Below are 55,777 nucleotides of genomic sequence, written 5' to 3'. Positions count from 1 at the left end.
CGGCCACGAGATCGTCGTCGCCACGCCGGGCGGCGTCGTGCCGCCCTTGGACCAGGGAAGCCTGGCGCCGCAGTTCAACGGCGGCGAGGAGGGCGCGAAGAAGATGGCGGACGCCCTCGCCTCGATCAGCGAGATCCAGCGCCCCATCAAGCTGGAGGACGTCAACCTCGACGACTATGCCGCCGTTTTCTACCCCGGTGGCCACGGCCCGATGGAGGACCTGGCCGTCAACGCCACCTCCGGCAAGCTCCTCATCGACACCCTCGCCTCGGGCAAACCGCTCGGCGTGGTCTGCCACGCCCCGGCCGCGCTGCTGGCAGCCACCGAGGCTGACGGCGGCAACGCCTTCGCCGGCTACCGGCTCACGGGCTTCAGCAACGCCGAGGAGATCCAGAGCGGTCTGGCTGCAGGCGCCAAGTGGCTGCTCCAGGACCGCTTGGTCGAGATCGGCGCGGATTACCAGGAGGGCGAGCCGTGGGCCCCGAACGTGGTCGTCGACCGCAACCTGGTCACCGGTCAGAACCCCGCCTCCGCCGGACCCGCCGCAGCCGAAATGCTCAAGAAGCTGGCTTGACGCACGGCTTCGGGACGACCATCCCCGGCGCGTCCCGACTGGGCGGCGCGCCGAAGGGGGGCAGCGCGATCGGTCAGCGGGGGTCATACCGGCCGCTGGACGGGCCCGGAGGGACGCTACCGGGCGGGGGCGGTCACGAGGGTTGCGGTACCTGGCTGCTGTACCGCACGATCCAAACGGGGTGGCCATGGAACGGCATGTGCTGGAATCGCTGTTGATCGGTGATGACGAGGCGTCCGTGACAGCTCTGGCCGCCCTCCGCAGCGGCGCCCCCTACTCGGTGGAGGAGCGGGTACAACCCATGGGTGCGCATGCCGGAGTCTTCAGTCGGCGACTTCAGCGCATGCGGATGCGCGGATTCGAACCTCCCGGCCTGGAGCGGGCAGTGCAGCTCATCAGGGAATATGGCCGGCCTGTGCGCTCAGCGCTGATCGATCCTGAGAATCGGACACGGTTCACCCTGCTCTTCCTCACCGAGGACGGCAGCGCACTCGTGGCCTGCGTTAGCTGGCCGCGGCCGCTGGTTGCCAGGAAGCCACCGCTTTAGCAGCGAGGTGGGGCGGGTTGTGGCCTGAGCTCGGGAAGGCCGACCGAGCGCAGCAACGTAGAGGTCGGTGGAGCGGCTTTGGGCGGGAGCTTCCACGGGGCGAGAGATCACGGCCCCGTAGGTTTCCGGCGAGTCGGGCAGTCCGTTGACCTGCCCGTGAAGCACCATGTGGGGCCATGATCTTCGAGGCTCGCCCCATGGTGATGAGGCTCGTTGAATTGCCCCACCTGGTGCTCACGCGTTCCCCAGACCTGCTCGGCTTGTTTCGCCACCCCGGCGCGCTGGCCTGCGGGTGGTTTGGTCGGCGAGTACCGAGAGCAGGTGTTGCTCAGCGGCGAGAGCGCTTTGTGACCCCCTGAGGATCGATGTCGCCGAGTCTCGAGAGCACTCCGGCGCTTGTATCGGGGACGCAGTGGTGTCTGTCGTCGAACGAGGGCGAGATGCCGGCCTGACCGGTCACGCCCGCTCTACCGCGGCTGGCCTGTCGCGCTGCAGCCACACGATGGCTTGGGCGCGACGATCGCGTGGCACGTCTGCTCCGGTTGCCTCCCAGTCGATCAGGCGGCGTACGGGCTCCGTGTCGCCCGGGTTGGGCACGGCCAGGGAGCCGATGCCGTCCTGCCAGGTTGTTCCGACCACGGCGACAGTGCTGTCGAGCGAGAGCATCGCAAATTCCGGACGTCCGGATCGCGAGCCGAGCAGACAGTCGTCATATCCGAGTACGGATCTTCCCCGGCGGATCGCGCACGCCGCGCCCATGACGTCCCAGGCCTCGAGCAGACGCACCCGGCGCCATATACGAGGCTGGTACAGGTCTACCCGCGGATTGTAGCGATGGGCAGGGAGGGCGAGCAGGAACTCGCGGCCGGCGTCGAACAGGCCGAAGGAGGTCGCCAATGCGTACCAGCCTCGGTTGGCCTGCTCGATGAGGTGGGGGTCGCCGAAGCCGACGAAAGCATCCCGCCGGCCCGTCTCCTCGTGGGTGCAACTGGCCATCGCGCTCATTACGGACACTGGCAAGGCAGTGCATGGCACGCCGCCTTCGAGCACCTCCAGGCCCGCCCGCTTCAGCGGGGCATGCACTTTCCGGTGCATCTCCTGCCTGCCCATGTCCTCCCCCGTTGCCGCTTGATCACCAGCAGACGACGCGAGCTTACCGATCGGTCCAGGGCCGGGGCCGGACTGTCCAGGGTGGCCGCAGGCCGGCGCGGAGCGCCTCCGTAGGCGCCCTTGACCGGCCGAGCGCGGCCCGCGCACGCCCGGCCCGCGGTCCAGGACGACGTGCGCGTTGTGGCGTGGCAGGAACATGGCGTCACGGTTCGACAGGCGGCTGGACGAGGCAGCGCCGCCCCCGCCGGAGAGGCGGGAGCGGCGCTGTTCGGGCGGTGCGTCAGGAGGCGGAGTCGGCCTTCCGGCGGCGGACGACGAACATGGCGCCGGCACCGAGCGCGACCGCCGCGCCGGCGGCTGCCGCGAGCTGCGGCAGCGCGGAGTCGGCGCCGGTGTTGGCCAGGGTCCCGGTGGTGCCGCCCTGCGGGACGACCGCCGGCCTGGCCTTCGAGGTCTTGCCGGGCTTGGAGTCGTCGACCTTGCCCGGCTTGCTGCCGGCGGCCAGCAGGTCGAACTCGTACTCCGTGAAGAAGTTGCCGCCGCAGGTGCCGTCGTCGTTGACGTAGTCACCGGCCACGAAGGCCATACCGTCACCGGCCGGCGCCTTGGCGTCGACCTTCAGGCGCAGCTTGACGTCGGCGTGGGCGCCGGCCTTCAGCGGGCTGATGGAGCCCGCGTACTCGCCGTCTTCGATGTCGTTCCACTCGGGCGCGTTCTTGGTGGACCACTGAAGGTGGAAGTACTCGTCGATGACGTCGTAGCCGGTCTTGTCGGTCGCGTGGAAGTACACGAACGGCAGGACCTCGTCGAGGGTCTTGTCGGTGCCGTTGGTGACGCGGACCGAGAAGTCGACCGTGGAACCGGCGACGATCTTGGAGGGGAGCCCCTGGGCGACGGTGGTCAGTCCGTTCTCGGGGACACAGGCGCCCTCGTCGTCACCGTCGTCGTCGTTGTCGTCCTCCTCCTTGGCCTCGGCGAGGGCCTTGTCGGCCGCCTGCTTCGCCTTGAGGGCCTCGGCCGTGGCCTTCTGCGCCTTGGTCAGCTCCTGCCCGGCGGCGACGACGGCGTTGGCGGCAGCGGTGGCGGCCTGCTTCGCCTTCTCGTCGGCGGCGGCCTTGGTCGCCTGCGCGGCGTCGGCCGCGGCCTTGGCGTCCGCGACCTTCCTCTCGGCGGCGGCCTTCTCCTCCTCCGTGGCGGTCTCGGGAAGCCCGGCCAGTTCGGCCTCGGCGTCGGCGAGCGCCTGGTCCGCGGCCTCCTTGGCGGTCTTCGCGGCGGCGGCCTCAGCGGTGGCGGCCTTGGCGGCCACGGCGTGCGGCGCCTCGTCGGAGCAGGCGAAGTCGAAGGCCTCCTTCGCCGCCTTCTCCGCGGCGACGGCGGCGTCGTACGCCTTCTGCGCCTCCGCGGCGGCCGCCTCCAGCTCCTCGATGGTCGGCTCGTCCTCCGCCGCCTGCCGCACCGACGACTGTCCGGCGGCGGGCTTGGCGTCGGCGAAGGCGGGGGTGACGGTGAGCAGTACGGCGGGGGTGGTCACTGCGGTGACGACCGCCGTGGCCAGCATGCGGCGAATGTTCAAGAGAGCCCTTTTCTCGGGTCCGAGGCGCGGTCAGAACGCAAGTACAGGGCAGCCGCTGCGGTGGCACTCACGCATCGCGGCTGCCCGGCGATCGTATGACCGTAAATGGGGAGGAAGAAAGGAGGTTACGCACGTGCCGGGGAGGGCCGTCGGTGCGGGACGGGAGGGCAAATCGATGGATAAGGCGCAGTTGCCTCCGGGGTCGCACCCTCTTGTGTGATCCATGTCATCCGCGCGGTCCCGCCGTGAGCCGTGCCGCCGAGGCGATCGTCGCGCGCGCCTCCCGTTCCGGGAGGCCGGCCCGGACCGCGGCGTCGGTCAGCGCGTCCGCGAGCGCGTCGCCGAAGCCGTGCTCGTACGCACGGCAGGCGGCCCAGAACAGGCGGGTGTTGCGCTGTCCCTCCTGTGCGGCGAGGACGAACTGGACCAGTCCCTGACCCTGGTGCGTCCGGCTCGTCGCGCCCGCCGCCCCGTCGGCCGGGTTCCCGCCGGGGTGCGCGGCGTGGCGGGGGCGCGCGGGAGGCGCGATCAGGCGCAGGAGGGCGGGCGGGCAGGGCGCGGGGGGCAGGTCCGCGGTCCCGGGGGCCAGGCGGTACGCGCCGTGCGCGGTGACGGAGCCCGGTCCGACGAGGTACCCGCCGGCGCCACGCACGTCGATGCCGGGCGCGAGACGGCCCGCGGAGTTGGGGACGACCACGTCGGGCGGGCCGGTGAGCCACAGGTGCCGGCCGCCGCTCGGTGTGAGCACCGTGACCGTCTCCGGGATGGTGAACAGGTGGCGCAGGGCCAGGTGCCGGAGTTCCGCCACGGAGTCGGTGTGCGACGTGGTGTCGAGGTCGATGCCGATGAGCCGGTGGGGCGGGCGTCCGCAGGCGATGCCGTAGCCGGTCGCCCAGGGCGCGGCGGCGAACAGGGCGCGTACGGCGGCGGGGTCCGTGGTCGCGTCGTGCACGCCGTGACCGGGCAGGCCGCACTCGCCGCGGCACAGGGACGGCCTCGGCTCGTCCCGGTGGGGAGAGCGCAGGGCCGGGAGCTTGGTGGGCGACAGGGGTATGACGGGGAGCCCGCGCTCGGCGGCGGTGAGGGCGTGGGCGAGGGCCAGTGTGGCGGTCTGCCGGTCAGTGATGGCCATGCCTCTATGTTCGTACACATGTTCGAAGAAGGGAAGGGGGAGAAGTGGGGCGAGGATGGCGTAACGCCTCATTCCGGTCGGTGGCGGCGTTCGAGCGTGTGCCGGTTTCATGGGTGCGAGGGGGTTTCTCGCCGTGTTGTCACGCTTGCGAGCGAATCATCCGGCTCCGGTGCGTTCACCGGGAATCCGGTGGGCAGCTCTGTTCTCGGCGACGTCGCGGAACGGGCGTCGACATCACGCACCGGTTCAGGTGCGGCCGGCCCGAGGGGGAGTGGGGAGGAGGCGAACGAACAGCCGCGCGACGGCACTTGGCGGCCGTCGCGGCAGGGGTGCGGGTGTGTCACGTGTGGTCATCGGCCACGGCCTTGACAGTCCAGAGAATCTGACGGACAGTCAGATCCTCTGGGAGGGGGAACGAGGTGACCGACGAGCTCTACGCACGGCTGAAGAGGTACGAGGGGCAGCCCGCCGCCCTCTCCTGCGAGGGCAAGGACCCGGTCAACGAGCCGATGATCAGGCACTGGTGCGAGGCGATGGGGGACAACAACGCCGCGTACCGGGGGCCGGACGCCATCGCGCCCCCCACCATGCTGCAGGCGTGGACGATGGGCGGGCTGTCGGGCCACAGTGGCCGGGCACCCGCCCAGGACGAGCTGTTCGCTCTGCTCGACGCGGCGGGTTTCCGGTCCGTGGTGGCGACCGACTGCGAGCAGGAGTACCTGCGACCGCTGCGGCCCGGTGACCGCATCACCTTCGACGCGGTGATCGAGTCGGTCTCCCCGCGCAAGACGACGAAGCTGGGGACGGGGTACTTCATCACCACGCGGACGGACGTGCGGGCCGGCGGCGAGCCGGCGGGCACGCACCGCCTCCGCATCCTCACATACGCGCCGCCCGCCCGCCCGGCCCGCGCCGCCCAGCCCGCCGCGGCGGAGGGCCCGCGCCCCGCGGCCGAGCGCCCGCGCCCGGTGGTCAACAGGGACAACGAGGGGTTCTGGCAGGGCGTGGCCGCCCACCGGCTGCTCATCCAGCGCTGCGGCGGCTGCGGGACACTGCGCCTGCCCTGGCTGCCGGGGTGCGCGGCATGCGGCTCGCCCGACTGGGACACGGTGGCCGCGAGCGGAGCGGGCACCGTCTTCTCGTACGTGGTGATGCACCATCCGCCCTTCCCCGCGTTCGACCCGCCGTACGCGGTGGGGCTGATCGAGCTGGCCGAGGGCGTGCGGTTCGTGAGCAACGTCGTCGGAGTCCCGTACGACGAGGTCCGCATCGGGATGCCGGTGGAGCTGGAGTTCCTGCGGGTGGACGACGATCTGGAGCTGCCGGTCTTCCGGGCCGAGCCGGACCGGCGGGAGGCCGTATGAGCCCGGCCCCGGGCGCGGGCGCGCAGCTGCCCCCGCTCACCGTGCCCGTCACGCGCACGCTGATCGTCGCCGGAGCCATCGCCTCGCGCGACTACCAGGACGTGCACCACGACGCCGAGCTCGCGCGGGAGAAGGGCTCCCCGGACGTCTTCATGAACATCCTGACGACGAACGGCCTGGTCGGGCGGTTCGTCACCGACTTCTTCGGGGAGCGTGCCGTGCTGCGCAGGGTCGCGATCCGGCTCGGCGTGCCCAACTACCCAGGCGACACCATGGTGTTGACGGGCACGGTCGAGGCGAGCGACGGCACGACCGCCGAGGTGCGGGTCACCGGCGTCAACGGCCTGGGCACCCATGTGACGGGCACCGTGACCGTGACTCTCCCGCAGGACGCCGCATGAGCATCCGCGGCAAGGACGCACTCGGCGGCAGGGCGGCCGTGGCGGGGATCGGAGCGACGGAGTTCTCCAAGGATTCCGGTCGCAGCGAGCTGAAACTCGCCGTGGAGGCCGTGCGGGCCGCGCTCGACGACGCCGGCCTCTCCCCCGCCGACGTCGACGGCATGGTCACCTTCACCATGGACACGAGCCCGGAGATCACGGTCGCCCAGGCCGCGGGCATCGGCGAGCTGTCCTTCTTCTCACGCGTCCACTACGGGGGCGGCGCGGCCTGCGCCACCGTCCAGCAGGCGGCACTGGCCGTCGCCGCGGGCGTCGCCGACGTCGTCGTCTGCTACCGGGCGTTCAACGAGCGCTCCGGTCGCCGCTTCGGCTCGGGGGTCCGCCACCGCGAGCCGTCGGCGGAGGGCGCCGCACTCGGCTGGAGCCTGCCCTTCGGACTGCTGACCCCGGCTTCATGGGTGGCGATGGCCGCGCAGCGCTATCTGTACGCGTACGGTCTGACGCCCGAGGTCTTCGGCCATGTCGCCGTGAGCGGCCGGCGGTACGCGGCGACCAACCCCGCCGCGTACTTCCACGGCAGGCCGATCAGCCTCGCGGACCATGCCGCCTCACGGTGGATAGCCGAGCCCCTGCGGCTGCTGGACTGCTGTCAGGAGACCGACGGCGGCCAGGCGATCGTCGTCACCGGCGTCGAGCGCGCCCGTGACCTGCCGCATCCGCCCGCGGTGGTCCTCGCCGCGGCGCAGGGAGCGGGCAGGTCCCAGGAGCAGATGACCAGCTTCTACCGCGACGACCTCACCGGACTGCCCGAAATGGGCGTGGTGGCCCGCCAGTTGTGGCGCACCTGCGGGCTCGGTCCCGCAGGCGTCGACGTGGCGATCCTGTACGACCACTTCACGCCGTTCGTGCTGATGCAGCTGGAGGAGTTCGGCTTCTGCGGGCCCGGCGAGGGGGCCGCCTTCGTGGCGGCGGACGGGCTGCCCCTGAACACGCACGGGGGGCAGCTGGGCGAGGCGTACCTGCACGGGATGAACGGGATCGCCGAGGCGGTCAGGCAGGTGCGCGGCACCTCGGTGAACCAGGTTCCCGGCGCGTCCAGGGTGCTGGTGACGGCCGGCACCGGGGTCCCCACCTCCGGACTGGTTCTCGGGGCCGACGGCGCGTAGCCCCTGCGGGTGCCCTCCACCTTCAGGAGGTGCGGGCCCCGCCGGCCCTACAACCTGAGGGGGACACCGCTTCGGTCCCTGGGGCCGATCCGCCGTGGCGGGCCCGCTCCTAGCGTGGAGACATGACCACGCCAGTCTGTACGCACGCCTCCCAGGCCGCCGCGCCGGTGCCGTCGTACACGCCTTACACGTCGTTCTCGTCGTACGTACGGGCGCGGGGGCCCGTACTGCTGCGGACCGCGAGGTCGCTCACCGCGAACCCGAGCGATGCCGAGGACCTGCTGCAGACCGCGCTGACCAAGACGTATGTCGCGTGGGACCGGATCGAGGACCACCGCGCGCTCGACGGCTATGTGCGCCGCGCGCTGCTCAACACCCGCACGTCGCAGTGGCGCAAGCGCAAGGTGGACGAGTTCGTCTGTGACGAGCTGCCCGAGCAGGAGACCGTCGCGGCGACGGACCCGGCCGAGCAGCAGGTGCTGCACGACGCGATGTGGCGTGCCGTGATGAAGCTGCCGGACCGGCAGCGGGCCATGGTCGTCCTGCGGTACTACGAGGACCTGAGCGAGGCCCAGACGGCCGAGGTGCTCGGCGTGTCGATCGGCACGGTCAAGAGCGCGGTGTCGCGGGCGCTCGGAAAGCTGCGCGACGACCCCGAGCTGACTCCCGTCCGCTGAACGAGCCCGTTCCACAGGCCCTCGTGTGCGGTGTTGCGCGGTGATGTGCGGGATTCATTACTTCCGGGTAGTGACATACCGCTCGGTATGTGCGCAGAATCTTTCCCACTTGCCGCAACGTAGCGCCAGCGCCCACCGGGAGGACGCCGTGCTGAGCACCATGCAGGACGTACCGCTGACTGTGACCCGCATCCTTCAGCATGGGATGACGATCCACGGGAAGTCGCAGATCACCACCTGGACCGGCGAGCCGGAACCACAGCGCCGCAGCTTCGCCGAGACGGGCCGACGCGCCACTCAGCTGGCCAACGCCCTGCGCGACGAGCTCGGCATCGACGGCGACCAGCGCGTGGCCACCCTCATGTGGAACAACGCGGAACACGTCGAGGCGTACTTCGCGATCCCCTCCATGGGCGCCGTGCTCCACACGCTGAACCTGCGCCTGCCCGCCGAGCAGCTCGTGTGGATCGTCAACCACGCAGGCGACCGGGCCGTGATCGTCAACGGTTCCCTGCTCCCCCTGCTCGCCCCGCTCCTGCCGCACCTGCCGACCATCGAGCACATCGTGGTCTCCGGCCCCGGCGACCGGTCGCTGCTCGCCGACACCGAGGCGCAGGTCCACGAGTACGAGGAGCTGATCGCCGGCAGACCGACCACGTACGACTGGCCCGAGCTGGACGAGCGCAGCGCCGCGGCCATGTGCTACACCTCCGGCACCACGGGCGACCCCAAGGGCGTCGTCTACTCCCACCGCTCCATCTACCTGCACTCCATGCAGGTCAACATGACGGAGTCGATGGGCCTGACCGACAAGGACACCACCCTCGTGGTCGTCCCGCAGTTCCACGTGAACGCCTGGGGCCTGCCGCACGCCACCTTCATGACCGGCATCAACATGCTGATGCCCGACCGCTTCCTCCAGCCCGCGCCGCTGGCCGACATGATCGAGCGCGAGAGGCCGTCGCACGCCGCCGCCGTCCCCACCATCTGGCAGGGCCTGCTCGCCGAGGTCACCTCCGGGGGCTCCGCGGGCCGCGACCTCAGCTCCATGAAGCAGGTCACCATCGGCGGCGCCGCCTGCCCGCCCTCCCTCATGGAGGCGTACGACAAGCTCGGCGTGCGGCTGTGTCACGCCTGGGGCATGACCGAGACCTCGCCGCTCGGCACCATGGCCCACCCGCCGGCCGGTCTGAGCGCCGAGGAGGAGTGGCCCTACCGCGTCACGCAGGGCCGTTTCCCGGCCGGAGTGGAGGGACGGCTGGTCGGTCCCGGCGGCGAGTTCCTGCCCTGGGACGGCGAGTCGGCCGGAGAGCTGGAGGTGCGCGGCCCCTGGATCGCCGGCGCCTACTACGGCGGAGCGGGCGGCGAGGACTTCCGCCCCGAGGACAAGTTCAGCGAGGACGGCTGGCTGAAGACCGGCGACGTCGGCGTGATCAGCCCGGACGGCTACCTGACGCTGACCGACCGGGCCAAGGACGTCATCAAGTCCGGCGGCGAGTGGATCTCCAGCGTGGAGCTGGAGAACGCGCTGATGGCGCACCCCGAGGTCGTCGAGGCGGCCGTGGTCGCCGTCCCGGACGCGAAGTGGGGCGAGCGTCCGCTGGCGACGGTCGTGCTCAAGGAGGGATCGACGGCGGACTACGGGACGCTGCGGGACTTCCTGGCGGAGTCGATCGCCAAGTGGCAGCTGCCCGAGCGGTGGGCGATCGTGCCGGCGGTGCCCAAGACGAGCGTGGGCAAGTTCGACAAGAAGGTGATCCGCAAGCAGTACGCGGACGGGGAGCTGGACGTCACCGAGCTGTAGTCGTCACGCCGCCGCAGCGGCGACCCGGGACGACGAAGGGGCCGGCGGTCACCGCCGGCCCCTTTCGCGTGAACGTCCGCGTGCCGGGCGTCAGTTGGTGCCGATCTTCGCGAGCAGATCGACGATGCGGGCCTGGACCTCGCTGCTGGTCGACCGCTCGGCGAGGAAGAGCACCGTCTCCCCCGACGACAGCCGCGGCAGTTCGGCCGGGTCGAGACCGGCCGAGGTGTAGACGACGAGCGGCGTGCGGTTCAACTGCCCGTTCGCCCGCAGCCAGTCGATGATCCCGGCGCGCCGGCGACGCACCTGCATCAGGTCCATCACCACCAGGTTCGGCCGCATCTGGGTCGCCAGCGTCACCGCGTCCGCGTCGGCGCCGGCCCGGGCCACCTGCATCCCGCGCCGCTCCAGCGTCGCCGTCAGCGCGAGCGCGATCTCCTCGTTCTCCTCGATCAGCAGCACGCGCGAGGGGTGCTGCTCGCTGTCGCGCGGGGCCAGCGCCTTGAGCAGGACGGCCGGATCGGCGCCGTACGCCGCCTCCCGTGTCGCCTGCCCGAGGCCCGCGGTCACCAGCACCGGCACCTCGGCGGCCACGGCGGCCTGCCGCAGCGACTGCAGTGCGGTCCGCGTGATCGGACCCGTCAGCGGGTCCACGAACAGGGCCGCGGGGAACGCCGCGATCTGCGCGTCGACCTCCTCGCGGGAGTGCACGACGACGGGCCGGTAGCCGCGGTCGCTCAGCGCCTGCTGCGTGGGGACGTCCGGTGCCGGCCACACCAGCAGCCTGCGCGGGTTGTCCAGCGGCTCGGGCGGCAGCTCGTCGTCGACGGGCTGCGGCTGGGGCCGGTTGGCGACCTCGATCGCGCCGCCGGGTCCGTCCAGCGGCTCGGGGCCCTCGGCGCCCTCGTCGGGCGCCCCTATCGCGTAGGCGCGGCCTTCCGAGCGGTCGGCGGGCAGCCGCGACGTGCCCGGTGCCGGAACGGGCGCGGGCGCTGGCGCCGGGGCCGGGCTCGGCGCGGCCTGCGGCTGCGGGTGGGGCCGGGCGGCGGCCTGGGGGAGGTCGCTGTCCGGGCGCGTGCCCAGCTTGCGGCGGCGGCCGGAGCCGAGCGTCTGGTTCTGCTGCTGCGTGAGCTGCTGCGCGAACGGTACGCCCTGGCCGAGGGTGCGCACGCTGAACGCGCGTCCCTGCGTCGAGTCCGCCGTGACCGGCTCCTCGGCGGGCAGCGGCTGGGCGACGCGGGGCGGGGGCACGGCCGCTCCGGCCGCGGCTGCCCGTCCCGTGACGGGACGCGCCGGCGGCAGCGGTACGGACACGGATCCGGTGTCCGTCCCCCGCGCGGGCGTGCCCGCCTCGTCCGCGGAGTCCTGGGCCTGTGCCGTGGCCGCTGCCGGGACGGTGCCCGTCTGCCCGTTCTCCGGTGCGGCAGGCGTCGCCTGCGCAACGGGCGCGTCGCCCGACGCGGGGTCCGGTGCGGTCCGCTGTGCCTGCCCGGGCAGAACGGGCTGCGCAGCGGTCTGCGGGACGGCGGTCCCGCCGGTGGCCTCCACGGCCGTCCCGGCGCCCGTCTCGCCTGCCGTCTCGCCGGTGGCGGGCGGCTGCGCCTGAACGCGGGCACGCCTGCGGCCGGTGGGCGCCGGATGCGGCTGCGGCGGCGTGTGGTGCTCCGTGCCGGGGGCCGTGGCCACGGCGTCGTGCTGTTCGGCCGGGATCGCGGCGGCACTCCCGGGCTGCACCCGGTCCGCCTCGGCGGGCGGCAGCGCGAACGCGGTCCGTACGGCGCCCTCCGCCTCGGCCGGTGCGGGGGCGAGCGCCCGCCGGGCCCTGCGGCCGGTCGGCTGGGCCCCTGTCGGCGGTGCCACGGGCTGGGCGGCCGGCGGCGGCGCGGCGGCCAGCTCCGGCCGCCCGCTCTCCACGGCCCGTCGCGCCCGCCGCCCCGAGGGAGCGGCCCCGAGGCCGTGCGCGTCGACCGGCACGCCCTGCGGCGGCACGGTCTCGCCGCGCGCGGCCCGCCCGCCGGCGCCTTCGGCTGCCGTGACCACCGAGCCCTCAGCGGCAGCCTGCGGTGCGGCCGCGGCCTGCTCGGCGGGGCTCGGCCGCCCCCGCCGGCGTCCCGTTCCGTTGGTCTGCACGCTCGCGTCGGCGGAGGTTTCTCCCGCGTCCTGGGCGGGGACCGGTTCGGCCCCGGCCGCGTTCGCCTGGGCGGCCCGCCGCCGCCCGGACGGCGGTGCGGCGACCGGATCCTCCATGGCCACGGGGCTCTCCAGGAAGGCGTCCGTGGAGGCCCGGCGCGCGCGCCGCCGACCGCCGCCGGCCGTGGCCGGGGCGGGCTCGGAGGACTGCTGGGCGGGCAGGGCGAGCTCCGCGGCCGGCGGCGGCGCCACCGTGCCCGCGCCCTCGCCCAGCGGTACCTCCAGGACGTACGCGCTGCCGCTCATCCCGGGCACCTCGTGCGTCTGCAGCACCCCGCCGTGCGCCCGGACGATCCCGCGCACGATCGGCTCGTGCACCGGGTCCCCGCCCGTGAACGGCCCCCGCACCTCGATGCGGACGACGTCGCCGCGCTGTGCCGCCGCGACCACGACCGTCGAGTCCACGTAGCCGCCGCCGGGCACGACCTTGGCCTTGCCCGTCGAGTCGACGCCCGCGACATCCGCGACCAGGTGCGCGAGCGCCGTCGCCAGCCGCGTCCCGTCCACCTCGGCCTCTATCGGCGGCGCGTGCACGGCGAACTGGGCCCGCCCCGGGCCGATCAGCTCGACGGCTCCCTCGACACCCGCCGCCACGACGGCGTCGAGCAGCACCTTGGTCTTGGTCAGCTCCTCCTGGCCCATGTCGAGGCGCTGGTAGCCGAGCACGTTGTCGACGAGCGTCGTCATACGGGCGTATCCGGCGGCCAGATGGTGCAGGATCTGGTTCGCCTCGGGCCACAGCTGTCCGGCGGGGTCGTCGGCCAGCGTGCCCAGTTCCCTGCGCAGCTCCTCCAGCGGCCCGCGCAGCGACTCGCCGAGCACGGCGGTCAGCTGGGCGTGCCGGGCGGCGAGTTCCCCGTACCGCTCGGCGCCGGCCTCCAGCTCGGCGGTGTACCGCTCGGCCTTGTCGGCCAGTTCGGACTCGTACTTCTCGGCGGCGGCCGTGAGCTCGGCCGTCAGCCGCTCCGTCGTCCGTGCCAGCTCGCCGGTCAGGCGCTCGGTCGTCTCCGCGAGCTCCTCCGCGTGCTTACGGGCCTGCTCCTCGAACGGCCGCCGGTCGGTGAACGTCATCACCGCGCCGACCAGCTGGTCCCCGTCGCGCACCGGCGCGGTGGTCAGGTCGACGGAGATCTTGGAGCCGTTCTTCGCCCACAGCACCTGCCCCCGCACCCGGTGCTTGCGCCCGGACTTGAGGGTGTCGGCGAGCGGCGACTCCTCGTACGGGAAGGGCTCGCCGTCCGCGCGCGAGTGCAGGATCAGCGGGTGCAGCTCCTGGCCGCCGAGATCACTGGCGCGGAAGCCGAGGATCTGCGCGGCCGCCGGGTTGACGAGGACGACCCGTCCGTCGGTGTCGGTGCCGACGACGCCCTCGGCCGCGGCCCGCAGGATCATCTCGGTCTGCCGCTGCGAACGCGCCAGCTCCGCCTCGGTGTCCATGGTCCCCGAGAGGTCGCGCACGACCAGCATCAGCAGCTCGTCGCCGGTGTAGCCGTTGTACGAGTCGTACGCCTCGCGTCCGTCCAGGCTCGCGCTGGTCACCTCGACCGGGAACTCGCTGCCGTCCGTCCGCCGCGCCATCATCCGGGTGGGCTTGGTGCGCCCGTGCTCGTCGGCCGTGTCGGGACGGCGCATGGAGCCGGGGATGAGGCGCGAGTCGAACTCGGGAAGCAGGTCGAGCAGCCCCCGGCCCACGAGAGCGGTGCCCGGCGCCTCGAAGAGCTCGAGGGCGATGGTGTTGGCGTTGACGACCGTGCCGTTGGCGTTGACGAGCACGAGCCCGTCAGGGAGGGCGTCGAGTATGGCTGCGAGGCGAGCAGCGCCTCGGGATGGCCTGCTGCTCACGACGACGGTTCCTCCCTGACCTACTGCGTATTGCGGACGGCCGGCCCCATCTTGCCCCTAGGGCCTCGGCCTGTCACTGAGGGAGTCTAAGGGCAGCGCCCGGCGCGGGGACGGCGGATGCGGGGGAGCTCTCACCAAGGTTGTGTGCGGATGGCGTACGCCTTCGGCCTATGACCTGGTGTTCGGCAGGACCGGCTCCAGCATCTGCCAGCGTGAGATCTGGCAGCCGTCGGACCGGTCGAAGGTGGCGTTGATGCGCCGCCCCTGCCAGGTGCCGGTGATCCGCGCGGTGGCAGGCCCGCCGAACTGCTGTGTGCACATCTGTCCCTCGGGCACCGGCGCGAACGGGTCGAGGTTCTCCCTGGCGAGCTCGTCGAGCCGCTCGCAGGCGGCCCGCGCGGAGGGGTGGGTGCCGCCCGCGGGGCCGCACTTCAGCCTGTAGCGGCCGTCCGTCCGGGTCCCGGTCTCGGAGACCACGACCATCAGCCGATCGGGTGCGTCCAAAAGCGGTACGGGCAGGGGGAGGGGTGACGTCACGGCCCCGGCGGCGGGCATGGCGCAGGCCAGGGCGGCGGCGGACACGGTGGCGGTGACGACGAGGCGACGAAGCATGCAGGGCTCCTGGAAAGTGAAGGGTCCGTGCGGGGGCGGCCGGCCCCCGGCGGATCTCGACCGGGCGGCCGGGTCGTGCCCCGGCATCTCTAACGCTGCGCGGGCCGCCGCGTTGCGCAACCCGAGATGCTTTGCTCTGCGGGCCCCGGGGCTAGTACCGTGGACGGCGATTGGTGACAGGCCACCGTGCTGTGTCATCATCTGCACGCACCACTCGCGCCCGCGCGGGTGTGCTGGAGGCGTCGCCTAGTCCGGTCTATGGCGCCGCACTGCTAATGCGGTTTGGGTCTTAAAGCCCATCGAGGGTTCAAATCCCTCCGCCTCCGCCAGTTGATCACCGAAGCCCCGGCCCCACGGCCGGGGCTTCGGTCGTTCCGGCGCCACCCCGCCTGCCCCCCTCGCGCGCCCACCGCGCCCGCCCACTCCGCCCATTCGGGTATCTGTGCAGGTCAGAGGGGGTGCGGCTAATGGATTTCGCGTGACGGCGGAGGTCATGTAATGTTGTTCCCGCAACGCCGACCGGGCAGAAAAGCCCGGGAAGCACAAGCACTCGTAGCTTAACGGATAGAGCATCTGACTACGGATCAGAAGGTTGCAGGTTCGAATCCTGCCGAGTGCACACAGACGAGAGGCCCCCGGAGAGATCCGGGGGCCTCTCGCGTTGGGTTCCGAGGAGAAGGTGCCGGGGCCGGTTCGGCCGGTCGGCGTACGGGGGCGGGCGGCGCGGGATCATGGAAGGGCGTCGTGATCCGGGAGGGCCCCGAGCCGGCTGAGGCCACGGGTCACCGGCGTGGAGCAGCGGGTCGCCGGAGGTGTGGGCATGGCGTGGCGGTGTGCGGGGCTCGCCTGGCCCGACGGGGGGCCGGGGGCGGTGCTGCGCTGGGAGGGCGGGCGGGTCAGCCCGCTCGGGGCCGGCCGGGAGATCGGCTTCGGCGCCGTGGGCGAACGGCGCTGCGTCGGGGCGCGGGGAAACGCCTGTCCGCTGCGGGCGCAGGTCTCGGCGCGCGCCACGCAGGCGCGGTGCCCCGAGTGCGCGCGGCTGGACCGGGCGCACTCCGTGGCGGCCGACGCCGTACCCGACGACCCACGGACCTACCGCGTGTACCTGGCCTGGTTCGGGCCCGGGATGGTCAAGGTCGGGATCACCGCCGAGGAGCGCGGGGCGGCGCGGCTGCGGGAGCAGGGCGCCGTGGCCTTCAGCTGGCTCGGGCTGGGGCCGCTGATGGCCGCGCGGCGGACCGAGGAGCTGCTGCGCGCCGCGCTGGGCGTTCCCGACCGGATCCCGTACGGCAGGAAGCGGGCGGTGCGGGCGGCGTTGCCGCCGATCGCCGCACGGGCCGGCGACGTCGAGGAGCTGCACGCGCGTGCCGTCGCGCTCGGCGGGTGGGCCGACTCCCTGGAGCGGATGCCGTGCGAGGTGGTCGATCACGCCGCGGTGTTCGGGCTGGACGGGCTGCCGGCCGCGACCGGCGTCGTGCGTGAGCTGGCCGACGGGGGAGTGGTGGCCGGGCGGCTGCTGGCCGCGGCCGGGCCCGACCTGCATCTGCGGACCGCGGCCGGCCGGGTCGTGGTGGTCGACACCCGCCTGATGACCGGATGGTCGCTGGTGGGCGCCGATCCGGGGGCCGAGGTGAGCGTCCCGTTGACCGCGGTACCGGCCGGGAGCGAGCAGGACGGGCTGTTCTGACCGGCGCCCCCCGATGGCAGGTGCCCGATGACAGGCGTCGGATGACAGGCGCCCGACTACAGGCGCCCGATGACAGGTGTCGGATGGCAGGCGCCCCGACGGCAAAGGACAGCAGCCCCTTCGGTCCCTTCCGCAATGACGGTGGACAACCCAGCCGTTCGGACCGGAAGGTGACCCCCAGACCGGTGGACCCGTCGCGGCACAGAACCGCCGCGCGGGACGAGCGGTACGGGAGTCGCGGCGTGCGCGTCGCCGAGGCGGAGCGGAGCTACGGCTGTGAACGAGGGTGAGGCCGCACAGGTGCGGGAGTTCTGGGGGCGGCTCGGGCTGCCGGGGCTCGTCGACGTCCACACGCACTTCATGCCCGAGCGCGTCCTGCGCAAGGTGTGGGCGTACTTCGACTCCGCGGGACCGCTGACCGGCCGGGAGTGGCCCATCACCTACCGGCGCGCCGAGGACGAACGCGTCGCGCTGCTGCGGGCGTTCGGGGTGCGGACCTTCACCTCGATGCTCTACCCGCACAAGCCGGGCATGGCCGCCTGGCTCAACGGCTGGTCGGCAGGCTTCGCGGCGCGCACACCGGACTGCGCCCACACGGCCACCCTGTTCCCCGAGCCGGGCGTGGCCGCGTACGTACGCGATGCGGTCGAGGGCGGGGCGCGCGTGATCAAGGCGCATGTGCAGGTCGGCGCGTACGATCCCGGCGATCCCCTGCTCGATCCCGCGTGGGGGCTCCTCGCCGAGGCCGGGGTGCCGGTCGTGATGCACTGCGGCTCGGGGCCCGCGCCCGGCGAGTACACCGGGCCGGAGCCGGTGGGCCGGCTGCTCGCGCGTCATCCGCGGCTGCGGCTGGTCGTCGCGCACATGGGCATGCCCGAGTACACCGACTTCCTCGACCTTGCCGAGCGATACCCGCACGTGCACCTCGACACGACGATGGCGTTCACGGACTTCAGCGAGGCCACCGTGCCGTTCCCGGTACGCGAGCGGGGGCGGCTCGCCGCCCTCGGGGACCGGGTCGTGCTGGGGACGGACTTCCCGAACATCCCGTACCCCTACGTCCATCAGCTGCGCGCCCTCGAACGGCTGGAGCTCGGGGACGACTGGCTGCGGGCCGTCTGCCACGACAACGGCGCCCGGCTCCTCGCGCCGGTCCGGCCTTCTCAGGGAATTCACAGGATCGGGCAAGAAGGCTCTCAGGGCGGCCCCCCAAGGTGGTGAGCATGACCACCACCTCGCCCCAGGGGCGCACCGAACTGCTCAGGCCGGACGGCGGTCCCGTACGGGTGCTCGTCGTGGACGACGAGGCGCCGCTGAGCGAGCTGTTGTCGATGGCCCTGCGGTACGAGGGGTGGGAGGTGCGCAGCGCGGGCGACGGCGCGGGCGCGCTGCGCTCGGCGCGCGAGTTCCGGCCGGACGCCGTCGTGCTGGACGTGATGCTGCCGGACATGGGCGGCCTCGCCGTCCTCGGCCGGCTGCGCCGCGAGGCGCCCGACGTGCCCGTGCTCTTCCTCACCGCGAAGGACGCGGTCGAGGACCGGATCGCGGGGCTGACGGCCGGCGGCGACGACTACGTGACCAAGCCGTTCTCCCTGGAGGAGGTCGTGGCCCGGCTGCGGGGCCTGATCCGGAGGTCGAAGGCGGCGGCCGTGCGCAGCGAGTCGCTGCTCGTCGTCGGCGACCTCGTGCTCGACGAGGACAGCCACGAGGTGTCGCGCGGCGGGCAGCCGATCCGTCTCACGGCGACCGAGTTCGAGCTGCTCCGCTACCTCATGCGCAATCCGCGCCGGGTGCTGAGCAAGGCGCAGATCCTGGACCGGGTGTGGAACTACGACTTCGGCGGCCAGGCCAACGTGGTCGAGCTGTACATCTCCTACCTCCGCAGGAAGATCGACGCGGGGCGGTCGCCGATGATCCACACCCGGCGCGGGGCGGGGTACCTGATCAAGCCCGGTGAGTGAGGTGAAGGGGGCCGGGCGCGGGCGGCCGTGGTCGCTGCGCACCCGGCTGGTGGTCTCGGCGGTACTGCTGATCGCCGTCGTGTGCGCGGTGATCGGGACGGTCACGACCGTCGCGTTCCGCACCTACCTGTACGGGCAGCTGGACGCGCGGCTCGGCGCGGTGGCCATGCGGGCCACCGGCCCCCCGGTCCCGGACGGCGAACGGCCGCCGGGCGACCTGCCCCCCAGGGCGCCGCTCGACTTCGTCACGGGCGGCGGCGCTCCCGTGGGCACGGTCGGTGCGCTGGTCGGCGACGACGGGACGGTCACCGTGGCCGTCGCGAGCACGCAGCGCGAACCGGACGGGCTCGGGCCCACCGAGGATCCGCTCACCGCCGCGCAGCGCGACGCGCTCGCCGCCGTGGCGCGGGACGGCGGGCCGCACACGGTCGAGCTGCCGGGCCGCGGCGGATACCGGGTCGAGTACGCCGACGGCGTCCGCGGCTCCTTCCTGGTCGGGGTTCCGACAGGCGACGTGCGGGACGCGCTGCGGACGCTGATCCTCGTCGAGGTCTGCGTCACCGGTGCGGGACTGGTCGCCGCTGGCATCGCGGGCGCCTCCATGGTCGGCGTGGCACTGCGCCCGCTGCGGCGGGTGGCGGCGACGGCGCGGCGTGTCTGCGAACTCCCCCTGCACAGCGGTGAGGTGGCGCTGCACGAGCGGGTGGCGGACGCCGAGGCCGATCCGCGCACGGAGGTGGGACAGGTCGGGGCGGCGCTCAACACCCTGCTGGGGCACGTCGGTTCGGCGCTGACCGCACGCCAGGAGAGCGAGACACGGGTGCGGCGGTTCGTCGCCGACGCCGGGCATGAACTGCGTACGCCGCTCGCCTCGATCCGCGGTTACGCGGAGCTGACGCGGCGCGGCCGGGAGCGAGGGGAGGCGGGCGCACCCCCCGGCGGAAGGCCCGGGGGCAAGGACCCCGTCCCGCCGGACGTCCGGCACGCGCTCGGCAGGATCGAATCCGAGGCCGTGCGGATGACGGGCCTGGTGGAGGACCTGCTGCTGCTCGCCCAGCTGGACGCGGGACGCCCGCTCGCGTACGAGAGCACGGAGCTGCCGCCGCTGGTCGTGGACGCGGTCGCGGACGCGCGCGCCGCGGGCCCGGGCCACACCTGGCGACTGGAGCTGCCGACCGTACCGGTGACCGTACGGGCAGACCGGGAGCGGCTCCAGCAGGTCCTGGTGAACCTCCTCGCCAACGCCCGTACGCACACCCCTGCCGGCACCACCGTCACGGCCCGGGTACGGGCCGGGGACCCGCCCTCGCGACCGGTCCTGCTGGAGGTCGAGGACGACGGCCCCGGCATCCCCGAGCAGTTCCAGCGGTCCGTCTTCGAGCGCTTCGCGCGCGGCGACGCCTCCCGTTCGCGGCAGGCGGGCGGCACCGGGCTCGGCCTGGCCATCGCACACGCCGTCGTCACCGCCCACGGCGGCACGATGAGTGTGCGCTCCACCCCCGGCCGCACCGTGTTCACGGTCGCGCTGCCGCCGGCGGAAGGCGCGGGGCGGGTGCGGTCCCGCCGGACTCACAGGCGGGCCACAGGCTGATCACACGGCCGTGACAGCGCCCCCGCCGAGGGTCGCCACATGCGAACCGACACCCCAGGCCGGACCCTTCCGGCCCGTGAGCACCTGCTCGCGGGCACGGCCGGTCCGCCCGTACTCGACGTCGTGGTCCCGGTGTACAACGAGGAGGCCGACCTCGAACAGTGCGTGCTGCGGCTGCACGAGCACCTTGCGCGGACCTTCCCGTACGGCTTCCGGATCACCGTCGCCGACAACGCGAGCACCGACCGCACGCCCGGGATAGCCGCGGGCCTGGCCGCCCGCATCCCCGAGGTGCGGGCGCACCGGCTGGAGGAGAAGGGGCGGGGGCGGGCGCTGCGCACGGTCTGGTCGCACTCGGACGCGCCCGTGCTCGCCTACATGGACGTCGACCTGTCCACCGACCTCAACGCGCTGCTGCCGCTGGTCGCTCCGCTGATCTCCGGCCATTCGGACCTGGCCATCGGGTCCCGGCTGGCACGCAGCTCCCGGGTGGTGCGCGGCCCCAAGCGGGAGATCGTCTCGCGGGCCTACAACCTGATCCTCAAGTCCTCGCTGGCGGCGCGCTTCTCGGACGCCCAGTGCGGGTTCAAGGCGATCCGCCGGGACGTCGCCGAGCGGCTGCTGCCGATGGTCGAGGACACCGGCTGGTTCTTCGACACCGAGCTGCTGGTGCTCGCGGAGCGGGCGGGGCTGCGCATCCACGAGGTGCCCGTCGACTGGGTCGACGACCCGGACTCGACCGTGCACATCGTCCGCACGGCCGTCGAGGACCTGAAGGGCGTCTGGCGGGTGGGCCGCGCGCTGGCCGTCGGCGCCCTGCCGCTCGACCGGCTGGCGCGGCCCTTCGGCGACGACCCGCGCGACCGGCGGCTGACCGGGGTGCCCGGGGGACTGACCCGTCAGCTGTTGGGCTTCTGCGCGGTGGGCGCGTTCTCCACGCTGCTCTACCTGCTGCTGTACTCCCTCTTCCGTGCCGGTACGGGCCCCCAGGCCGCGAACGCGGCAGCCCTGCTGCTCTCCGCGGTCGCCAACACGGCCGCGAACCGCCGGCTCACCTTCGGGGTGAGGGGCCGCGACCGTGCCGTACGCCACCAGGCGCAGGGGCTGGTGGTGTTCGGCATCGGACTCGCGCTGACCAGCGGCTCGCTCGCCGCCCTCGGGGCGGCGCCGGGCAGCCCCTCCCACGGCACGGAGCTGGCCGTCCTGATCGCGGCGAACCTGGCGGCGACCGTGCTGCGGTTCCTGCTGTACCGCGCCTGGGTCTTCCCCGAAGGGCAGCGGCCCGGCACCGCAGGCGCCGCCGGTTCAGCGACGCCCGCCGCCGGGCCCGATCGCTCCGGCACGACCGACGACTCGACGAGGTGCAGCCGATGACCACGGTTCTTCCTTCCGCCGCGGTGCCGGCCGACGGCACCGGACACGCCCGCGCGCAGCGCGGCGCGCTCGCACGGCTGTGGCGCGGCCGGGAGGCGGACCGCCCCTGGGCGCGGCCGACCCTGCTCGGGCTGCTGCTCGCCACCGCGCTGCTCTACCTGTGGAACCTGAACGCGTCCGGTTACGCGAACTCCTTCTACTCCGCGGCCGTTCAGGCCGGCAGCGAGAGCTGGAAGGCCTTCTTCTTCGGCTCGTCCGACGCGGCCGGCTCCATCACCGTCGACAAGCCCCCGGCCGCCCTGTGGCCGATGGCCCTATCCGTGCGGCTCTTCGGGCTCGGCTCCTGGCAGATCCTGGTGCCCCAGGTGCTGATGGGCGTCGCGACGGTGGCCGTGCTCCACGCGGCCGTCCGGCGGCGCTTCGGCCAGGCCGCCGGGCTCCTGGCGGGAGCGGTGCTGGCGCTGACGCCGGTCGCCGCGCTGATGTTCCGCTTCAACAACCCGGACGCGCTGCTCGCCCTGCTGATGACGGTCACCGTGTACTGCGTGCTGCGCGCCCTCGAGGACGCTCGCACGAGGTGGCTCGTGTGGGCGGGCGTCGCGGTCGGGTTCGCGTTCCTGACGAAGACGCTGCAGGCGTTCGTGATCCTCCCGCCGCTGGCGCTGGTGTACGCGGTGTGCGCGCCGACGACGCTGCCGCGCAGGCTCGGCCAGCTCGCCCTCGCCGGGCTCACGGTGGCGGTCTTCGGCGGCTGGTGGGTCGCGGTCGTCGAACTGTGGCCGGCGTCCTCGCGCCCGTACATCGGCGGCTCGCAGACCAACAGCTTCCTGGAACTGACCTTTGGCTACAACGGCCTCGGGCGGATCAACGGCAACGAGACCGGCAGCGTCGGCGGTGGAGGCGGACGGGGCGGAGGCGGCTGGGGCGAGACCGGCGTCGACCGGCTGTTCGCCGGGAACATCGGCGGCCAGATCGCCTGGCTGCTGCCCGCCGCGCTGGTGCTGCTGATCGCGGGGCTCGTCCTGACCCGGCGCGCGGACCGCACGGACACGGTGAGGTCGGCGTTCCTGGTGTGGGGCGGCTCGCTGCTGACGACCGCGGCGGTCTTCAGCTTCATGGCGGGGATCTTCCACGAGTACTACACCGTGGCACTCGCGCCGTACATCGCGGCGCTGGTCGGCATGGGCGCGACCATGCTCTGGGAGGAACGGGCCAGGACGGTGTGGTCGGTGGTGCTCGGCGGCACGGTGGCGCTGACGGCCTGGTGGTCGTACGTCCTGCTGGGCCGGAGCGCCGACTATCTGCCGTGGCTGCGTACGGCGGTGGCGGTCGGGGGCCTCGTGGCAGCGGCGGGGCTGCTGTTCGCGGTCCGGGCGGGGCGCAGGGCGGCGCTCGCCGCCGCCGGGCTGGGGATCGCGGTCTCGCTGGCGGGTCCGGCGGCGTATTCGCTCACGACCGTGGGCGAGGCCCACACGGGTTCCGTCGTCATGGCGGGGCCCGCGGTGGCGGGTGGCCGGGGCGGCCCGGGCGGATTCGGTACGCCGCCGCGCGCGCAGACGGACAACGGGCCGGGCGGCCGGGCGAACGGCCGGACGCAGCCTCCCGGGCAGCCGGGCCGGGGCGGCCAGGGCCCGGCGCAGGGCAGAGGGCAGATGCCCGCCGGGCCGCCTTCCCGGGGCGAGGGCGGCCTGGCAGGGCTGCTCGGCGGCGCGAGCGTCGACGTCGCGACCGCGGCGAGGATCGAGCAGGACGCGGACGACTTCACCTGGGCCGCCGCGGCCGTCGGCTCCCAGAACGCCGCGAGTCTCCAACTCGCCACCGGCGAACCGGTGATGGCGATCGGCGGCTTCAACGGCAGCGACCCCTCCCCGACCCTCGCGCAGTTCAAGCAGTACGTTGCCGACGGCCGGATCCACTGGTTCGTCTCCACGGGCGGCGGCATGCGCAACGGGCCGGGCGGCGGCGCCGCCGCGGAGATCACCGCATGGGTCGAGGAGAACTTCACCGAGGTCACCGTGCAGGGCACGACCCTCTACGACCTGACAGCGGCCTCGTAGCGGACCGTCGACGGCGGCCGGGAGCCCGTTGCGACGGCCGGACGGGCGGCTCGCGGCCGTCTTCCCGGTCGCGTACGGATCGGCAGGACCGGCGAACAGCCCTGGTTCACGGAGGGCTCGGGGACGCCAGCGGAATGGGGGCGGCAGGCCGTCCCCTGCCTGCCGCCCCGTCCCGGTCGCCGCTCCGCTCGACAAGCGACCGGGAGACCGACTACTCGTCCGCGTGGGCGAGTTCGATGTCGTGGGCCGGCGGCTCGTCGCCGACGACCACCGTGGAGGCCTGCGGCTGGAAGCCGTCGGCCGAGGCGATCAGCACGAACGACCCGGGGACCGGCGCGTCCACCGAGTAGGCGCCGTCCACGTCGGCGATCGCGTGGCCGAGATGACGGCCTGTGCGCGAGATCAGCGTGATCGCCGCCCGCGGCACCGCCGCGCCCTCTCCGCCGCGCACCACACCGTGTACGGCGACACCCCGGCGGCCACCGGAGCGGTGCCCGCGGCGGCCGGCTCGGCCTTCGGGGCCTCGGCCGGGGCGGGCGCCTCGGCCTTCGGGGCCTCGGCCGGGGCGGGCGCCTCGGGCGAGGCCGGGGCATCGGGTGCGGCGCCCTGCCCCGGGGCGTTGCTCTTCAGTGCGACCTCCTTGATGAACAGGGTCACGAGGAAGGCGATCAGGGCGAACGGCGCGGAGTAGAGGAAGACGTCCGCGACACCGTGTCCGTACGACGTCTCCATCACCGTGCGGAGGGGAGCGGGCAGCGCGTCGAGGTCGGGGATGGAGCCGCCTGCCGTGCCGCCGTGGCCCGTCGCCGCGCCCTGCGGGCCGAGTTCGGCGAGCCCGTCCTTGACGTAGTGGGTGACCCGGTTGGCCATGACGGCGCCGAGCGCCGAGACGCCGATCGCGCCGCCGAGGGAGCGGAAGAAGGTGACGACCGAGCTGGCCGCGCCCAGGTCCGAGGGGGCGACCTGGTTCTGCGTGCACAGCACCAGGTTCTGCATCATCATGCCGAGGCCGAGGCCCATGACCGCCATGAAGAGCGCGATCCGCCAGTACTCCGTGTCGTAGCGGATGGTGCCCAGCAGGCCGAGCCCCGCCGTCACGAGCGCACCGCCGCTGACCAGCCATGCCTTCCAGCGGCCCGTCTTGGTGATGATCTGGCCGCTCACCGTGGAGGAGAGGAACAGGCCGCCGATCATCGGGATCGTCATGACGCCGGACATCGTCGGCGACTCGTCCCGTGCCAGCTGGAAGTACTGGCTGAAGAAGACCGTGCCGGCGAACATCGCGACACCGACGAAGACCGAGGCGAGTGAGGCCAGCGTGATGGTGCGGTTGCGGAACAGCCGCAGCGGGATGACCGGGTCGCTCGCCCGGGACTCGACCAGGAGGAACAGCGCGCCGAGGACGACGGAACCGCCGACCATCGCGTACGTCTGCCAGGACACCCAGTCGTACTTGTCGCCCGCGAAGGTGACCCAGACCAGCAGGAGCGAGACCGCGGCGCTGATGAGGAACGCGCCCGACCAGTCGACCTCGGCCTTCTGCTTCTTCACGACCGGGAGCCTGAGGGTCTTCTGCAGGACGATCAGGGCGATGACCGCGAACGGCACGCCGATGTAGAAGCACCAGCGCCAGCCGAGCCAGTCGGTGTCGGTGACGACGCCGCCGAGCAGGGGCCCGCCCACGGTTGCGACGGCGAACGTGGCACCCAGGTAGCCGCTGTAGCGGCCGCGCTCGCGCGGGGAGATCATCGCGGCCATCACGATCTGCGCGAGGGCGGACAGTCCGCCGACACCGATGCCCTGGACCACCCGGCAGGCGATGAGCGTGCCCGCGTTCTGCGACAGGCCGGCGACCACCGAGCCCAGCACGTAGATGATCAGTGATATCTGGACGAGCAGCTTCTTGGAGAAGAGGTCCGCGAGCTTGCCCCACAGGGGAGTGGTCGCGGTCATGGCCAGCAGCGAGGCGGTCACGACCCAGGTGTAGGCGCTCTGACCGCCGCCGAGATCGCTGATGATCTCCGGCAGCGCGTTGGAGACGATCGTCGACGAGAGGATCGCGACGAACATGCCGAGCAGCAGCCCGGACAGCGCCTCCATGATCTGCCGGTGCGTCATCGGCGTGCCGCCGTCGGGGGCGTGTGCGCCCCCCTGCCCGGCGCGGCCGCTCCGCACACCGGTCGGTGTGGTCGTAGCCATGAACTTCCTTACGTCGTCTGTGCGGGTGTACGGGTGGGGTGAGCCCGGCAGTCCCCGACGGATTCCCGGAGGCGGGCCAGCAGCGCGTTCAGGTGTCCGACGTCGTCGTCGGACCAGTCCTTCAGGCGGTGGGCGAACATGTCCGTCGTCCGACGGCCGAGGTCGTCGAGCAGGTCCGCCCCCGCCGGGGTGAGCCGCAGGATGCGCGAGCGCCGGTCGTCCGGGTCGGGCGAGCGCTCCAGCCAGCCGCGCTCCACCCCATGGGCCACGTGCCGGCTGGTCACCGACATGTCCACGGCGAGCAGCTCGGCGAGACGGCTCATCCGCATCTCTCCGTACCGCCCGACGAGGGACAGAACGGCTGCCGACCCGGAGGGGCACTCGAGGGGAAGCACCCGCGCGAGGCTGCGCTTCACGGCGCCCATGGCGCCGATCTGCCTGGCCAGCTCCTCGAACTGACTCCGCTCGGCCATGGGCCCTCCCCCCTATCTTGTTGCTTAGGGCAACGATAGAAGCCATTGGTTGCTACAGGCAAACGAAAACGGGCCGGGACGGGTAAAGGAACCCAAAAGGCTTTGCATGTGCAGCGTCATGCGACGGTCGTCACGCCCGGAAACCGCGTCGGGCCCTCTCCCGGGGTTGGGCCGGACACCGCGGTTCGCTAGGGTCCTGCCCCATGGCACACAACCCCCATGCTCCCCAAGGCCAGGGCCCCGAGGGCAACTACGACCCCGCGGGCAGCACGCAGATGTTCCGCGCCTTCGTCGACGAGGGCGCCCCGCAGGGCCGCGCGGCGGCCCCCGCGCAGTCGTCCTCGCGGGTCGGTCTGATCGTCGGCGTGATCGCCGCCGTCGTCGTCCTCGGCGCGGTGGCCTGGCTCGCCTTCGGCTGACCGGTACGGCCGGGGCTCAGGTCCACTCGGCCGTGACGTCCCGCGTCTCGATGTGCATCCCGAGCGGCACCCGCCACGCCTCCACGCACACCGCGAACGCCCTCTTCCGTACGGTTCCGGGCCCGATCGGCGCGGGCAGCGGCTGGGCCGTCTCGATCGTGGCCCAGTCGATCCCGAGCGCACCGATGACGTGCGTGGCGAACGTGACCGTTCCCGAAGTGGCCGCTCTCCCGCCCGTATTGCGGAACTCCACGGTGACCCGCTCGCACCAGCGCTCGCCCAGCGCCTCGCGGACCGGTTCGGTGAGCTGGAGAAGCGCCGGGCCCGGGGTTGGTGCGGGGTTGTCGGACGGCGGCGGCTCCGGCGGCGGCGCAGGGGACGGCGGCCGGGGCGGCGGGCCGCCGGGAGTGCTCGGGGAGGGCGCGTCCGCCGGGGCGCCGCCCGCACCCGTGCCAGGCCGCTCGGCGGCCGGGGGCGCCTCGTCCTGGGACGGCCCCTCGGGCAGCCGTGGGACGGGGGCGTGGCGGCCGGCGGGCGTTCGCGGCGGTCCGGAGGCGTCCGGTTCGTCGAGGGGGACCAGCACGACGCCGCCCTCGGGCGGGACCGCGCCCGTCGGCGCCGGACCGGCGCCGGCCGCCCCGAGCGGTATCCGGCCGTCGCCGTTGCTGCCCGAACACGCGGTCAGCGCCCCGCCGAGGCAGAGCGCCACCGCCACGATCCCGGTCCGCCGTCGTCGCCACATGGCGGCAGTGTCGCTGACGTACCTTCAATTCTGAAGAGTGCGAGGCGACTCCGCAGGGGCTCAGTCCCCGATGAGCCCCTCGCGCAGCTGCGCCAGCGTGCGCGTCAGCAGCCGGGAGACGTGCATCTGCGAGATGCCGACCTCCTCGCCGATCTGCGACTGCGTCATGTTGGCGAAGAAGCGGAGCATGATGATCTGCCGCTCTCTGGGCGGCAGTTTGGCCAGGAGGGGCTTGAGCGACTCGCGGTACTCGACGCCTTCCAGCGCGCTGTCCTCGTAGCCGAGGCGGTCCGCGAGGGAGCCCTCGCCGCCGTCGTCCTCGGGCGAGGGGGAGTCCAGCGACGAGGCCGTGTACGCGTTGCCCACGGCGAGGCCGTCGACCACGTCCTCCTCCGACACGCCCAGCACCGCGGCCAGTTCGGGCACGGTCGGGGAGCGGTCGAGCTTCTGGGACAGCTCGTCACTGGCCTTGGTGAGCGCGAGCCGCAGCTCCTGGAGCCGGCGCGGCACCCGAACGGACCACGAGGTGTCCCGGAAGAAGCGCTTGATCTCGCCCACGACCGTCGGCATCGCGAACGTCGGGAACTCCACGCCCCGTTCGCAGTCGAACCGGTCGATCGCCTTGATCAGACCGATCGTGCCGACCTGGACGATGTCCTCCATCGGCTCGTTGCGGCTGCGGAAGCGGGCGGCGGCGTACCGCACGAGGGGGAGGTTGAGCTCGATGAGGGTGTCGCGCACATAGGTGCGCTCCGGGCTGTCGCCGGCCGCGCCCTCGCTGTCCAGCGCGCGCAGCCGCAGGAAAAGGGAGCGGGACAGAGTGCGGGTGTCGATGGCTTCCGAGCTGTCGGACACGACGGGTGCGGGTGCGCCGGGCGCACGCGTGAGCACCTTCGAGCTGCCCTGTTCTGCGGACATGCCACCCCCTTGAGGTCGCGGACGGTCGCGGTGGCCGCGACCGACTGAGGAACGCAGCCTCCACCTGAATACCGGCGGCGGGGCTGCGGCAAACGCGCTTCCCGCAGAATGTCACATGTCGGCAACACGCTGTAGTGACATGTCGACAAGTATCGGGCCGAAATGCCCAGGAAACGAACGGGACAAAGGCTTTGACGCCCCCTCAGGTGCTCGGAGACGGTCTACCCGTTCTGATTACGCTTCGATCCTGTTTGCGGATCGAAGCCGCGCGAAACTTCGCGCCAGCAGCCGCGACACGTGCATCTGGGAGACGCCCAGTTCCTGACTGATCTGGGACTGTGTCAGGTTGCTGTAGTAACGGAGCATCAGGATGCGCTGCTCGCGCTCGGGCAGCTGGACGAGAAGGTGCCGTACGAGGTCGCGGTGCTCGACGCCGGCGAGCGCCGGGTCCTCGTAGCCGAGCCGGTCGAGCAGGCCGGGCATCCCGTCGCCCTCCTGCGCCGCCTCCAGTGACGTGGCGTGGTACGAGCGCCCGGCCTCGATGCAGGCGAGCACCTCGTCCTCACCGATCTTCAGGCGCTCGGCGATCTCCGCGGTCGTGGGTGAGCGGCCGTGGGCCGTCGTGAGGTCCTCCGTCGCGCCGTTGACCTGGACCCACAGTTCGTGGAGCCGGCGCGGCACGTGCACGGTGCGGACGTTGTCACGGAAGTAGCGCTTGATCTCGCCGACGACCGTCGGCATCGCGAACGTCGGGAACTGCACGCCCCGATCCGGGTCGAACCGGTCGATCGCGTTGATCAGGCCGATCGTGCCGACCTGGACGACGTCCTCCATCGGCTCGTTCCGGGACCGGAAGCGGGCGGCGGCGTAGCGGACCAGCGGAAGGTTGGCCTCGATGAGCGCCGAGCGCACCCGGGTGTGCTCCTTGGTGCCCGGCTCGAGCGTCTTGAGGCGGCCGAAGAGGACCTGGGTGAGGGCCCTGGTGTCGGCCCCCCTGCTCTGGGGCCTCGCGGGGGCGGAGGGGGTCTCGTCCGGCCGCTCGTTCTGAGGTGGCACCTGAGGCGCAGTACTGGCCGGCAAGGTCACGCCACCCCTTTCGGTCGATTTCGGTCAACTCATCCGTCAAAAGCGGTCATAGCATCACAAGACATGTCCACTGTGTGCAAGCACCTGATAACGCCGTGTTGACGACGGGCAGACGTCCGATGGGCGGCACAACACAAGAGCCCCTCGCCGTGGCGGCGAGGGGCCCGGGGGGTGCGGAGCGCTCAGAACTCGTAGTCGGCGATCACCCAGGTGGCGAACTCGCGCCACTGTGCGGCGGCCGCCTGGTGCGCCGGGTGTTCGAGGTAGCGCTTGAGGGCGTCGGCGTCGGCCACGGCGGAGTTGATGGCGAAGTCGTACGCGATGGGCCGGTCGGTGATGTTCCAGGCGCACTCCCAGAACTGGAGCTCCGGGACGAGCCCGTCCAGCTCCTGGAAGGCCTTCGCTCCGGCGATCACGCGCGGCTCGTCGCGCCCGACGCCTTCATTGAGCTTGAAGAGGACCAGATGGCGGATCAAGGGGCACTCCTGGGGGACTGGGGACGGGGCTGAACGGGATGCCTGCCGCTCTAGTTGACGAGCTCGGTCATGAACTGTCCGACACCCTGCGCGGCGTCCGAAATGCCCTCGAACCCTATCCCGACCAGATCGGCGGCCTTCTCGGGGGAGGTGATGATGGTGTACAGGACAAAGACCACGACTATGTAAAGAGCGACCTTCTTCGCTTCCACCCTCGGCCCCTGTCTCCCCTGCCGGCCCTGCCCTGCCCATGCGTCGCGTGAGTCTAACCGAGCATGTTTTTCCGGCCACCCCCGTCACCGGCGATGCGCGAAGGGCCCCGGCGCGACTGCACCGGGGCCCTTCGACGAGAGCGGTAGCGGAGGGATTTGAACCCTCGGTGACTTGCGCCACACTCGCTTTCGAGGCGAGCTCCTTCGGCCGCTCGGACACGCTACCGGGAGAGAGCTTAGCCCAAGGTGGCCCGTACGCCGAAATCGGTATCCGCGCGGCACCGGCCGACGGCGCCGGCAGTGCCTCAGCGCTCGGCGGGACGGGCCCGGAAGAAGGCCGTCAGCTGGGTCGAGCACGCGTCTTCCAGCACGCCGAGCACCACCTCGGGGCGGTGGTTGAGCCTGCGGTCCCGTACGACGTCCCACAGCGAGCCGGCCGCGCCCGCCTTCTCGTCGCGTGCGCCGTAGACCACGCGGTCCACGCGGGACTGCACGATCGCACCGGCGCACATCGTGCACGGCTCCAGCGTCACGACGATCGTGCAGCCGGTGAGCCGCCACTCGCCGAGACGGGCGGCCGCACGGCGGATCGCCAACACCTCGGCGTGCGCCGTCGGATCGCCCGTCGCCTCGCGTTCGTTGTGCCCCGTCGCCAGGACCGTGCCGTCCGCGGCCAGCACAACGGCGCCGACCGGCACGTCACCGGCCAGCGCCGCGCGCTCGGCCTCCTCGATCGCCAGACGCATGGGCGCCTGCCAGGGGTCGCGCACGGGGTCGTTCGGATCTTCCTTCATGCGATCGTCAGCGCACGGTCTCCAGGACCTCGCCCGCGCCGAGCGCCTCGGCGATCTCCAGCAGCGCGTCCGTGTCCAGCGCCAGCAGCTCCTTCTCCGACAGTCCGAGGTCCATCAGGATCTCGCGGTCGCCGACCGGGCCGGCCGGTACGGTGTCGCCGCTCTCCAGAGCGCCGCCGTCCTCCGTGTCCTCGTCGTCGTCCGCTTGCGTCTCCCCGTCCTCGGTACCGTCGAGGTCCAGGGCGTCCAGGTCGTCGGTCGGGTCCTCATCGTCCCCGCCGAGCAGTTCGTTGGTCAGGATCTCCCCATAGGAGGAGCGTGCGGCCGCGGCCGCGTCCGAGACGAAGATGCGAGGGTCCTCCTCGCCCTCGACGCGGACGATGCCGAACCAGGAGTCCTCCTGCTCGATGAAGACGAGCACCGTGTCCTCGTCCACCGAGGCATCGCGGGCCAGGTCGGTCAGATCCGACAGCGTCTCCACATCGTCGAGCTCTGTGTCGCTCGCTTCCCACCCGTCATGAGTGCGCGCGAGCAGTGCGGCGAAGTACACCGTGACTCTCCCACTGATCAGAGGTGTGACGACCGGCGGTGCGCTGATGTCTGCCCCGCCCACTCGGAATCGTGGCAGAAACATCCGCGTTGCGAGAGGTCTTCCGTCGTTGCGTCGGCCACCAGTTCTGCGAGGCCGGCTCCCGGGGAACCCCGCGAGGTCACCAGCGGAACGTCCGCATACGCATCTGCTGGCGCATCCGGGCCGCGCGGGCCCGTCGGGGCTGCACCCGGTCGCGCAGTGCCTTCGCCTCGTTCAGCTCGCGCAGGAACTGGGCGCGTCGCCTGCGGCGCTCCGCGTCGGTCTCCGGCTCCTCGTCGCGCTTCGGCTCGGACTCCGCCATCGGTCACACCACCCCACGAGTGCTCCGTTCGCCCTCGTGCCTGCGGCCCGGGGGTACCCCACCACCTTCCCTCGGATACCCCTGTTGATGCGAGTGCGGGCTACTGTGGTGGCCATGCGGATCCACGTCGTCGACCACCCGTTGGTGGCGCACAAACTCACCACGCTGCGCGACCGGCGCACCGACTCCCCGACCTTCCGGCGCCTCGCCGACGAGCTGGTCACCCTGCTCGCGTACGAGGCCACCCGGGACGTGCGCACCGAGCAGGTCGACATCCAGACCCCGGTGACGGGTACGACCGGCGTCAAGCTGTCGCATCCGCGTCCCCTCGTCGTGCCGATCCTGCGGGCGGGCCTCGGCATGCTCGACGGCATGGTGCGGCTGCTGCCGACCGCCGAGGTGGGCTTCCTGGGGATGATCCGCAACGAGGAGACCCTGGAGGCGTCGACGTACGCGACGCGTATGCCGGAGGACCTGTCCGGCCGCCAGGTCTATGTCCTCGACCCGATGCTGGCCACCGGCGGCACGCTGGTCGCGGCGATCCAGGAGCTGATCAAGCGCGGCGCGGACGACGTGACCGCGGTCGTGCTGCTGGCGGCGCCGGAGGGCGTCGAGGTGATGGAGCGCGAACTGGCGGGCACACCGGTGACGGTGGTGACGGCGTCGGTCGACGAGCGCCTGAACGAGCACGGCTACATCGTCCCCGGCCTCGGCGACGCGGGCGACCGCATGTACGGGACCGCTGCCTGAGCGAGGGGTTCTGCCCCCGGCCTCGCCGGGGGCGGGCACTGTAGCGATTCAGCGGCAGGTAGCCGATGGCGCGGGCGCCGGCTGGGCCATGGCGGCCAGGGCCGCGTCCGCGTTCTTCTTCGGTTCCAGGGCTTTGTAGGCCGTACCGATGATCAGATCGATGTCCGCCGTCCTGCGGGCGTCGGTCTTGAGCTGGGTGCCGACGAGCTGCGTGCCCAGGACCCGGAAAGAGCCCTCGTGGGCCGTCGGCCCACCCAGCAGCACCGCGGTGCCGGGGACCTTCTTGTCGTACTCCGGCGTCGCGTTGCCCACCTTGCCGATGGTGAAGCCGCGCTTCTTCAGCTCGTCGGCCGCCGCCTTCGCCAGACCGCTGCGCGGGGTGGCGTTGTAGACGTTCACCGTGACCTGACGCGGCTGCGGCGGCGGGGGTGCCGCGGAGACGGTCGGGACGGGCTCGCAGGTGCGCTTGGCGGTTGCCGTGGACTTCTTTCCTCCGCCTCCGGTGAAGGCGTCGACGAGCTGCATCGTGCCCCAGCCGGCCAGTCCGAGGGCCACCGCCACGGCCACCACCGCGAAGACGATTCTGCGGCGGTTCCGGGGGCGTCGCATACGTGGGTACTTGTCGCCCGTGATGCGGTACTTTCCGCCCATACCGGGGGGAGTGAGCATGCTCATGGGCGCAGCGTAGTGCGGCCTGGTCGCCGTGCCTACTAAACGATCAGTTCATTGCGTCCGTACGGTGCCGAAAGACCCCGAAAGGATCAGCTTCACCCTGCCGCGGGGGCTCAGCCCAGCTCGAGCACGCGGGCGTGGAGCACCTGGCGCTGCTGCAGGGCGGCGCGCACGGCGCGGTGGAGCCCGTCCTCCAGATAGAGGTCGCCCTGCCACTTCACGACATGGGCGAAGAGGTCGCCGTAGAACGTCGAGTCCTCGGCGAGCAGGGTCTCCAGATCCAGCTGGCCCTTGGTCGTCACGAGCTGATCGAGGCGGACCGGGCGCGGCGCGACATCCGCCCACTGCCGGGTGCTTTCCCGGCCGTGGTCGGGATACGGCCGCCCGTTGCCGATGCGCTTGAAGATCACACGGAAAGCCTACCGGCCGAGGGGCACCGGGCGCAGCCGCGGAGCCGCAGTGTGATCCCGTGGAAAAGTATGCAAAACGGGAAACAGGGGTCTCTCATGACACCTCAGGATCCAGTGCGACAGGGCCTCGATGGGGCAGTCGGCTCCCTCACGGCCCTCCCACGGCCCCTCCCGTGGCCCGCCTGGGAGACCGCCTCCGCCTGACCTTCATGGCCCGCGGTCGGCCTCGCCCCCCATGCTGGGGACGGGCAGTGCCTGCCCGGGGCGCAGATCCCTCGAAGGACTCCCGGAGCCGATCACGCGGACCGTGCGGCTGATTCGCCCGAAAGGGGTCGGGATCTTCTTCGTCACGCAGCCCCCGAACGACGCCCTGTCGCAACGGCGCGCCGCAGGAGGTGATCCCGCGGCGCGCCGGTGTGTCCCTGCGTGGAGCTGTTACTCGGTGACCTCGTGGTCGTGGCCGTCGTGCAGGCCGCCGCCGCTGCCCGCGTCACCCTCCGTCGGGACGGTCACGACCGGCTTGCGCAGCGAGCTCAGGTCGTGGGCGTAGGTGCCGACGGCGTTGGCGATGACGCCGATGTTCACAGCGAAGGCGTCCATGTCGATGTTGTCGATGGTGTCGCCCTTGGCGTGGTAGTTCGGGTCGTACGCGACGCCCGCCGTGCCGCCGAACTTCTTCGCCTGTGCCTCGGTCTTGATGCCCTCGGCCCCCGTGAACGTGCCGCCGGACGGGATGCCGACCTCTATGAACGGGCCGTAGTCGGAACGGCCGGTGAAGTCGGTGCCCTCGTGCGGGTGGCCCTGCCGGTCGAGGAACTCGTTGATGTCGCGCTCCAGTTGCGCCGAGCCGGCCGGCCCGGGGCCCGCGCCCACGCGGTCGGAGTCGTCGCCGTCGTAGACGAAGAGCCCGTAGTTCGGCGAGGCGATCATGTCGAAGTTCAGGTAGAGCTTGATCTCCTTCTTGCCCAGATCGCTCAGGTGCGCGACGTAGTGCTCGGAGCCGAGGAGTCCGTTCTCCTCGGCCGACCACCAGGCGAAGCGGATCTTGTTGGCGGGCCGCGGCTCCTTCTTGGCCAGTTCCTGGGCGACTTCGAGCAGACCGGCCGAGCCGGAGCCGTTGTCGTTGATGCCCGGGCCCTCGGTGACGGAGTCGAGGTGCGCGCCGAGCATCACGGTGTTGGCCGCGTTGCCGTGCCGGGTCTCGGCGATCACGTTGTTGGTGGAGCGCGTCTCCTGGAGCTGGCGGATCTCGAAAGAGACGTTCACCGGCCCGTTGGCCAGGTCGGCGGCGAGCTTCTCGCCGTCGGCCTTCGTGATGCCGCCGGTCGGGATCTTCCCCGCGGCGGGGTCGCCGAGGGTGCCGGAGAGCACGCCGTCCGTGTTGTTGTAGACGATGGCGCCGATCGCTCCGGCGCCGGCCGCGGCGGCCTGCTTCTCGGCGAACGTGCAGCCGCCGCGCTTGATCAGCGCGATCTTGCCGGTGAACGCCGACGAGGCGTAGTCGCCCGCCGTGCAGCCGGTCGTGTCGTCCACCGGCACGGCGGCCAGCGCGGCGCGGACACCGCCGACGGCGGTCGACTTGGTGTACGTCATCGCCTTGATGGTGAGGTCGCGCGGCGACGGCGACAGGACCGACAGCTTCTCCGCCAGCGTCTGGGTGTAGAGGAACTCGAACTTCTGGTACGAGACGTCGTACCCGTACCGCTGCATCTGCTGGTACACGTACGCGGCCGACGCGTCGTGCCCCAGGGAACCGGCGGCGCGGTGGCCGCCGGACGAGTCCGCTATCTGCTGGAACTTCTCGAGGTGCTCGAATGCGTCGTCGGCCGACGCACGGGCGACCAGCTTCCTGGCCAGCTTCGCCGCGTCCTTGGCCGCTCGGTCTGCGGGGTCGGGACGGTGGGCTGCGGAAGGGGAGGCGGATGCCAGCAGGAGCGGGGTCGCGAGTGCGGCTGCGGCCAGGGTGGCCACGGCTCTGCGAGGGGTTGCGTTCACAGAGGTCCTTCCCGGTGCGAACGTGGGTTGAGGGGAAGCTAGCGATCTGGCGGGGGTTCTGTGAACACCCGTGCCACAACTGGAGGCCGATTTCCGCTCCTTGTGGCCCGGACTGGCTGCTTCCGCGTCCCTCGTGCCCCCATCAGCGCTTTTCCGTGGCCGACTTCCTCGCCTTGGCCGCCGCCTTCTTCTCCTGCTTGTACGCGCGCACCCGGGCCAGCGACTCGGGTCCGGTGATGTCGGCCGCGGACCGGTAGGCGTCCCTTTCGCCGTACGCCCCGGCCGCCTCGCGCCACCCCTCGGGCGTGATGCCGTACTGCTTGCCCAGCAGCGCCAGGAAGATCTGCGCCTTCTGCTCGCCGTAGCCGGGCAGCGCCTTCAGCCGTGCCAGCAGTTCGGCGCCGTTCGCCGCGTCCCGCCACACGGCGCTCGCGTCGCCGTCGTACTCGTCGACGAGGAACTGGCACAGCTCCTGCACCCGTTTGGCCATCGACACCGGGTAGCGGTGCACGGCCGGCTTCTGTCGGAGCAGCTCGCCGAAGGCGTCCGGGTCGTACGCCGCGATCTGAGCGGCGTCCAGGTCGTCGGCGCCCAGGCGCTGCGCGATCGTGAAGGGGCCGGTGAACGCCCACTCCATGGGGATCTGCTGGTCGAGCAGCATGCCGACCAGGGCGGCGAGCGGGCTGCGGCCGAGCAGCGCGTCGGCCTCGGGCTGCTGGGCGAGGTGAATCGTGGCGTCCATGTCCTGATGATCACCCGGCGGCGTACGGGCCGCCAACGCCCGCAGCCGACAGGCGCCGGCCGTGCCGTCCGTCAGCCTTGCGCATCCCCGCGCCTGATCAGGCCGAGGTGACCGCAGCGCCCGCGAGCGCGCCGAGGACCTGCGGCGCGGCGGGTTCCCGGTCCCCGGCGCGCGGCTCACGCTTCGCCTTCGCCGTCCAGGATGGGCCGGATCAGGACGGGGTACTCCGTGGTTCCCTCCGGGGTCGGGCACTGCGCGATCCGCGCGGCGATCTCCGTGACCCGCTCCAGGCTCTCGCAGTCCAGGACCCAGTAGCCGGCGAGACATTCCTGCGTCGTGCTGTACGGCCCGTCGGTGACCACCGGCCGGCCGTCCTTGCCGGAGGTCACCTGCCGGGTGCGCGCGGGCTCGGCGAGCCCCTGCCCGTCGACGAACTCCCCGGACTCCGCGAGATCCTCGTTCACGGACCGCATGAACGCGAACATCGCCCGGATCTCCTGCTCGCTCCACGCGGGCGCCCCCGGCGACGCCTTGCCGCGCATCGCCTCGTAGTCGGCCTGCGTGCCCTGAATCATCACCAGGTACTTCATGTCTCGCTCCTCCGCCTTGCGCCTTCGCCCCTCGCTGCCGCCCCTTGCGGGCAACTCTCACAGGGGACGTCGGAGCGGGCCGGATTCTCGACAGGGCACGCCGGACCTTTTTCAGACGGTCGCGGCCGCGGTCCGTACGAAGCCGAGATCGTGCGAAGAGACCAGGTCGCGGGGCCCGGCGGCGCGCAGGACGGTGTCGAGCACCCTGCCGGGCTCCGCGCAGTAGCTGTGCGAGAACCAGGGCATGTTGGCCTCGACGACGGCCCAGTGCTCCGCCCCGGTGTCGGGGTCCTGCACGAGTCCGACGTCGACGGTGACGGCGCTCGGCAGCGTCCCGGCGACCGCGCCCAGCAGCCGCCGGGCGAACCGGAGCGCGTCCGCGTCCCTCGTGCCGTCGCCGAGCGGCGCCGTGTCGAGGCGGCCGTACACGGCGTACCTGCTCGCCGCCGCGACCTCGCCGTCCAGCACGAAGAGCCGGTACTCGGCGGCGAACGTCACCACCTCCGACACCAGCACGGCCGTGCCGGGCCCGATGCCGTCCCCGCCGCGCGGGAGCCGCGATCCGTCGGCGTAGACGGCGGCCGGCAGCGACTTGTCGCTCGGCGGCTTCACGAACACCGGGCGCGTGATCTCCCATGCCTCGGACAGCGTGGTCAGTTCGATGCGCCGGCGGGTGTACTCCCCCGGCAGCCGTACGAGCCAGTCGTCGGCGGGCTCGAGCAGCGCGAAGCCCGCCCGGTCGGCGGCCTGCGCCGCGGCCCGCGGACCGCCGTACCAGTGCACCGCCCGCCCCGCCACGGCGTCGATCGCCTCCGGGGCGGTCGACACCGTGACGTCCATGCCCCGCCCGGCGGCGGCCCGGGCCAGCAGCGCGGTCGTGGACGTCTGCTGCGCGGAGGTGAGCAGCACCCCCGGATCCCCGGTCATCGTTCCCCGTTCCCCGTTCCCCCTGGCCGACCGGATCACCGTACCGGGGCGGGGACGGGACCGGCCCCGGACGCCGCTCCCGCGCTGCGCCGGCAGGGCGCGCGCGTCAACGCAGACCGTGTCTGCGGGCCACCATGCGTTCGACCGCCGTCCTCGGGAGCAGCCTGCGCAGGGCGAACACCACGGGCGCGTTGCTGCCCACCGCGTAGAGCGGTCTCGGTCGCGCGGCCTCTGTCGCCCGCACCACGGTGGCGGCGACGCGCTGGGCCGGGATGCCCTTCGCCTCGTTGGCGTTGAGCGCGGCGAGCATCGTCCGGTACTCCGCCAGGAACGGCGAGTCGTCGGCGACGTACTGCGTGCGGCGCTCGCTGATGCCCGTGTTGACCGAGCCGGGCTCGACGGTGGTGATGCCGATGCCGTACGGGGCAACCTCGCGCCGTGCCGCGGTCGCGAAGCCCTTGATCGCCGCCTTGGAGGCGACGTACGAGGAGCGGTACGCGAGCGGGAAGCTGGCCAGCATGGAGCCGACCATGACCACCCGGCCGCGCCGGCGGGCCCGCATGCCGGGCAGGACGAGCTGGGTGAGCCGTACGGCCCCGAGGACGTTGAGGCGGAACAGCCGTTCCAGCGCCTCCATGGGCAGCTCCTCCAGCGGCCCGTTCTGGCTCTCGCCCGCGTTGTTGACCAGGACGTCCACCGCACCGGCCGCCGCGGCGCACGCCTCGATCGAGGCGTCGTCGGTGAGGTCGAGCGCCAGGTACTCGACGCCGGGGACCGGGTCGGTGACCGACACCGGGTCGCGGCTCGTGCCGAGGACGCGGTAGCCGCGCTCCACGAGCGCCGCGGCCACGGCGGCGCCGATGCCCGACGACGCGCCCGTCACCAGGGCCGTGCCCCGGCTCGTCACGCCAGCCGCCGGGCGATCGCGAGGCCGGCGGCCCGGCCGGAGAATATGCAGCCGCCGAGGAACGTGCCCTCCAGCGCGTTGTAGCCGTGCACCCCGCCGCCGCCGAAACCGGCGACCTCCCCGGCCGCGTAGAGACCCTCGAAGACGGACTCGTCGGGCCGGACCACCTGCGAGTCCAGCGTGGTCTCCAGACCGCCGAGCGTCTTGCGGGTCAGCAGGTGCAGCCGTACGGCGATCAGCGGACCCTGCTCGGGGTCGAGGAGGCGGTGCGGCCTGGCGACCCGGGTGAGCCGGTCGGGCCAGTACGCGCGGGCGTTGACGACGGACATGAGCTGGAAGTCCTTGGTGTACGCGTTGTCCACCGCGCTGTCGCGTGCGAGGACCTCTCGTTCGACCTGCCCGTAGTCGAGTTCGCAGTCGGGCGTCAGGGCGTTCATGCCCTTGACGAGCTCCTTGAGCGTCGGCCGCACGACGAAGTCCTCGCCGTGGTCGAGGAACGCCTGCACGGGTCCGGGGGCGCCCTTCTTCGCGCGGGACAGCACCAGCTTCAGGTCCTTGCCGGTGATGTCGGGGTTCTGCTCGGAGCCGGAGAGCGCGAACTCCTTCTCCACGATCGCCCGCGTCAGCACGAACCACGTGTGGTCGTGCCCGGTGCCCACGATGTGCTTCAGCGTGGCGAGGGTGTCGTGGCCGGGGAAGAGCGGCACGGGGAGCCTGCGCCCGGTGGCGTCCAGCCACAGGGAGGAGGGGCCGGGAATGATCCGGATCGCGTGGTCGGGCCAGATCGGGTCCCAGTTCCTGATGCCCTCGGTGTAGTGCCACATGCGGTCGCGGTTGACGACCGAGCCGCCCGCGCGCTCGGTGATCTGCAGCATCCGGCCGTCGACGTAGGCGGGAACGCCGGTGATCATCGACGTGGGCGGGGGCCCGAGGCGGCCTGCGGGCCAGTTCTCGCGGACCAGCTCCTGGTTTCCGCCGATGCCGCCGGAGGTCACGACCACGGCCTGCGCGCGAAGCTCGAACTCCCCGGCCGGCTCACGGGAGGACGCGACTCCGCGCGGCAGACCGGATGCCTCGAGCACGGTGCCCCGCACACCGACGGCCGCCCCGTTCTCGACGATCAGCCCGTCGACGCGGTGGCGGTGGCGGAAGGTCACCAGCCCCCGGGCGGCCGCGGCCAGCACGGGCTCGCGGAAGACCCGCACCACCTCGGGGCCGGTGCCCCAGGTGATGTGGAAGCGCGGAACGGAGTTCCCGTGCCCGCCCGCCGTGCCGTCGCCGCGCTCGGCCCAGCCGACCGTCGGCATGACCCGCAGCCCGAGCCGCTGCAGATAGTCGCGCTTCTCACCGGCGGCGAAGTGCACATACGCCTCGGCCCACTTGCGCGGCAGGCGGTCCTCGCGCTCCCGGTCGAAACCGGCCGAGCCCAGCCAGTCGGACATGGCCAGTCCGACGGAGTCCTTGATGCCCATCCGCCGCTGCTCGGGGCTGTCGACGAAGAACAGTCCGCCGAGCGACCAGAACGCCTGACCACCGAGGTTGGCCTCGTTCTCCTGGTCGACGACCACCACCCGCCGTCCCGCACGGGTCAGTTCGTACGTCGCGACGAGACCGGCCAGTCCCGCTCCGACGACGATGACGTCGGCGTCCTCGCTCACGCTGCCTCCTCGGTGACGGGCGTGCTGTATGCCTGCAGAACGTGTCCGAACAACTCCTCGCGGCGCCTGTGCGGCACCTCGCTGTCCGGTTCGAGCAGCACCTGCACGGCGGTGCCGTCGTGCACGGCGACCAGGGCCTGCCCGAGAGCCGCCACGTCGGGCACCCGCCGTCCGGTCCGCGCGAGTGCCTCGACGACGACCGGCAGGATCGTGTCGAGGATCGCCTGTTCGCGGGCCGCCATGACGCGCCGCAGGGACGGGTTGCGCAGCGCGTGCGCCGTGAACTCGGCCGTCACCCTGTACCAGGCGTCGTCCACGGGGATGGCGCGGAGCGCGGCCCGCAGCCCTTCCTCGGGCGCCGCGGCGGCGACCTCGCCGAGCGCCTCGCGCAGGTCGGCGAGCATGCGCTGCGAGCGCTCCTCCCACATGGCGAGGAACAACTCGTCGAGGGAGGTGAAGTTGGAGTAGAAGGCGCCGCGTGTGTAGCCGGCCCGCTCACAGATCCGCTCCACAGTGGAGCGGCCGAAGCCCTCGTCGGCGAACACCTCGAGGGCGGCGTCGAGCATGCGCCGGCGTGTCTGCGCGCGGCGTGCGGTGACGCGCTTGGACGCGGGCCGTGGTGCGGATGCCGCCGCGGCGGCCGGTACGGGTGCGGTGGCTGTCATGGCCGGTCCCCTCATTCGATGCGCGAACGTATCGGATGCATTCGTGTATCGACAAGGGGTGTGCACCGGCCGGTCCGCCCTTCCGGCCGCCGCTGCGCTACCAGGTCGGGCGGGCGCTGACGCCGCCGTCCACCACCAGGTCGTGGCCGCTGATCCAGGCGGCGGCGTCCGAGGCGAGGAACACGCACGCGTTCCCGATGTCCTCGGGGCGGCCCAGCCGGGCCAGGGGTGCGGCCCCGGTCCAGCGGCGGACGCCGTCGGGCCACGCGTCCTCGATGCCGTCCCGGTGGATCAGGCCGGGGGAGACCGTGTTGACGCGGATGCCGCGCGGGCCGTACTCGAGTGCCGCCGCGCGCGCGAACATGATCAGGGCGGCCTTCGCGGCGCTGTAGTGCGCGTGCCCGCGAGCAGGACGGCTGCCCTCGATCGAGGCGATGTGCGTGATCGTGCCGCCGCCCTGGTCCGACATCACGCCGGCGGCCGCCTGGGTGCAGCTGAACGCGCTGGTCACATTGGCCTCGGACATGCGACGCCAGTCGTCGGCCGTCATGCCCGCGAGATCCTGGACCGGCTGGATCCCCGCGCTGTGGACCAGCGCGTCCAGCCGCCCCCGCCAGGAGGCCGCCGCCTCGATCAGCCGATGGCACGCGCGCTCGTCCGTCAGGTCCGCCTCGACCGGCAGCGCCATTCCGCCCATGGCCGTGATCGCCTCGACGAGGTGGGCGACCGGCCGGCCGCCCGGCCGGTGGTGGAGGACGACGGCGGCGCCGGCCTGCGCGAAGCGTCGGGCGACGCCCCCGCCGATCAGTCCGCCCGCTCCGGTGACCAGCGCGACCGAGCCCGTGAGCCGGGGCAGTGCGGGGTCCGCGGGCCGGCTGCTCGCGGGGTTTCCCGGCGGATCACTCGCCGAACCGCCCGGCGGGGCGGGCGCGCGGCCGGGGCTGCGGTCGGACGGGTGATCAGCCATCGCCGGTCTCCTCGTCGGTCATGCGCAGGGGCGCGTGCGGACGGCACAGCGCCCGGATACGGTCCGCCTCCCGCGGGTACCGGGCGACGAGTTCGCCGACGTCCCCGCCCTCGTAGTCGGAGGCGACGAAGCCGGGGGACATCGTCGTGCCGCACAGCGACCACGCCCCGCCCGCCGCCACGCGCGCGCCCATCCACGTGCCCGCGGGCACGACGGCCTGCACCCGCCCTCCGGAGCCGGGGGCTGCCAGGAGCTCGACCCGGCTGCTGCCGTCAGGGTCGAGGAGCACAAGCTCCAGCCGGTCGCCGCCGTAGAAGTGCCACACCTCGTCGACCGGCAGCCGGTGCATGGCCGAGAAGCCGTCGTCGTCGGCGGTGAGCAGCACGATGATCGCCGAACCGGCCGGGCGTCCCGTGGCGTCCGGCGGCCCCGCCCACGTCCGGCGGAACAGCCCGCCCTCCACCGCCAGTCGCTCCAGCCCGTAGAGCTCGGCCAGTGCGGCGACCGTGTCCGCGGCGTCCCCCCAGTCGTCCATGCCGTCCCTCATCGTCGACCCCCTTCCTGGCCTGCGCCCTCGGTCGCGGTCCTGGCAGAGGGACCGCCTCCGCCCGGAACGCGTCTTGTGACGCGGTGTATTTCGGCTCATCTGTACCCCGATACGCCCAGGAATTAGACATCTGACGACATCTCGCCCGGATTCCCGTCGGTGGTATTCGTCCGCCGATGTGCCAGACGAAAGTGCACGTCAGTTGGCGTTGTCGTGAAGAAGTATTCACCGTCAAAACCGGAGCGTAAGTTGCCGGTTGGTCCGTTGGCGTGATCTCATCCTGTGGAGCGGGAGTCGCGATTGCCGATACCCGCTCCGGGCGTCAGGCGAACCGTTTTCGCCGGCCTGTTTTCCTTTGGCGCACTCGTTCGGCGTCAGTCCAGGAATCCCCCAGTATGGAAAGGGAGAGAAAGTGCGTAACGACTTCACCCCCGTCGAGACCGCCGAGATTTCCGACAGCGAGCTGGACGGCATTTCCGGCGGTATCGCCAGCGCCCACGCCGGTGTCAACGGCTACGGTGCTGCCGTGAACGTCGGTGACGTCGTCGGCGCCGCCCACGCCGTCGCTTCCGTCGTGCCCGTCGCCGCCGTCACCGGTGGGGTCCAGGGTCTCGTCTCGGTGCAGACCACGGGCATCTGAGAACGGCCTTCCTGGTCTTCTCGGCCTTCCCGGCCACGAGCATTGCCCGCCCCGCCCGCGTAACCGCGGGTGACGAGGGCGGGACAGGGCCCCGGAATAACCAGTCCCGGGGCCCACGCGCATGTCCGGACCGGAATCGGAACGGCATGCTTTTCCCGCATCGACAGCATTCTTCCCCGGGCGGGAGCGGCTCTTTCCCGTATCGGCGGCGCGCCTTTTCTCCGTACAGGGGAGATTTTCCCGTGGCGGGACGGATTGAGCGGGCGGCGGTGATTTCGGTGCGGAATCCCGGATCCGAAGCATGAGAATCGCGCCGGCCGGGAATGCGGCCCGAATGCGCTGCCGGCGGCGAGCGGAGCTACGCCGGGAGGCGACGAGTCCGGCGCGCGAGCGACGGCACACCCACCCACGGCCCGCGAGTCCGGCGCGCGAGCGACGGCGCACCCACGGCCTGCGCCTTCGTCCGCAGCGCGCACGAGGTGGCCGGGTGACGCGCCGAGCGGCGCTCAGCCCGGGAGTTCCGTGCGCTCCCACCATTCGTAGACGGGCAACGCCCCCTCGGCGGTCTCCTGCCGCCGCGGTGTGGCCTTGAAGTGCTCGTATCCGCCGCGGAACGGGATCTTGAGGTCGCTCCCGGGAGCGGCCGCGTCGGAGAGGGAGACGATCCGCTCCGGAAGATCGGCGGGGCCGCCCTCGAGGACTGCTTTCGATGCGTCGGTCATGACGGCAGTGTCCCCAAAGCCCGCACGGGCCCGGTCCGTGACGCGCCGGTGGAACGGCCGTGAGCGCCTGGCCGTGTCCGGGCTCGGTCCGGTCCTCAGGATCGCCGTGACCCGGCCCGTCTGATTTCCCGTAAGCCTTGACTTGCGGTGAATGAGGAGGAAAATCCGATATACACCAGAGAACCAGAGCGAGCCGTACCGTCGGAGGAGACGTCCACCGACCCGGCGCGACCCACTTGTCGGCTCTGGCCAGGCCCCCGGCAGATCCGCTCGACCTCAGGGTTCTCAGCGACGACTGGGACTCGGGAGATCGAGAGGACTACCGGGGACTGCATGTCCGGGGGACGGTATCCGGGTGCCGCGACGCGGGGCGTCAGTGGCCGCAGCCCGGTGTGGGGGTGCCGAGGTGTCTCCAGGCCTGCGGGCCGACCTGGCCGTCGACGGCGATGCCGCTGCACTTCTGGACGGCGCGGACCCCGGCGTCGGTCACCGTTCCGAACGTGCCGTCGAGGCGTCCCGGAGCCGGAACGGCCTGGCCGTCGGCGGGGTCATCGGCCCGAAGACGTGGAAGAAGCTCGTGTCCAGGACCACGACCCACGCGCCGACCGCTCTCACGGCGCCTCCACGGCACCACGCTGACGCACCGTCAGGTCGGGGGCCGCTGAGTGCGGCCGGCCTCACGTGGAAGTCCCTCGGCAAGTGCAGCGACCGCAACCGGCGTACCTGCACGTCCTTCGGCGGCGCGTCCGCGCCCGCAGCGCCCAGGGAGTCATCGCCCTGAAGAAGAACAGCGGCTGCCCCGGCGTCATCACCGGCAGCACCGAGACCGGCCACGCCGACGGCCCCCGTCCCACAGCGAGGGCTTCAAGATCGACACCGGACGTGGCGACTGCGTGTTTGCCTGCATCAAGCGCCACGCCGCCTACAGCCACGACCGCGGCGACACCCTGGTCCGGAAGGGCACTGTCGGCGGCATCGAGGCCGACTTCGCCCGCGACACTTCTGCTCCCGCAAGGCTCGGAGACTGCGTATCCGTGGGCTGACCGACCGTGCTCCGCTCTTTGTTGGCAACAGGCGGCTGTGTGGAACCTGATCACGCTCGAGCCAGGCGTCTGCGACGACTGAGACGGAAACTGTGGCCGACGAACGCCAGAGGGCCGGACCGCTGATGCGGTCCGGCCCTCTGGGCTGGCGGAGGATACGAGATTCGAACTCGTGAGGGGTTGCCCCCAACACGCTTTCCAAGCGTGCGCCCTAGGCCTCTAGGCGAATCCTCCGCCGGAAACATTACATGACGCCGAGGAGTGCTCGCGAACCCGTTCCCATCGGCCCGGAACCGGGGGTCCGACCACCCCCCTGCATCGGGTAACCTGGGCGCAGCCCCTCACGTGGCGCTATCTGACTGAACTCCCCCAGGGCCGGAAGGCAGCAAGGGTAGGTCGGCTCTGGCGGGTGCGTGAGGGGCGCTTGCGTGGTGCGGGGACTGCGCGGGGGCCTGGGCTCTCGGGGCGGCCTCGATTGTCGGCGGGCCCCGATAACCTCGTAAGCGTGTCGTCCCTTGCGCTGTACCGCCGCTATCGCCCCGAGTCGTTCGCCGAGGTCATCGGGCAGGAGCATGTCACCGACCCGTTGCAGCAGGCCCTGCGGAACAACCGGGTCAATCACGCGTACCTCTTCAGCGGGCCGCGCGGCTGCGGCAAGACGACCAGTGCCCGCATCCTCGCCCGCTGTCTGAACTGCGAGAAGGGGCCGACGCCGACGCCCTGCGGCGAGTGCCGGTCCTGCCGCGATCTCGCGCGCAACGGGCCGGGGTCGATCGACGTCATCGAGATCGACGCGGCGTCGCACGGAGGCGTGGACGACGCCCGTGACCTGCGCGAAAAGGCGTTCTTCGGCCCGGCGAGCAGCCGCTACAAGATCTACATCATCGACGAGGCCCACATGGTCACCTCGGCGGGCTTCAACGCCCTGCTGAAGGTGGTCGAGGAGCCCCCGGAGCATCTGAAGTTCATCTTCGCGACGACCGAGCCCGAGAAGGTCATCGGGACGATCCGGTCCAGGACGCACCATTACCCGTTCCGCCTCGTTCCGCCGGGCACGCTCCGGGAGTACCTGGCCGAGGTGTGCGGCCACGAGGGCATCCCCGTCGAGGACGGCGTGCTGCCCCTCGTCGTGCGTGCCGGGGCGGGGTCCGTGCGTGACTCCATGTCCGTCATGGACCAACTGCTCGCCGGAGCGGCTGAGGACGGTGTGACGTATGCCATGGCCACCGCCCTCCTCGGATACACCGACGGGTCGCTGCTCGACTCGGTCGTGGACGCCTTCGCCTCGGGCGACGGCGCCGCGGCCTTCGAGGTCGTGGACCGCGTCATCGAGGGCGGGAACGACCCGCGCAGGTTCGTCGCCGATCTCCTGGAGCGGCTGCGGGATCTGGTGATCCTCGCCGCTGTTCCGGACGCGGGCACCAAGGGCCTGATCGACGCGCCCGCCGACGTGGTGGAACGCATGCAGGCGCAGGCGTCCGTCTTCGGCGCGGCCGAGCTCAGCCGCGCGGCCGACCTGGTGAACACCGGACTGACCGAGATGCGCGGCGCCACATCCCCGCGGCTCCAGCTGGAGCTGATCTGCGCCCGCGTGCTGCTGCCCGCCGCCTTCGACGACGAGCGGTCCGTGCAGGCCCGGCTCGACCGGCTGGAGCGCGGTGCGACGTTCTCGGCGGGCGGGCCGGCACCCGCCATGGGGTACGTCCCCGGGCCCGAGGCCCAGGCGCACGCCCCGGTGCCGCCCGGTGGCGGTCCCGCGGCGGCGCGCGCCGCCGTACGGCCCGAGGCGGCTCCGCCCGCACCGGCACCGGCTCCCGCGACCGCGTCGGCCGCGGCAGCTCCGGCGCCCGCGTCCACGCCCGAGCCCGCCGCCCCTCAAGCGCCCCGGGCCCCCGAGCCCGCGCCGGCCCGGCCCGGTGCCTGGCCGGGCGCGACCGGTGGCGGCGCGGCCCCGGAGGCCCCGCGGCGGCCCGGTGGCTGGCCCACCGCCTCGACCCCCGGCCAGGGCGCACCGCCTGCCGCCCCCCAGCCACCCCGGACCCCGGAGCCCGCGCCCGCAGGCCCCGCCGCTGCCGCGCCCGCACCGGCTCCCGCCATGTCCCAGGGCGCCGGCCAGGTACGGAACATGTGGCCGGACATCCTGGAGGCCGTGAAGAACCGCCGCCGCTTCACCTGGATCCTCCTCAGCCAGAACGCGCAGGTGGCGGGCTTCGACGGCACCACCCTCCAGCTCGGCTTCATCAACGCCGGCGCCCGGGACAACTTCGCGAGCAGCGGCAGCGAGGACGTCCTGAAGCAGGCGCTCGCCGAGCAGTTCAACGTGCAGTGGAAGGTCGAGGCGATCGTCGATCCGTCCGGCGGTGCGGGCGGAGGCCCCGGCGGCGGCCAGCCCTCGGGCGGACCGGGAGGCTACGGCGGCCAGCCCGGCCCCGGCGGCTACGGAGGCCAGTCCGGCGGTGGCTACGGCGGGCAGGGCGGCCACGGGCAGAACAGGCCCCCCGCCGCCGCTCCGGCCCCGCCCGCCCCGGCGGCCCCCGCACCCCGGCCCGCCCCGTCCGCCCCTTCTCAGGCGGCCCCGCCGCAGCCGGTCCCCGAGCCGGTGCGCCCGGCCGAGACGTACAGTCCGCCGCCGCCCCCACCGGTCTCGCTGGAGGACGACGTCCCGGAGGAGGACGATCCGGATCTCGTCGACTCGGCACTCTCCGGGCACGACCTGATCGTGCGCGAGCTCGGAGCCACGGTCGTGGAGGAATATACGAACGAGTAGCGGGTGTGCCCTCAGAGGCCCGTACGACGCCGTGGGGTGCCCGGCGGTTAGGCTTGCGCCCGTGAAGGTCCTCGTCATCGGCGGCGGCGCCCGCGAACACGCCCTGTGCCGCTCTCTGTCCCTCGATCCCGACGTCACCGCTCTGCACTGCGCGCCCGGAAACGCCGGTATCGCCGAGGTCGCCGAGCTGCACCCGGTCGACCAGCTGGACGGCCCGGCCGTCGCGCGGCTCGCCACCGTCCTCGGCGCCGAGCTCGTCGTGGTCGGCCCGGAGGCGCCGCTCGTCGCCGGTGTCGCCGACCAGGTCCGCGCCGCCGGGATCCCGTGCTTCGGCCCGTCGGGTGCCGCGGCGCAGCTGGAGGGCTCCAAGGCCTTCGCCAAGGACGTGATGGCCGGGGCGGGGGTGCCCACCGCCCGCAGCTACGTCTGCACCACCCCCGAGGAGATCGACGAGGCGCTCGACGCCTTCGGCGCCCCGTACGTGGTCAAGGACGACGGACTCGCCGCCGGCAAGGGCGTCGTGGTCACGAGTGACCTGGAGCAGGCCCGCGAACACGCGCTCGCGTGCGGCCGGGTCGTCATCGAGGAGTACCTCGACGGCCCCGAGGTCTCGCTCTTCGCCATCACCGACGGCGAGACGGTCGTGCCCCTGAGGCCCGCCCAGGACTTCAAGCGCGCGCTCGACGGCGACGAGGGCCCGAACACCGGCGGCATGGGCGCGTACTCCCCGCTGCCGTGGGCCGACCCCAAGCTGGTCGACGAGGTCGTGGACACCGTCCTCCAGCCGACGGTCGACGAGATGCGCCGTCGCGGCACGCCCTTCTCCGGGCTGCTGTACGCGGGGCTGGCGATCACGTCACGCGGTGTGCGGGTCATCGAGTTCAACGCGCGCTTCGGCGACCCGGAGACGCAGGTCGTGCTCGCCCGGCTGAAGACGCCGCTGGCCGGGGTCCTGCTCGCCGCGGCGAACGGCACGCTGGACACCCTTCCTCCGCTCAACTGGCGGGACGACGCGGCCGTGACCGTCGTCGTCGCGTCCCACAACTACCCGGGCACGCCGCGCACCGGCGACCCGATCGAGGGCCTCGACGAGGTCGCCGCCGAGGACGCGCCCCACGCGTACGTCCTCCACGCCGGCACCAAGCGCGACGGCGACGCGATCGTGAGCGCCGGCGGCCGGGTGCTGTCGGTGACGGCGACGGGCAAGGACCTGGCCGAGGCGCGCGAGCGCGCGTACCGGGCGGTCTCGCGCATCCGCCTGGAGGGCTCCCAGCACCGGACGGACATCGCCCGCGCCGCCGCGGAGGGCTGACGGGCGGAGTACGGCTCACCTACACGAGCGCACCTTCTTCCCGGACGGGGCCCGGCGCACAGCACGCCGGGCCCCGTCCGTGTGCCGGATCCGGTCGAACCGCCCGCACCCGGCGGTGGCGACGGAGCAGGGCGCGGGAAACCGCCGACCCCGTGCGTACGCCCGGTGACACCGGCCCGACCTGCACTTCCATGCCCACTGTCCACTGCCGTCCGCCGCGTCCGATGCATTGCCCAAAGCCATTCCATCGAGTGATGCCTGAGCCATCCGGATGACGGTCGCCCAAGCCCCAACTAGGGTGCGGCGCAGGCGTTCCGGCACTTGGCCCACCGGCATTGCGATGTCAGTGGGCGGTGCCACAGTGGGGGAGTGACCAACACCGCCGCAGGGCAGAGGGGGTGACGTCCGGTCGTGACCGGTACCGCTATCGGGGAGTCGGTGGGCGCTCGTGGCGCCCGTTCCAAGGCCTTCGCCGTGCTGCGTGTGCGCGGTTGGGCGGCGGCCGTGGCGCTGCTCCCCGCAGCCGTCGCCGTGATCCTGCTGGCCGGCGGTGCGACGGGCAGGATGAGCGGCTCGGGCTGGGACACCGCGCGCTGGACGGTGACCGTGTGCGCGGTGGTCGTGCTGCTCGCCGCCGTGGCCGTCGCCGCGGTGATCGCCCGGGCCGCCCCCGCTCTCAGCCCGACCGTGGAGCTCCCGGAGCGCTCGGCACCCGATCTGTACCGCCTGGTCCACGACCTGGCCGAGCGCCTGGACGTGCCCGCGCCGTCCGCGCTCGCGCTCACCCCCGACTGCGACAGCTGGCTCGAGGACCGTACGCACCCGGCCCACGCGATATCCGGGGCCAGGCGGCGCCCGGGCGAGGCGCCGGTCCTGGTCATCGGCTCGCCCTTCCTGTGGTGGATGCGGGTCGCCGAGCTGCGGGCGGTGCTCGGCCCGGTCGTCGCGGGCACCAGCCTCGCCGCCGACCCCGACATAGCCGCCGCCCGCCGGTTCGTACGAGGCCTGGACGCGGCGGTCGCCGACGCGACCGGCCCCGGGGGGCGGCGGTCCATACGCAGGCCGCTGTCCCTCCTGACCGGCCGGATAGCCCGGCTTCTGCTGCGCGGCTGCCAGATGCACGCGGCCGAGATGGAGCGCTGGGTCGCGGCCGCCGCGTCCGAGCGGGCACAGGGCATGGACTACGGTCTGCGGATCGTCGCCCAGGAGCAGGTGGGTCTCGCCTACGCGGGCTGGGACCGGCTGCTGACCAGGGTGGCCCTGCCCGCCTGGCACATGGGCCGCTGGCCCTCGCGGCTGGACGCGGGAGTCGTGGCGGCGCTGACCGAGCTCTCCCGGCGTGACCGCCTCGCCGAGGGCTTCACCTCGCGGCTGGGCGAACGTCCCGCCTGCGATCTGCTGGAGGAGCCCGGCACCGTGGACGAGGCGGCGTCGCTGCTGGCGGCGCGGCTGTTCCACGGCGGCCCCGCCGAGGCCGGCCCCGACTGGTCCCCGGTGGACTGGCAGCACTATCCGGACGAGGTCGTCGACCGCAAGTGGCGTACGGAGGCGGCCCGTATCCACCGGGTCCTCGACGAGCTGGGGGTACCGCCCGCGACCGGGCCCGAGGGGCCGACCCTCGCCCGTGTGATCGAGCATCTGTCGCAACGGCCCGGCGGTGCGGCGAGCGACGATCTCGCGGCCGCGCTCACCGCCCGCACGGCACGCGAGGAGGCGGCACGTGAGCCGACGCGGGCCCAGGGCCGGCCGGCGGTCGCCCTGGACGGCGCGGGTGACGTGCTGGCCCTGTGGGGCGGGGAGCCGCTGCCGCTGTTCCCGCTCCAGCCGCCGCGCAGCGGCCGTGACCTGCTCACTGACCACGTCGTCGCGATGGTGTGCTGCACGGCGATCGACACCGTGGGGGCGGCGCCCGGGCTGGACTGGCTGGACGGCCCGGCGCTGCTGATCGACGGCGAGCGGCGGGCGGACCTCATGGCGCCCGTGCTGAGCCTGGTGGAGGACGGCGACGCGCAGCCGCTGCGGGTCTGGCTGCGCTCCCTCGGCGTCCGGCCGGAGAAGCCGGTGCGCCTCGCCTGAGCCGTGTAGGGCCCGCCACCCCTGTCACTCGCGGCCCACATCCCCCTCATACGGAACGATCTCTTCTCCTTCCCGCCGATTCACGACGAACGGTGACGGAGTGAGTGCGTTATGTGATGTGCTGGAGACCGGCGCTGAACAGGTCGGCGCATCGACGATGTACCGGGGCACCGAGGGAGGGGCGCGACATGGGGGCGGAGCAGATCCGGCGATGGGAATCGGGCGCGCTCGCCCACGCCGTCAGCGATCCCTTCGGCCAGGGCCCGCTGCCCTGGCTGCGCGGCGGTGAGCACTACTTCGGCGACACCGGCCAAGTCGTGCCCTGGTACGCCGACCCGGCGCTGGCCCGCGGCGGCTCAGGCGGCCCGCGCACCGCCGACGACGTACGCCTCCAGATCAAGGGCTTCGTGTCGCCCGGGGCCGCCGCGCCCGGCGAGGCGATCGATTTCCACATCACCGTGGACCCGCCGCAGCAGTTCTCGGTCGACATCTACCGCATCGGTCACTACGGCGGCGACGGCGCCGCCAAGATCACCACGAGCCCGCGGCTGTCCGGCATCGTCCAGCCGCCCCCGCTCACCGCCGACCGCACCGTCTCGTGCCACCACTGGTGGCTCTCGTGGCGGCTGCAGATCCCCTCGTACTGGTCGATCGGCGCATACGTCGCCGTGCTGACCACCCTCGACGGCTACCGCTCCCACATCCCCTTCACGGTCCGCGACGACCGCCCGGCCGATCTGCTGCTGCTCCTGCCCGACGTCACGTGGCAGGCCTACAACCTCTATCCGGAGGACGGGCGCACCGGCGCGAGCCTGTACCACGCGTGGGACGGGAACGGCCGGCTGCTCGGCGAGGAGGACGCCGCCGTCACCGTCTCCTTCGACCGCCCCTACGCAGGGGCGGGCCTGCCTCTGCACGTCGGCCACGCGTACGACTTCATCCGCTGGGCCGAGCGGTACGGCTACGACCTCGCCTACGCCGACACCCGCGATCTGCACGCGGGCCGCATCGATCCCTCCCGCTACCGCGGTCTGGTCTTCCCCGGCCATGACGAGTACTGGTCGGCTCCGATGCGCCACGCGGCCGAGACCGCCCGCGACCGCGGCACCTCACTGGTCTTCCTCTCCGCCAACACCATGTACTGGCAGGTCGAGCTCGCCCCCTCCCCGTCCGGTATGCCCGAGCGGCTGCTGACGTGCCGCAAGCGCCGTGGCCCCGGCAAACCGGCCCTGTGGCGTGAGGTCGGCCGGTCAGAGCAGCTGCTGCTGGGCATCCAGTACGCGGGCCGGGTCCCGGAGCCCTCGCCCCTCGTCGTGCGCAACGCGGACCACTGGCTGTGGGAGGCGACCGGCGCCGGAGAGGGCGACGAGCTGCCCGGTCTGGTCGCGGGCGAGGCCGATCGCTACTTCCCGCGCACCGCGCTGCCGGAGCACGTCAGCCGCATCCTGCTCGCGCACTCCCCGTACGAGGACGGCGAGGGCGTGGTGCGCCACCAGGAGACGTCGCTGTACCGGGCTCCCTCCGGCGCTCTGGTCTTCGCGTCGGGGACCTTCGCCTGGTCACCGGCCCTCGACCGGCCCGGCCACGTGGACCCCCGCATCCAGCGCGCGACCGCCAACCTCCTCGACCGCATCTGCAAACGTGACTAAGGGCGGGGTACCCCCCGCTCAGCTGATCCGGCCTGATCCGAAAGAGAGGACAGGCGATGATCCGGCGCGTCCGGCACCCCTGGTCAGGAGACTCCCGCCCGCATACGGGACAATCGGAGCCGTTGTACGTAACCACGGGGAGGAACCGTGTCCGGATTCGTCGAAAAGCCCGAGCCGATCCAGGTGCCCGGCCTGATGCACGTGCACACCGGCAAGGTGCGCGACCTGTACCGGAACGAGGCGGGCGACCTCGTGATGGTCGCAAGTGACCGCATGTCCGCCTACGACTGGGTGCTCCCCACGGAGATCCCCGACAAGGGCCGGGTGCTCACCCGCCTGTCCCTGTGGTGGTTCGAGCAGTTGCAGGACCTCGTCCCGAACCATGTGCTTTCCACCGACCTGCCCGCCGGCGCCCCCGCCGACTGGGAGGGCCGCACCCTGATCTGCAAGTCGCTGAACATGGTCCCGGTCGAGTGCGTCGCCCGCGGCTATCTGACCGGCTCCGGCCTCGCCGAGTACGAGCAGACCCGCACGGTCTGCGGGCTGGCGCTCCCCGAGGGCCTCGTCGACGGCTCCGAGCTGCCCGCCCCGATCTTCACGCCGGCCACCAAGGCGGCCGTCGGTGACCACGACGAGAACGTCAGCTACGAGGAGGTCGCCCGCCAGGTCGGCGCGGAGACCGCCGCACACCTGCGCCGCACGACGCTCGACGTGTACGCGCGTGCCCGCGACATCGCCCGTGAGCGGGGCATCATCCTGGCCGACACGAAGTTCGAGTTCGGCTTCGACGGGGAGACCCTGGTCATCGCGGACGAGGTGCTGACCCCCGACTCGTCCCGCTTCTGGCCCGCGGCTTCCTGGGAGCCCGGCCACGCGCAGCCGTCGTACGACAAGCAGTACGTGCGTGACTGGCTGACGTCCCCGGCCTCCGGCTGGGACCGCAGGAGCGAGCAGCCGCCGCCCGCCCTGCCGCAGGACGTCGTCGACGCGACCCGGGCCAAGTACCTGGAGGCGTACGAGCTGCTGACCGGGACGGCCTGGCAGTAACGGCAGACGAAGAAGCCCCCGGCGAGATCGCCGGGGGCTTCTTCATCTGAGCGGACGACGAGATTCGAACTCGCGACCCTCACCTTGGCAAGGTGATGCTCTACCAACTGAGCCACGTCCGCATGCGCCGTAGCGCGGAGACCACTATACCCAAACTCGCGGCTCGGTGAGACATACCGCCGTACAGATCTCCGGCCCGGGCCTCGCCGGGCTCCTCCGAGGGGTGGCCGACCGGCGAGCGCACAGGTGCCGGGCGGGCCCAAGTGCCGGTCCTCAGGCGGCGTGAGCGGTCGATCGGCACCAGGGACACAGTTACGGGGTGCTGGTCGCCGAAGCCTCTGGACGTCGATTTCTGTGGCGACCCTCACACGGGAAGTCCTCCCGAATCGGAGAACAACGAAGGCCCCGGTCATATCGACCAGGGCCTTCGCTCTCTGAGCGGACGACGAGATTCGAACTCGCGACCCTCACCTTGGCAAGGTGATGCTCTACCAACTGAGCCACGTCCGCATTGCTGCCGCTCGGCTCTCACCGGGCGGTGCGTTCACCACTGTACCTGATCCACATCGGTGGACGGTAATAGTGGTGCAGAGCGGGTGACAGGAATTGCACACTGCGCCTTCCCCCTGGAAGGGGGATGTTCTGCTACTGAACTACACCCGCATGCTCGGTGGGCCCGGCCTTTTCGGCCTTGCCCCTCGGCGTGCTCCAGACTCTAGCCGATCACCAGGGGTGCAGTGCAACTCGCTGTGCCGGCGTCCACGTCCGGGCGCCGTGCGCCGGCCTCCCGGGCCGACGGCTCAACTCGCCTCGCGGAACGCCTCGTAGACGTGCTTGGGGATGCGGCCCCGGGCCGGTACGTCCATCTTGCGCGACTGCGCCCAGGCGCGGACCGCGGCCGGGGACGGCTCGAGCGAGGTGTGCCGGTACGAGACGCGTGACTTGTCGCGCTTGGTGACGTTCGTCATCTTCCGGCCCGCGGCCACGTACGGGGCCAGGGCCTTGCGCAGTTTCTTTGCATTGGACGTATTGAGGTCGATCTCGTACGACTTCCCGTCGAGGCCGAACATCACCGTTTCCGCCGCTTCTCCTCCGTCGATGTCGTCGGAGAGCGTGACCACTACTCGCTGAGCCACGGATATCGGTCCTTTCACTGCGGTATCACCGGTTCTGACGTGCGGTGATACCGGCTTTTCGGCCATCGAGGGGCAATGCTGCTTTCCTCTGTATTCCTTTGTACAGCGCACGGCCACGCATTGTGAAGCCCCGGCAATTTTCTGCGCGTGTCCGCCGCAAAGGCGTCAGGGATTCTTATCCGGGATTTCGCTGAGGGCCCCGGCATATCTACTCGCGTAGATTTTCGGGCCGGGTACGCTGAGGGAACCGCCCTCGCAACACACCACCGGGAGTGCCCGTGGCTCGCGTCGTAGTCGACGTCATGCTCAAGCCCGAGATCCTCGACCCCCAGGGACAGGCGGTGCAGCGTGCACTGCCCCGTCTGGGATTCGACGGGATCGCGGACGTCCGTCAGGGGAAGCGCTTCGAGCTGGAGGTGGAGGGGCCGGTCGACGACGCCGCCCTCGCCCGCATCCATGAGATGGCCGAAACGTTCCTCGCCAACACCGTCATCGAGGACTTCGTCGTGAAGGTGGAGTCGTGACCGCTCGTATCGGAGTCGTCACCTTCCCGGGGACGCTGGACGACCGGGACGCGCTGCGTGCGGTGCGTCTGGCGGGTGCCGAGCCGGTGTCGCTGTGGCACCGTGACAAGGACCTCAAGCAGGTCGACGCGGTCGTGCTGGCCGGCGGGTTCTCGTA

51 protein-coding genes, 7 tRNA genes, 1 other RNA gene and 2 pseudogenes (1 of these 61 cut by a window edge) are annotated in these 55,777 nt (G+C 72.3%); 27 read left to right on the top strand and 34 right to left on the bottom strand.

The genetic code is table 11. The features are described 5' to 3' along the window. Positions 1-574, top strand: partial view of a type 1 glutamine amidotransferase domain-containing protein gene (locus AB0K02_RS25340; protein WP_365994813.1) — the 3' portion only. 122 nt of this gene lie to the left of the window's left edge; 574 of the gene's 696 nt are visible here — the last part of the coding sequence; its start codon lies beyond the left edge, outside the window; the stop codon is at positions 572-574. Positions 575-761: 187 nt separating this feature from the next. Continuing rightward, entirely contained in the window at positions 762-1,121 is a 360-nt protein-coding gene (locus AB0K02_RS25335) for a hypothetical protein (protein WP_365994812.1), read from the top strand. A 456-nt stretch (positions 1,122-1,577) separates the two neighbouring features. Here AB0K02_RS25335 and AB0K02_RS25330 read toward each other — a convergent pair whose 3' ends face one another. The 3 genes from AB0K02_RS25330 to AB0K02_RS25320 form a co-directional block, all read right to left on the bottom strand. Next, positions 1,578-2,231: a hypothetical protein gene (locus AB0K02_RS25330; protein WP_365994811.1), complete on the bottom strand. Its 654-nt coding sequence runs from the start codon at positions 2,229-2,231 to the stop codon at positions 1,578-1,580. Between the two features lie 280 nt (positions 2,232-2,511). Then, positions 2,512-3,789 carry an LAETG motif-containing sortase-dependent surface protein gene (locus AB0K02_RS25325; protein ID WP_365994810.1) on the bottom strand — a complete coding sequence of 426 codons (1,278 nt, stop codon included), beginning with the start codon at positions 3,787-3,789 and terminating at the stop codon, positions 2,512-2,514. 241 nt (positions 3,790-4,030) lie between these two features. Next, a complete protein-coding gene (locus tag AB0K02_RS25320; RefSeq protein ID WP_365994809.1) occupies positions 4,031-4,936 on the bottom strand; it encodes a bifunctional DNA primase/polymerase in 906 nt (301 codons plus the stop codon). A 419-nt stretch (positions 4,937-5,355) separates the two neighbouring features. Here AB0K02_RS25320 and AB0K02_RS25315 point away from each other — a divergent pair, with 419 nt between their 5' ends. The 5 genes from AB0K02_RS25315 to AB0K02_RS25295 all read left to right on the top strand — a co-directional run bounded on the left by AB0K02_RS25315 (position 5,356) and on the right by AB0K02_RS25295 (position 10,348). Next, positions 5,356-6,300: a bifunctional MaoC family dehydratase N-terminal/OB-fold nucleic acid binding domain-containing protein gene (locus tag AB0K02_RS25315; protein ID WP_365994808.1), complete on the top strand. Its 945-nt coding sequence runs from the start codon at positions 5,356-5,358 to the stop codon at positions 6,298-6,300. Further along, positions 6,297-6,701, top strand: coding sequence for an acyl dehydratase (locus tag AB0K02_RS25310; RefSeq protein ID WP_365994807.1), 405 nt, complete (start codon positions 6,297-6,299; stop codon positions 6,699-6,701). Before AB0K02_RS25315 ends, AB0K02_RS25310 begins: the two co-directional genes overlap by 4 nt. Then, entirely contained in the window at positions 6,698-7,867 is a 1,170-nt protein-coding gene (locus AB0K02_RS25305) for a lipid-transfer protein (RefSeq protein WP_365994806.1), read from the top strand. The genes AB0K02_RS25310 and AB0K02_RS25305 overlap by 4 nt, the downstream gene beginning before the upstream one ends. Positions 7,868-7,989: 122 nt before the next feature. Next, entirely contained in the window at positions 7,990-8,544 is a 555-nt protein-coding gene (locus AB0K02_RS25300; protein WP_365994805.1) for a SigE family RNA polymerase sigma factor, read from the top strand. A gap of 148 nt (positions 8,545-8,692) precedes the next feature. Beyond that, a complete protein-coding gene (locus AB0K02_RS25295; RefSeq protein WP_365994859.1) occupies positions 8,693-10,348 on the top strand; it encodes a long-chain fatty acid--CoA ligase in 1,656 nt (551 codons plus the stop codon). Between the two features lie 90 nt (positions 10,349-10,438). Here AB0K02_RS25295 and AB0K02_RS25290 read toward each other — a convergent pair whose 3' ends face one another. Both AB0K02_RS25290 and AB0K02_RS25285 read right to left on the bottom strand, forming a co-directional pair. Beyond that, positions 10,439-14,380 carry a PAS domain-containing protein gene (locus AB0K02_RS25290; RefSeq protein WP_365994804.1) on the bottom strand — a complete coding sequence of 1,314 codons (3,942 nt, stop codon included), beginning with the start codon at positions 14,378-14,380 and terminating at the stop codon, positions 10,439-10,441. Positions 14,381-14,548: 168 nt separating this feature from the next. Continuing rightward, positions 14,549-14,992, bottom strand: coding sequence for an SSI family serine proteinase inhibitor (locus tag AB0K02_RS25285; protein WP_365994803.1), 444 nt, complete (start codon positions 14,990-14,992; stop codon positions 14,549-14,551). 235 nt (positions 14,993-15,227) lie between these two features. Between AB0K02_RS25285 and AB0K02_RS25280 the strand changes: the two genes are divergently transcribed. From AB0K02_RS25280 to AB0K02_RS25245, 8 genes are all read left to right on the top strand, one after another. Beyond that, positions 15,228-15,321 (top strand) — tRNA-Ser (locus tag AB0K02_RS25280). Positions 15,322-15,538: 217 nt separating this feature from the next. Then, positions 15,539-15,611, top strand: a tRNA-Arg gene (locus AB0K02_RS25275). A gap of 201 nt (positions 15,612-15,812) precedes the next feature. Next, positions 15,813-16,679 (top strand): DUF2797 domain-containing protein, encoded by an 867-nt coding sequence (locus AB0K02_RS25270; protein ID WP_365994802.1) that lies wholly within the window; start codon positions 15,813-15,815, stop codon positions 16,677-16,679. 276 nt (positions 16,680-16,955) lie between these two features. Next, a complete protein-coding gene (locus tag AB0K02_RS25265; protein ID WP_365994801.1) occupies positions 16,956-17,900 on the top strand; it encodes an amidohydrolase family protein in 945 nt (314 codons plus the stop codon). Between the two features lie 2 nt (positions 17,901-17,902). After that, positions 17,903-18,640 carry a response regulator transcription factor gene (locus tag AB0K02_RS25260; protein WP_365994800.1) on the top strand — a complete coding sequence of 246 codons (738 nt, stop codon included), beginning with the start codon at positions 17,903-17,905 and terminating at the stop codon, positions 18,638-18,640. Continuing rightward, on the top strand, positions 18,633-20,231 hold the full coding sequence (locus tag AB0K02_RS25255) for a HAMP domain-containing sensor histidine kinase (RefSeq protein ID WP_365994799.1): 1,599 nt from the start codon (positions 18,633-18,635) through the stop codon (positions 20,229-20,231). The genes AB0K02_RS25260 and AB0K02_RS25255 overlap by 8 nt, the downstream gene beginning before the upstream one ends. Positions 20,232-20,270: 39 nt before the next feature. Continuing rightward, on the top strand, positions 20,271-21,605 hold the full coding sequence (locus AB0K02_RS25250) for a bifunctional glycosyltransferase family 2/GtrA family protein (RefSeq protein WP_365994798.1): 1,335 nt from the start codon (positions 20,271-20,273) through the stop codon (positions 21,603-21,605). After that, positions 21,602-23,662 (top strand): glycosyltransferase family 39 protein, encoded by a 2,061-nt coding sequence (locus tag AB0K02_RS25245; RefSeq protein WP_365994797.1) that lies wholly within the window; start codon positions 21,602-21,604, stop codon positions 23,660-23,662. The genes AB0K02_RS25250 and AB0K02_RS25245 overlap by 4 nt, the downstream gene beginning before the upstream one ends. Before the next feature lie 226 nt (positions 23,663-23,888). On the opposite strand, the pseudogene AB0K02_RS25240 reads toward AB0K02_RS25245, so the two are convergent. Further along, positions 23,889-25,861 (bottom strand): annotated as a pseudogene (locus AB0K02_RS25240) (MFS transporter); the annotation flags it as partial. An 8-nt stretch (positions 25,862-25,869) separates the two neighbouring features. Beyond that, positions 25,870-26,334, bottom strand: coding sequence for a MarR family winged helix-turn-helix transcriptional regulator (locus tag AB0K02_RS25235; RefSeq protein WP_365994796.1), 465 nt, complete (start codon positions 26,332-26,334; stop codon positions 25,870-25,872). A gap of 203 nt (positions 26,335-26,537) precedes the next feature. Between AB0K02_RS25235 and AB0K02_RS25230 the strand changes: the two genes are divergently transcribed. After that, positions 26,538-26,753: a hypothetical protein gene (locus tag AB0K02_RS25230; protein WP_365994795.1), complete on the top strand. Its 216-nt coding sequence runs from the start codon at positions 26,538-26,540 to the stop codon at positions 26,751-26,753. A 16-nt stretch (positions 26,754-26,769) separates the two neighbouring features. Here the strand turns inward: AB0K02_RS25230 and AB0K02_RS25225 are convergent, their stop codons facing one another. The 9 genes from AB0K02_RS25225 to AB0K02_RS25185 all read right to left on the bottom strand — a co-directional run bounded on the left by AB0K02_RS25225 (position 26,770) and on the right by AB0K02_RS25185 (position 31,874). Continuing rightward, on the bottom strand, positions 26,770-27,495 hold the full coding sequence (locus AB0K02_RS25225) for a hypothetical protein (RefSeq protein WP_365994794.1): 726 nt from the start codon (positions 27,493-27,495) through the stop codon (positions 26,770-26,772). Positions 27,496-27,555: 60 nt separating this feature from the next. Then, positions 27,556-28,413 carry an RNA polymerase sigma factor SigF gene (locus AB0K02_RS25220; RefSeq protein WP_365994793.1) on the bottom strand — a complete coding sequence of 286 codons (858 nt, stop codon included), beginning with the start codon at positions 28,411-28,413 and terminating at the stop codon, positions 27,556-27,558. A 234-nt stretch (positions 28,414-28,647) separates the two neighbouring features. Continuing rightward, complete coding sequence (locus tag AB0K02_RS25215; RefSeq protein WP_365994792.1) at positions 28,648-29,493, bottom strand: RNA polymerase sigma factor SigF; 846 nt, start codon at positions 29,491-29,493, stop codon at positions 28,648-28,650. 188 nt (positions 29,494-29,681) lie between these two features. Continuing rightward, positions 29,682-29,975, bottom strand: a complete 294-nt coding sequence (locus AB0K02_RS25210; protein ID WP_365994791.1) for a Dabb family protein — start codon at positions 29,973-29,975, stop codon at positions 29,682-29,684. Positions 29,976-30,025: 50 nt separating this feature from the next. Next, positions 30,026-30,187, bottom strand: a complete 162-nt coding sequence (locus AB0K02_RS25205) for a hypothetical protein (protein ID WP_215186683.1) — start codon at positions 30,185-30,187, stop codon at positions 30,026-30,028. Positions 30,188-30,328: 141 nt separating this feature from the next. Next, positions 30,329-30,413, bottom strand: a tRNA-Ser gene (locus tag AB0K02_RS25200). A gap of 79 nt (positions 30,414-30,492) precedes the next feature. Further along, entirely contained in the window at positions 30,493-30,981 is a 489-nt protein-coding gene (tadA, locus tag AB0K02_RS25195) for a tRNA adenosine(34) deaminase TadA (RefSeq protein ID WP_365994790.1), read from the bottom strand. Positions 30,982-30,988: 7 nt separating this feature from the next. Continuing rightward, positions 30,989-31,531 carry a hypothetical protein gene (locus AB0K02_RS25190; RefSeq protein ID WP_365994789.1) on the bottom strand — a complete coding sequence of 181 codons (543 nt, stop codon included), beginning with the start codon at positions 31,529-31,531 and terminating at the stop codon, positions 30,989-30,991. Positions 31,532-31,691: 160 nt separating this feature from the next. After that, complete coding sequence (locus tag AB0K02_RS25185) at positions 31,692-31,874, bottom strand: hypothetical protein (RefSeq protein WP_177153688.1); 183 nt, start codon at positions 31,872-31,874, stop codon at positions 31,692-31,694. A gap of 114 nt (positions 31,875-31,988) precedes the next feature. Between AB0K02_RS25185 and upp the strand changes: the two genes are divergently transcribed. Beyond that, positions 31,989-32,624, top strand: a complete 636-nt coding sequence (gene upp, locus AB0K02_RS25180; RefSeq protein ID WP_365994788.1) for a uracil phosphoribosyltransferase — start codon at positions 31,989-31,991, stop codon at positions 32,622-32,624. A 48-nt stretch (positions 32,625-32,672) separates the two neighbouring features. Here the strand turns inward: upp and AB0K02_RS25175 are convergent, their stop codons facing one another. Both AB0K02_RS25175 and AB0K02_RS25170 read right to left on the bottom strand, forming a co-directional pair. Beyond that, entirely contained in the window at positions 32,673-33,299 is a 627-nt protein-coding gene (locus AB0K02_RS25175) for a LytR C-terminal domain-containing protein (protein ID WP_365994787.1), read from the bottom strand. A 110-nt stretch (positions 33,300-33,409) separates the two neighbouring features. Beyond that, on the bottom strand, positions 33,410-33,706 hold the full coding sequence (locus tag AB0K02_RS25170; RefSeq protein ID WP_003955420.1) for a type II toxin-antitoxin system VapB family antitoxin: 297 nt from the start codon (positions 33,704-33,706) through the stop codon (positions 33,410-33,412). A 130-nt stretch (positions 33,707-33,836) separates the two neighbouring features. Here AB0K02_RS25170 and AB0K02_RS25165 point away from each other — a divergent pair, with 130 nt between their 5' ends. Continuing rightward, on the top strand, positions 33,837-34,256 hold the full coding sequence (locus AB0K02_RS25165; RefSeq protein ID WP_365994786.1) for a helicase HerA-like domain-containing protein: 420 nt from the start codon (positions 33,837-33,839) through the stop codon (positions 34,254-34,256). On the opposite strand, the gene AB0K02_RS25160 is transcribed toward AB0K02_RS25165, so the two are convergent. The 9 genes from AB0K02_RS25160 to AB0K02_RS25120 all read right to left on the bottom strand — a co-directional run bounded on the left by AB0K02_RS25160 (position 34,142) and on the right by AB0K02_RS25120 (position 42,692). Next, on the bottom strand, positions 34,142-35,677 hold the full coding sequence (locus AB0K02_RS25160; RefSeq protein WP_365994858.1) for a M28 family metallopeptidase: 1,536 nt from the start codon (positions 35,675-35,677) through the stop codon (positions 34,142-34,144). The two genes, AB0K02_RS25165 and AB0K02_RS25160, sit on opposite strands and share 115 nt — an antisense overlap. 166 nt (positions 35,678-35,843) lie before the next feature. Continuing rightward, positions 35,844-36,443, bottom strand: a complete 600-nt coding sequence (locus AB0K02_RS25155; protein ID WP_365994785.1) for an HhH-GPD-type base excision DNA repair protein — start codon at positions 36,441-36,443, stop codon at positions 35,844-35,846. Positions 36,444-36,619: 176 nt separating this feature from the next. After that, complete coding sequence (locus AB0K02_RS25150) at positions 36,620-37,033, bottom strand: YciI family protein (RefSeq protein ID WP_365994784.1); 414 nt, start codon at positions 37,031-37,033, stop codon at positions 36,620-36,622. A 111-nt stretch (positions 37,034-37,144) separates the two neighbouring features. Then, the gene (locus AB0K02_RS25145) at positions 37,145-37,960 is read right to left on the bottom strand and encodes an ATP-grasp domain-containing protein (protein WP_365994783.1); all 816 of its coding nucleotides are present in this window, start codon (positions 37,958-37,960) and stop codon (positions 37,145-37,147) included. 106 nt (positions 37,961-38,066) lie between these two features. Next, positions 38,067-38,867 (bottom strand): SDR family oxidoreductase, encoded by an 801-nt coding sequence (locus tag AB0K02_RS25140; protein WP_365994782.1) that lies wholly within the window; start codon positions 38,865-38,867, stop codon positions 38,067-38,069. Then, positions 38,864-40,525 carry an FAD-binding dehydrogenase gene (locus AB0K02_RS25135; protein ID WP_365994781.1) on the bottom strand — a complete coding sequence of 554 codons (1,662 nt, stop codon included), beginning with the start codon at positions 40,523-40,525 and terminating at the stop codon, positions 38,864-38,866. The genes AB0K02_RS25140 and AB0K02_RS25135 overlap by 4 nt, the downstream gene beginning before the upstream one ends. Continuing rightward, positions 40,522-41,190 carry a TetR/AcrR family transcriptional regulator gene (locus AB0K02_RS25130; protein ID WP_365994780.1) on the bottom strand — a complete coding sequence of 223 codons (669 nt, stop codon included), beginning with the start codon at positions 41,188-41,190 and terminating at the stop codon, positions 40,522-40,524. Before AB0K02_RS25130 ends, AB0K02_RS25135 begins: the two co-directional genes overlap by 4 nt. Positions 41,191-41,287: 97 nt before the next feature. Then, positions 41,288-42,157 (bottom strand): SDR family oxidoreductase, encoded by an 870-nt coding sequence (locus tag AB0K02_RS25125; protein ID WP_365994779.1) that lies wholly within the window; start codon positions 42,155-42,157, stop codon positions 41,288-41,290. After that, positions 42,150-42,692, bottom strand: a complete 543-nt coding sequence (locus tag AB0K02_RS25120; protein ID WP_365994857.1) for a cupin domain-containing protein — start codon at positions 42,690-42,692, stop codon at positions 42,150-42,152. Before AB0K02_RS25120 ends, AB0K02_RS25125 begins: the two co-directional genes overlap by 8 nt. A gap of 424 nt (positions 42,693-43,116) precedes the next feature. On the opposite strand from AB0K02_RS25120, the gene AB0K02_RS25115 reads away from it, so the two are divergent. After that, entirely contained in the window at positions 43,117-43,344 is a 228-nt protein-coding gene (locus AB0K02_RS25115; RefSeq protein ID WP_365994778.1) for a hypothetical protein, read from the top strand. A gap of 506 nt (positions 43,345-43,850) precedes the next feature. Here AB0K02_RS25115 and AB0K02_RS25110 read toward each other — a convergent pair. From AB0K02_RS25110 to AB0K02_RS25100, 3 genes are all read right to left on the bottom strand, one after another. After that, a complete protein-coding gene (locus tag AB0K02_RS25110) occupies positions 43,851-44,066 on the bottom strand; it encodes a DUF5988 family protein (RefSeq protein WP_365994777.1) in 216 nt (71 codons plus the stop codon). Between the two features lie 373 nt (positions 44,067-44,439). After that, complete coding sequence (locus AB0K02_RS25105; protein ID WP_365994776.1) at positions 44,440-44,664, bottom strand: peptidoglycan-binding protein; 225 nt, start codon at positions 44,662-44,664, stop codon at positions 44,440-44,442. 591 nt (positions 44,665-45,255) lie between these two features. Beyond that, positions 45,256-45,343, bottom strand: a tRNA-Ser gene (locus AB0K02_RS25100). A gap of 98 nt (positions 45,344-45,441) precedes the next feature. Here AB0K02_RS25100 and ffs point away from each other — a divergent pair. The 6 genes from ffs to AB0K02_RS25070 all read left to right on the top strand — a co-directional run bounded on the left by ffs (position 45,442) and on the right by AB0K02_RS25070 (position 53,960). Next, positions 45,442-45,540, top strand: an RNA gene (ffs, locus tag AB0K02_RS25095) — signal recognition particle sRNA small type. Between the two features lie 74 nt (positions 45,541-45,614). Beyond that, positions 45,615-47,876 carry a DNA polymerase III subunit gamma and tau gene (locus tag AB0K02_RS25090; protein WP_365994775.1) on the top strand — a complete coding sequence of 754 codons (2,262 nt, stop codon included), beginning with the start codon at positions 45,615-45,617 and terminating at the stop codon, positions 47,874-47,876. Positions 47,877-47,937: 61 nt separating this feature from the next. Then, positions 47,938-49,188 (top strand): phosphoribosylamine--glycine ligase, encoded by a 1,251-nt coding sequence (gene purD, locus AB0K02_RS25085; RefSeq protein ID WP_365994774.1) that lies wholly within the window; start codon positions 47,938-47,940, stop codon positions 49,186-49,188. A 411-nt stretch (positions 49,189-49,599) separates the two neighbouring features. Next, the gene (locus AB0K02_RS25080) at positions 49,600-51,264 is read left to right on the top strand and encodes a hypothetical protein (RefSeq protein WP_365994773.1); all 1,665 of its coding nucleotides are present in this window, start codon (positions 49,600-49,602) and stop codon (positions 51,262-51,264) included. A 188-nt stretch (positions 51,265-51,452) separates the two neighbouring features. Next, positions 51,453-52,913 (top strand): N,N-dimethylformamidase beta subunit family domain-containing protein, encoded by a 1,461-nt coding sequence (locus AB0K02_RS25075; RefSeq protein ID WP_365994772.1) that lies wholly within the window; start codon positions 51,453-51,455, stop codon positions 52,911-52,913. Positions 52,914-53,060: 147 nt separating this feature from the next. After that, positions 53,061-53,960 carry a phosphoribosylaminoimidazolesuccinocarboxamide synthase gene (locus tag AB0K02_RS25070; RefSeq protein ID WP_365994771.1) on the top strand — a complete coding sequence of 300 codons (900 nt, stop codon included), beginning with the start codon at positions 53,061-53,063 and terminating at the stop codon, positions 53,958-53,960. A 49-nt stretch (positions 53,961-54,009) separates the two neighbouring features. Here the strand turns inward: AB0K02_RS25070 and AB0K02_RS25065 are convergent. The 4 genes from AB0K02_RS25065 to AB0K02_RS25050 all read right to left on the bottom strand — a co-directional run bounded on the left by AB0K02_RS25065 (position 54,010) and on the right by AB0K02_RS25050 (position 55,096). Then, a tRNA-Gly gene (locus tag AB0K02_RS25065) sits at positions 54,010-54,082 on the bottom strand. A gap of 315 nt (positions 54,083-54,397) precedes the next feature. After that, positions 54,398-54,470 (bottom strand) — tRNA-Gly (locus tag AB0K02_RS25060). A gap of 81 nt (positions 54,471-54,551) precedes the next feature. Then, positions 54,552-54,623: transfer RNA gene (locus AB0K02_RS25055), tRNA-Gly, on the bottom strand. Positions 54,624-54,760: 137 nt separating this feature from the next. After that, positions 54,761-55,096 carry an Lsr2 family protein gene (locus tag AB0K02_RS25050; RefSeq protein ID WP_365994770.1) on the bottom strand — a complete coding sequence of 112 codons (336 nt, stop codon included), beginning with the start codon at positions 55,094-55,096 and terminating at the stop codon, positions 54,761-54,763. A 278-nt stretch (positions 55,097-55,374) separates the two neighbouring features. On the opposite strand from AB0K02_RS25050, the gene purS reads away from it, so the two are divergent. Next, positions 55,375-55,620, top strand: a complete 246-nt coding sequence (gene purS, locus AB0K02_RS25045; RefSeq protein ID WP_215092426.1) for a phosphoribosylformylglycinamidine synthase subunit PurS — start codon at positions 55,375-55,377, stop codon at positions 55,618-55,620. Then, positions 55,617-55,777 (top strand): annotated as a pseudogene (locus AB0K02_RS25040) (phosphoribosylformylglycinamidine synthase subunit PurQ); the annotation flags it as partial. The gene purS and the pseudogene AB0K02_RS25040, both read left to right, overlap by 4 nt.

The organism is Streptomyces sp. NPDC049597 (assembly GCF_040675505.1).
Classification (GTDB): domain Bacteria; phylum Actinomycetota; class Actinomycetes; order Streptomycetales; family Streptomycetaceae; genus Streptomyces.
The sequence above is the reverse complement of the archived record's forward strand: the minus strand, read 5'-3'. Positions and strand labels throughout refer to the sequence as shown.

Bases quoted from the DNA above. Each gene is read 5' to 3' on its own strand.
- tadA (WP_365994790.1), bottom strand. From the start codon at position 30,981: ATGAAGGAAGATCCGAACGACCCCGTGCGCGACCCCTGGCAGGCGCCC.
- AB0K02_RS25110 (WP_365994777.1), bottom strand. From the start codon at position 44,066: ATGACCGACGCATCGAAAGCAGTCCTCGAGGGCGGCCCCGCCGATCTT.
- AB0K02_RS25155 (WP_365994785.1), bottom strand. From the start codon at position 36,443: ATGGACGCCACGATTCACCTCGCCCAGCAGCCCGAGGCCGACGCGCTG.
- AB0K02_RS25120 (WP_365994857.1), bottom strand. From the start codon at position 42,692: ATGGACGACTGGGGGGACGCCGCGGACACGGTCGCCGCACTGGCCGAG.
- AB0K02_RS25145 (WP_365994783.1), bottom strand. From the start codon at position 37,960: ATGACCGGGGATCCGGGGGTGCTGCTCACCTCCGCGCAGCAGACGTCC.
- AB0K02_RS25300 (WP_365994805.1), top strand. From the start codon at position 7,990: ATGACCACGCCAGTCTGTACGCACGCCTCCCAGGCCGCCGCGCCGGTG.
- AB0K02_RS25325 (WP_365994810.1), bottom strand. From the start codon at position 3,789: ATGCTGGCCACGGCGGTCGTCACCGCAGTGACCACCCCCGCCGTACTG.
- AB0K02_RS25165 (WP_365994786.1), top strand. From the start codon at position 33,837: ATGGGGCAGTCGGCTCCCTCACGGCCCTCCCACGGCCCCTCCCGTGGC.
- AB0K02_RS25305 (WP_365994806.1), top strand. From the start codon at position 6,698: ATGAGCATCCGCGGCAAGGACGCACTCGGCGGCAGGGCGGCCGTGGCG.
- upp (WP_365994788.1), top strand. From the start codon at position 31,989: ATGCGGATCCACGTCGTCGACCACCCGTTGGTGGCGCACAAACTCACC.
- AB0K02_RS25225 (WP_365994794.1), bottom strand. From the start codon at position 27,495: ATGTGGCGACGACGGCGGACCGGGATCGTGGCGGTGGCGCTCTGCCTC.
- AB0K02_RS25235 (WP_365994796.1), bottom strand. From the start codon at position 26,334: ATGGCCGAGCGGAGTCAGTTCGAGGAGCTGGCCAGGCAGATCGGCGCC.
- AB0K02_RS25220 (WP_365994793.1), bottom strand. From the start codon at position 28,413: ATGTCCGCAGAACAGGGCAGCTCGAAGGTGCTCACGCGTGCGCCCGGC.
- AB0K02_RS25335 (WP_365994812.1), top strand. From the start codon at position 762: ATGGAACGGCATGTGCTGGAATCGCTGTTGATCGGTGATGACGAGGCG.
- AB0K02_RS25250 (WP_365994798.1), top strand. From the start codon at position 20,271: ATGCGAACCGACACCCCAGGCCGGACCCTTCCGGCCCGTGAGCACCTG.
- AB0K02_RS25245 (WP_365994797.1), top strand. From the start codon at position 21,602: ATGACCACGGTTCTTCCTTCCGCCGCGGTGCCGGCCGACGGCACCGGA.
- AB0K02_RS25285 (WP_365994803.1), bottom strand. From the start codon at position 14,992: ATGCTTCGTCGCCTCGTCGTCACCGCCACCGTGTCCGCCGCCGCCCTG.
- AB0K02_RS25150 (WP_365994784.1), bottom strand. From the start codon at position 37,033: ATGAAGTACCTGGTGATGATTCAGGGCACGCAGGCCGACTACGAGGCG.
- AB0K02_RS25320 (WP_365994809.1), bottom strand. From the start codon at position 4,936: ATGGCCATCACTGACCGGCAGACCGCCACACTGGCCCTCGCCCACGCC.
- AB0K02_RS25260 (WP_365994800.1), top strand. From the start codon at position 17,903: ATGACCACCACCTCGCCCCAGGGGCGCACCGAACTGCTCAGGCCGGAC.
- AB0K02_RS25175 (WP_365994787.1), bottom strand. From the start codon at position 33,299: ATGAGCATGCTCACTCCCCCCGGTATGGGCGGAAAGTACCGCATCACG.
- AB0K02_RS25230 (WP_365994795.1), top strand. From the start codon at position 26,538: ATGGCACACAACCCCCATGCTCCCCAAGGCCAGGGCCCCGAGGGCAAC.
- AB0K02_RS25185 (WP_177153688.1), bottom strand. From the start codon at position 31,874: ATGGCGGAGTCCGAGCCGAAGCGCGACGAGGAGCCGGAGACCGACGCG.
- AB0K02_RS25125 (WP_365994779.1), bottom strand. From the start codon at position 42,157: ATGGCTGATCACCCGTCCGACCGCAGCCCCGGCCGCGCGCCCGCCCCG.
- AB0K02_RS25075 (WP_365994772.1), top strand. From the start codon at position 51,453: ATGGGGGCGGAGCAGATCCGGCGATGGGAATCGGGCGCGCTCGCCCAC.
- AB0K02_RS25330 (WP_365994811.1), bottom strand. From the start codon at position 2,231: ATGGGCAGGCAGGAGATGCACCGGAAAGTGCATGCCCCGCTGAAGCGG.
- AB0K02_RS25130 (WP_365994780.1), bottom strand. From the start codon at position 41,190: ATGACAGCCACCGCACCCGTACCGGCCGCCGCGGCGGCATCCGCACCA.
- AB0K02_RS25310 (WP_365994807.1), top strand. From the start codon at position 6,297: ATGAGCCCGGCCCCGGGCGCGGGCGCGCAGCTGCCCCCGCTCACCGTG.
- AB0K02_RS25270 (WP_365994802.1), top strand. From the start codon at position 15,813: ATGGCGTGGCGGTGTGCGGGGCTCGCCTGGCCCGACGGGGGGCCGGGG.